Origin of the sequence: Paenibacillus polymyxa (assembly GCF_018614975.1) — a bacterium.
GTDB lineage: Bacteria > Bacillota > Bacilli > Paenibacillales > Paenibacillaceae > Paenibacillus > Paenibacillus polymyxa_E.
In genome coordinates this window covers 1-57,671 of the sequence record NZ_JAGGNR010000020.1, presented here as the reverse complement: position 1 = coordinate 57,671, position 57,671 = coordinate 1, and the positions used below count along the sequence as shown (strand labels likewise).

The window sequence follows — 57,671 nt, the reverse complement described above, 5'->3', positions numbered from 1 at the left end:
TTTTCTAGAGAGGAGAAAAGGGCTTGTATTATAAAACAAAAGGATACCGCATATTCAGCATCGCTAACTATACTTTTCTTGGAATATTATCGATACTCTGCATTTTACCAATTATTCATATATTGGCTGTTTCATTCAGCAGTATGGCGCCAGCATCATCAAACCTGGTTACCTTCTGGCCCATCGGGTTCACAACCGACGCATATGTGAAAACATTCGGGAATTCAAACTTCATTAACTCCTTGATCGTATCACTTAAACGGACTGTAATTGCGACAATCATTGGTATGGTCATCATGCTCATAACCGCATTTCCGTTGTCGAAGGAAGATATCAGTTTTAAAGGTCGCTCGTTGTATACATGGTTTTTCGTATTTACTATTTTGTTCAGCGGCGGTTTGATTCCAAGTTACATTCTGATCCAGAAGCTTGGCCTGATGAATACAATCTGGGCACTTATTCTGCCCGGAGCACTGTCCGTGTGGAACGTTATTCTCATGATGAACTTCTTCCGCGGTCTGCCCAAAGAACTTGAAGAAGCAGCCTATTTGGATGGAGCAGGTCATATCAAAACATTGATTCTGGTCTACGTACCACTGTCTCTTCCAGCTATCGCAACCTTGTCCTTGTTTACGATGGTGTATCAGTGGAACTCCTGGTTCGATGGCATGATCTATATGTCTGATATTAAAAATTATCCGCTTGCTTCTCTATTACAGACCATTATTGTTCAGCAAGATCTCAGCAAAATCAACGTCGATCCTTCCATGTTGGAGAATATCTCGCAGCGAACCGTACGCGCAGCACAGATCTTTATCGGCGCGCTTCCGATCCTGATGGTATACCCGTTTTTACAACGTTTCTTCGTTAAGGGGATCGTTATTGGAGCAGTCAAGGAATAGGCTATGCAAATGCAAGGATAACTGAGCTGAGGGAGGAAGAAGAATGAGAAAAGGACTGGCATGTATGGTGGCATGGAGTTTAATGGCTTCTCTCGTATATCCAGCAACCGCTGGAGCAAAAAGTGTACAGGGTCAAGCGGAGGTGGGAAATGTGCAGGCGAAAAGCCTGCACTTCTCTGTTCCTTATAAAGACCTGACCGGGCATTGGTCACAATCTGCAGTTACACGGTTGCAAGACTTGAATCTATTGAGAGGGTACACGGATGGAACATTTAAGCCCAGTCAGGTCATTAGCCGAGCTGAATTCGTGATGATTCTGGATCGGACCTTTGGTTTCACCGGTAATGCGGCGACTGGCTCATATGCGGATGTGACTTCAGACGATTGGTACTATGACGTAATGGTACGAGCGAATGGTTCTGGCATCATCGAAGGGACAGACCGTGAACATCTGTCACCGCAACAACCGATTACCCGCCAAGATGCAGCGGTTATGGTAGATCGAGCTTTTCAACTTTCAGCGACTTCAAATGAAGATAGTGAAGGATTGAAATTTGAGGATGCAGATGATATTTCCAGCTACGCAAAGAAAGCGCTTACCTATTTAGTAGACGAAAATATTCTTAAAGGTTTCCAAGGCAAATTAAATCCTAAATCCCCGATTACACGAGCAGAGACGGCAGCAATGTTGTCGGCGATGATTGCCGATGTGAAAAGTACTCCTGGTACATATGAGTCCCGGGTGGATGGCAACTTGATTATTAAATCAACGGATGTCACACTGAAAAATATGATTGTCAACGGAAATCTGCTGCTGGCAGAAGGCATTGGCGAGGGATCTGTTGTTCTTCAGGGCGTAACTGTTACAGGAAGTGTCATCATTAAAGGCGGCGGCAGTCATTCCATCGATATTAGCAACTCCAAGCTGAATCGAGTAGTCGTTGACAAACGAGGGGAACCCGTCAGAGTTGCCATCACGGAAGAAAGTAATATTCAGGAGATCGTTGTCATGGAACAATCCATTCTGGATATCTCCTCCAATAGTCTGATTGATACCATGAATATTCTCGCAGGGGCGAACCAGACCCGAGTGGATACCAAAGGTACGATCCAAAAATTAAGTGTTGATGCGAATGATGTTGTTATTAATGGAGAGAAAGTGAAACAAGGTCTGCGTACATCCATGGTAGGGGAAGTTCAGCAACCTGCTTCGTCACAACCTGGGGGGTCAACGAGTGTGGCAAACACTCCAACCCAATCTTCTCCAGGAGGGCAAACACCATCCAACCCATCGACACCAAGCAATCCTGCGGGTGAAAAACCGGTTCCAGCTACAACAATTCCGCATGATCAATGGGAACTGGTCTGGAATGATGAGTTTAACGGGCCTGCGATTGATGCTTCCAAATGGACCGTGCAGGATACAGGACTCGTTTATAACAATGAAATGCAATATTACAGTCCGGATAACACTCGCATTACAAAAGATCAGAATCGAAGCGTGTTGCAGATTGAAGCAAAAAAGGGTCTGAAAAATGGTAAAGATTACAGCTCTGGCAAACTGATCTCTATGGAAAAAGGCGATTGGACCTACGGTAAAGTAGTTGTACGTGCGAAGCTTCCAATTGAAAAAGGCATGTGGCCTGCCATATGGATGATGCCAACCGATGAAGCACATTATGGTGGATGGCCTGCCTCTGGAGAAATCGATATTATGGAGCTAATTGGTGGCAAAGAGAGTAATAACAAGGTATATAGCACATTGCATTATGACAGTGTGAAGCCTGACGGCTCCCATGGACACGATCAGGGAAGCCTTACTCTTCCGAAGGGAGAAACTTTCGCCGACGATTATCACGATTTCCAGGTGGAATGGTTGCCGGGCATGATTCGCTTCTATGTGGATGGAAAGCTGCATCATGAAGTGACCAACTGGCAAACGAAGGCTGCGGGCCAACCCGAGTATTATACGTTCCCTGCACCATTTGATCGTCCATTCTATCTGATTCTGAATCTGGCAGTTGGAGGAGACTGGCCGGGCTCACCTGAAAGCAGCTTCACTTCCGAAAAGATGAATGTTGATTTTGTGCGAGTATATTCTTACAAAAATCTAGACACATGGCCTGATGTAATAACAAATCCCATCGAGCATGCACAACAGCGTGAACCACAAGCCGATGGCAATCAAATCTACAATGATCGTTTTTCGGAAGGGGCTGCAGAAAATGGAGTTCCTCTTCAGTGGAAATTCATTACAAATGCTGATGGAGCTGGCAGTGTCAAAGTTGTAACGGATGAGCAAAAAGGGAAAGCAGCACAAGTTACCATTGATGCATCGGGTACTGAAAACTATTCGGTTCAACTCACTCAGATGCCGATGTACATCAAGAAAAACAAAAAGTACAAGATACAATTTGATGCCAAAGCATCTGCTAACCGTACAATCATGTCCAAACTGAACCAATTTGAAAAAAGCTGGACGAATTATTCGGGTGATAACACCTTTGCACTCACGACAGATTGGCAATCCTATGACTATACCTTCAATATGCGGGATGGCACGGATAACAATGCCAGATTCGAATTTAATCTGGGGCTGGATAATACAACCGTTTGGCTGGCCAATGTCAGACTGATTGAGGTGGGAGAGGCTGATCCGTTAACTGTCGAACGAAACGCGCTACCTGATGGCAACTTTATTTACAATGGTACATTCGATCAAGGCAAGGAGCGTCTGGGTTTTTGGTCAAGCAGCATTCAGGACAGTGCGGCAGCCAATATTAGTGTTAATAACTTTTCGAAATTCCCGATTATGGAGCGTCAGCTAGTTGTTGATGTTACTCAAACGAATGGTGACCCACAACAAGTTTCGGTGAACCAACCGGTTTTGAAGCTGGAAGCGAATACAACGTATGGTTTCTCCTTAGATGCCAAGGCAGACACACCGCGAAGCATCGACATTGATGTTGTCAGCAGTAATGGGCATACAGTACAGGTTCATCAAGGACAAAACCTCTCCTTGAATCAAGAAATGAAAACATTCACCGGAGAAATCATCATTGGAGATGGAGCATCAATCGCACAATCCGAGCTAAGACTGTTATTTGGCAGTTCTAAAGGTAAGGTATATGTGGACAATGTTCGTCTGACGAAACGCGGAAAACCTCTGTCAGTGAATGGCTACGCACATGTTCCTGCAACCGAAGCCTGGATGATGCAGGGCTTACAACTGGAGGACTCCGTAGAAGGAGGAAAACATGTCAGTTACATGGATCAGGGAGATCTGCTGCAATATAAAATCGATGTAGCTCACGACGGAGTATATGTTCTGTCTGCCCGAATGGCCAGTGGAAAAAGTGATTCAAAAGTTCAGTTCAGCATTCAGGATGAACAAGGTACAACCGTTGCACAATCAGACCTGAGTCTTGGAGACACGGGTGGATGGCAAGCATATAAAACGGTGTATTTCCCAGGGGTCAACTTGATAGCAGGCAAACCCTATTATGTGAATTTTGAAGGAGCAGATTATAATACACGTTGGGTGGATATTTCACAAAATAAAATTCAGAACAGTGAGCTAACAGCTGATCTGAATCATTGGGAGCTAATTCCTAATGATCTGACAGCCTCACATGACGAGGGCGCAGGATTAACGATTAATTTGCCTGGTACAAGTGAACATTGGTGGGATGCTTTGTTACAACAAGGTCAGATTAAACTTGATGCAAACAAAACGTACCGACTTACCTTCGAGGCATCTGCTTCAAGTCCTAAATCCATGCAAGCGGTTCTTTCTCAGAATGCAGGGGATTTTGTGAAGTATTTTGAAGAAGAAGTGGTATTAACCGCGGATCAAAAGTCGTATAATTACGCAATCACCATGGGGGATACCTCCGATTCGGAAGCTATGCTTGCATTTGGATTAGGATATCCGCTATCTACAGGTGAACACTCGATTCACATCAATAACGTCCAATTATATGAAGTGAATCCGAATGCAGATCAAGGAGGGCAGCCTGCTCATGTTAATCTTATTCCTAACGGAGACTTCTCCAAAGGTAAGGAAGGTTGGTTTACCCATGCGGACGGTAATGCAGCGGACCTTGAGATGCAAGTTAGCAATCAACAGCTTCAAGCCAAGATTGGTCATGCAGGGCAGCATCCATGGGATCGTCAAGTCATCAATGAAGGATTTGGCATACAGCAAGGTTTTAAATATAAATTAACGTTTAAAGCCAAAGCGGAGACGTCCAGGAAATTGGGTTTGGGGATTGGATGGGTTGATGCCGCTGCCAACTATGAATGGCATGGTTTCTTTGGGGCACGAGTTGATTTGACTCCAGAAGAACAAGAGTTCACGTTTACATTTGATGCAACAGAAGACAGCTATGCGAATACTCGAATTTCATTTGATCTGGGTAACATTGATGGTGCGCAAGATGGCAACACAACCGTCTCATTATCCGAGGTCAGCTTGATTAATCTGGGTCCTGCTAACTAGCTTCTGAATTCTCTATATGCTTGCCTAATTCTCTTATTACCTATGCTTGCAGAATAAAGTTGTCCAGAAATGACATCATAAAGAGGTAGTATACATCTCAGTTTCCAGAGGAGGATATCTTGTATGGCTGACCAGAAGAAACGCAAAGAAGCTGCCTGGAAGTCACGTAAGCAAGAACAGCATCCCCATGGCAAAATCAAATCGCTTAAAGAATTATCCAGCGAATATGAAGAGAAACCTACTACGAATTAAGCAAGAGACTGTCAGTGAACATTGCTGGCAGTCTTTCTTCATATATTGCAACATTGAGCAATACGTACATACTCTATTATTAATACGAATGAACACAAGATATATTGTCTGTATTGTTCGTGAATAACTGTGAACAAATCGTTAATTCATTGACATTGCATGTAATTTTAATTAGAATACGAAATGGATTTCAGGTTGAAAACAGATATGAGTATCTTTATGTTTAGTTTAGAACTTAGCTGTTGAATCTTTAAATCCTAACAACGAATATAGGAGCGACAATATTACAATCCTATATGAAGATTAGGATTTTTTGTTTTTAGCTTTGGAGTATAATTTGAAGGTTGGAGGCTGGCTTTACCATGGACAAATGGTTCAAACTTAAAGAACGAGGCACGACCATCCCCACAGAAATTATCGCAGGGGTTACAACATTCTTCACAATGGTATACATAGTTATCGTAAACCCAGGAATACTCAGCAGCACAGGCATGGACTTTAACGGAGTATTCATAGCAACGGTACTGGCAAGTATTGTGGGAACTCTGATTATGGGAATATGGTCCAATTATCCAATCGTCATCGCGCCGGGTATGGGCCTGAATGCATTCTTTGCCTATAGCGTAGTTGGAGGATATGGCGTGTCTTGGCAGGTTGCACTGGGAGCCGTATTTATAGCAGGGATTTTGTTTATCATTTTATCACTGACTTCATTCCGTTACATGTTGCTTGATGCAATTCCTGCAAGCTTGAAACATGCCATAACCGCAGGGATCGGATTGTTTATTACAACGGTAGGTTTGCAAAATGCCGGGATTATTGCCGATTCAGAATCGAATTTGATTACGATCGGAAACTTGGCTGAGCCAATGGCTTATCTGACCATTATCGGATTGATTATCACCGTTGTGCTGATGGCTTATAATGTGAAGGGTTACCTGTTCATCGGAATGGTGGTAACAGCGATACTTGCCTGGATCATGGGACTATTCCAAATGCCGGAATCGATTGTATCCATGCCGCAAGGCCTCGCTTCAACGGCTTTACAACTGGATTTGGCAGGTGTATTCTCGAATGGTTTATATACGATCATATTTACATTCCTGCTGATCACGCTGTTTGATACGACGGGCACGATGCTCGGTGTTGCTGAACAAGCAGGATTGCTGAAGGATGGGAAATTCCCACGCTCGCGCGGAGCACTATTGGCAGATGCCGTAGGAACAACCAGTGGCGCTTTGCTCGGAACAAGTCCAACATCGGCTTACATCGAGTCCAGCACAGGGGTGGCTGCAGGCGGAAGAACGGGACTGACAGGGGTAACGGTAAGTGTGCTGCTTGCGCTGACCTTGTTTTTCACACCGATCGTAAGTGTAATTTCAAGCATTCCGGCGATCACTTCTCCGGCACTGATTATTGTTGGATACTTTATGATTAACGTTATCAGCAAAATCAAATGGGATGATCTCGAAGAAGCATTTCCTGCCTTCCTGATTATCATCCTTACTCCATTGACGCATAGTATTGCGACAGGCATCGGCGTAGGTTTCATCTTTTATCCGGTACTCAAGCTGCTTCGTGGAAAAGGTAAAGATGTTCATCCAATCTTCTACATTTTTGCAGTATTGTTTTTCATTCAGCTTGTGTTCCTGGACCACTAAAAATGGTCTAATCCTATGGAGAACTGCTCTCAACAAGCAGCTCTCTTTTTTTTGTAGTTCATACTCCGTTCATATTCCCGTCACGAAGGGTACATCTTGCATGGTTACACTAGACCTATGTCGTAAGAGCGGCACTACAGATATAAAGACAGGAGAAGATGGATGTGGCAGAAACAGTGGATACAACAACAACGGGGACTAAGGGCCGTAAAAAACGGAACTTATGGTTAAAAATAATAGGTGGTATTGTCGGCGCGCTGGTGCTGTTCATGGGCATTACGTTTGTCGTTCATACGATAAGTAATGGGGCCGAGAAAAAGAAAATTGAATCGTACGGCCAGTATGTTAATGTCGATGGGAAGAATATGAATGTGTCCATTCAAGGAAGCGGAGAACAAACCATCGTGCTACTTCCCGGACAAGGAACACCGTCACCAGTACTTGATTTCAAATTGTTAATCGATGAATTGACGCCTGATTACAAAGTTGTGGCGATTGAGCCTTTCGGTTATGGGTTAAGCGACCAAACCGAAACGGAGAGAACCACCGAGAATATTGTTAGTGAAATTCATGAAGCTGTACAGCAGCTCGGTATAGATCGTTATATTCTGATGGGGCATTCCATCACGGGACTGTACGCGGCGACTTATGTGAACACGTATCCGGATGAAGTCTCTGCTTTTGTCGGGATCGATAGCAGTGTTCCGAATCAACCCGGCATGGATGTTAAATTACCTTTGAACTTAATGAAATTCCTTCAAAAATCAGGCTTAATGAGAGTACTCAATAAAGTAAGTGGTGATTCATATGCATCACTTGCCTATGATGAACATACCAAAGAACAGATGAAGTTGATTTCTAATCAAGTCTCGACCAATCCGACATTAGTAAATGAGCTTAAACACCTGGGTTCCAATTTCAAAAATGGAGAAAAACTCACTTATCCTAGTGATCTGCCAGTGCTTCTCTTTGTTCAATCCAATAACGAGAAAAACCCGCAGTGGATTCCGTTACATGAAGAACAAGTCAAACAATCCGCACAGGGCAAAATGATCCCGATGGAAGGTTCACATTACCTGCATCATACGAAATACAAAGAAATTGCCGAGGAATTCAAATCTTACATGAAACAAATTCAATAGGATGATTGATCATTGAACTGAAGTGTTGTAATAATTGAAGGCAGGATTGAGGGGGATACCCTTATCCTGCCTTCTTTCGTTTTTTTTGGTTAACTACTGTACCAAATGTTCCAGATCCGGCTGCAATTTGGTCCGCAAAACATATAACATGATGGCCCCAACAAGAAACGCCACGGCATCCGCAATAACGAGCGACCAGATCACTCCATGAAAGCCATTCATTTGATTAGCGATATACAAAACAGGAATTAGCGTAACTCCTTGAATTATGGACATAACAAACGCGGGGGTTCCTTGAGCTGTTGCTTGGAAGATCCCCATAAACAAAGAAGTCATTCCTGTAATAAACAAGGATAAGAAGGTTACATGAAGAATGTAGCTACCCATTTCAATTAATTGCGGGTCAGTCGTAAATAAACCAATCAAGTGGTCAGAGATCAGATAAACGATAACACCGAACAGGACGGCTAAGCCCAAAATAGCTTTGATCGTGAATCCAATGGTTTGTTTCATGCGTAATTTGTTCGCTGTGAATGAGAAGGCAATCAACGGCACAACTCCCTCGCACAAGCCCATCAGAATAAATTCAGGAAATTGCAATAAACGTGATGAGATTCCATACCCCGCAACGGCCTGATCCCCATATTCAACAAGAAAAAGGTTAAGAATAAGCGACATTGCACCCAAGAAGACACTCATAACAAAGACGGGAACACCGATTTTGAACACATTGCTCAGGATGTCCTTCGTCACTTTGAACCATTTTAGGGAGACGGTTAAGAATTGACTCTTATAACTCATATGGTAAGCGTAAAATGCACTCGCAACCAAGTTGGAGATGACGGTAGCAGATGCAACGCTACTCACGCCCCAATGGAAGACAAAAATGAATAGTGCATCAAGAACAATATTTATAACAACACTGAGAATCATACCGGTCATTGAGGTGATTGCTGAACCTTCTGAGCGCACGATATTCTCCAGCGTGAAGAATAAGATGACGAAGGGTGAACCCATAAGCATAATCGTGACATACTCTTTCGTGAATCCAAAGGACTCTGGCGTTGCCCCCAGCCCATGAACGATTGGTTCGATCAGCGGGAGCCCAACGGCCATCACAATAATCCCGAGAACTAAACTACTGTAAAAGGCAAATGAAGATACATGCTTCAGATCATCTACTTTTTTCTCTCCCAGCAAACGAGAGATGAATGTACCGCTACCTATACCAATTAAATTACCAAGAGCCATGATAACCGCGAATAAAGGTAAAGTTAATGCGAGTGCGGTTAACATTGCCGTATTACCCAGTGTGCCAAGGAAATAGGCATTCAAGATGGAGTAAATAACACTCATTGACGTGCCTAGCATCATTGGGACAGCAAAGTGAGCTACGGCTTTGGCGATTGGTGCTTTTTCAAAGTAATGGAGGTTTTCTGCATCCATGTGGGTCACTACTTTCTTCGTTAATATTGATCTAATCTAACACCGTTAGATTGAACCTTACAGTGTTAGATGTTATCATGAACTTATGGACCTGTAAAGCATAAACTTACACTGTTAGATAAAAGGGCGGATACCGATGAAAAAACAACAACCTCAGATTTCGGAAGATAAGATCTTGGAAATTTCGTGGGAACTTCTTGGAGAAGAGGGCATCGAGAAATTCAGCATGAGACGCTTGGCAGACAAGCTGGGGATTCAGGCTCCATCTCTATACTGGTACTTCAAGAGCAAGCAGACACTCTACCAGCGTCTGGCCAACCAGATATCGAAAATTATTCTGGATGAGTTTCACACTGAAGGGGACTGGAAGGAGCAGATGGAGGGGCTTGCGGTGACGGTACGTAATGTGCTCAGCCGATACCCGTGCTCCACACAGCTCATGATGATGACGCTGCCCCATGAACCGGACATGATCCGCTTCACCAACCGCATGTTGCTCTGCATGGAATCAACACCACTAGAGCAAGAGCAGAAATTACAGGCCGTTCTTACACTGGTCAACTATGTATTCTATTTCGTACTGGACGATTATCAGCATCAGCGCAATATATCTGCTGTTCTTAAGGACCAGGAAGCACTTCAGGGTGAAGAGATGATCCACCTTCTGGATTCTATGAGTGAGAAGGAAGCTGGACTTTTCAGCAGGATGTATAAGAGCGGTATGTTTGAGGTGATGGGAACCGACGGAGCTTTCGAGTTCGGCTTGAAGCTTATTTTGCTCGGGATCGAACAAGTGATAAAGAAACCCACCGAGGAATAAACCCCGGTGGGTTTCTGCTTGTACTCACGTTAATCCCTTTATCAGTCTAAAATTTTGCCTGAATTTCTTTTAAAAACAAATCCGCAGCAGTCGAAAAGACCTGATGTTTTTTCCAAACGATATTTAACCCAGATTCGAGTCGTGGCTCCAGAGGTCTGAAACAAAGGTCACTTTCACTAGACGTATTCACTATTTTATCAAGTGTTAATGCATAACCAATGCCTTCTTCAACCATAATGGCAGCATTGTATGCAAGATTGTATGTAGTAACCACGTTTAATTTGTCAAAATCTTCACCAAACCAATCCGCAAACTCATTTTTCGAAAATGTCTGCTTCATCGACTGTCGTGAACAGATCAGTGGAACATGTAATAAGTCTGTTGATTGAATCGCATCTTTGGAGGCAAGTGGACTTTCTTTTCTCATAACCACTCCCCAAACATCCTTGTCAGAGAAATTAACATAGTTATATTTGGAGACATCCGCTGGCTGGATTAGAATACCGAAGTCAAGAAGTCCCTTGTCAAGCCGCTCAGTTACATCATCTTCATTACCGCTGTATAGGTGATAGCGTATATTGGGATATTTGTTCTGCACATCTTTTGCCACTCTTGCAATCTGTTTCATGGCTTCCGTTTCTCCACCGCCAATATAAATATCACCACTTATGGTTTCTTCCATGGATTGAAATTCTGCCTCTAATTTATCGACCATACCCACAATTTCTTCAGCTCTATTTCTTAAAAGCATACCTTCATCTGTGAGAATAATACTGTAACTACTGCGAATAAATAATTTCTTTCCCAACTCTTGTTCAAGGTCTTTCAATTGTCTTGACAACGTTGGTTGCGTAACATGCAAGAAATCAGCAGCGCGTGTAATGCTTCCTTCTCTGGCGACCGTAAGAAAATAACGCAATACTCTAAACTCCATCGTAACTCCTCCTTTATCCCTTATATTCTACAATAAACCTTACAGAAATGCCTTTAAAGCATATCTTGTTATAAGATATGAGTATTTGCTATATGGTGTACAAACGCTAAACTAAAGAGCGAGACAACAAGAGAAGAAACGGAAGGGAATGATTTGGCATATGACAACTAAACGAAACCACCTGCTTGTCTTTATACTGACCTTTGGTGTATTCAGTATTTTAAATACGGAGATGGGCGTAATCGGAATCTTGCCTTTGATTGCAGAACATTACGAGGTCAGTATCTCAACCGCTGGTTTGATTGTGAGTCTTTTTGCGCTTGCGGTTGCTGTATCTGGCCCCATTTTACCCTTATTATTTTCGGGCATGAATCGCAAACATGTTATGTTGTTCGTGCTTGGCATTTTTATTGTGGGCAGCCTGGTCTCCGCCATCACATCAGACTTTACGGTATTGGTCATTGCACGTGTCGTTCCAGCTTTTTTCCATCCTGTCTATTGCTCATTGGCATTTACGGTCGCAGCGGCGTCAGTACCCAAGGAAGAAGCGCCGAAGGCAGTGGCTAAAGTATTTGTAGGCGTGTCGGCAGGCATGGTACTTGGAGTACCCCTTTCGAGCTTGATTGCCACCAGCACATCGTTGTTCTATGCGATGTTGTTCTTTGCCGCCGTAACGATCGTCGCATTTGTAGCAACACTTCTTTTTGTGCCCTCAATGCCAGCTACGAAAAAACTCTCTATGGGTAATCATCTGTATGTATTGAGAAGATCCGTGATGTGGCTATCCATTGCTGGCGTGATTTTCATGAACGGAGCTGTATTTGGGGTCTATAGTTACCTTGCTGAGTTTCTGAAAACCGTGACAAGATATGACTGGAACACCGTCAGTGTGTTGTTATTTCTATATGGCTTGGCCAATATGGTTGGGAACATGATAGCAGGGAAACTGCTCGCTAATTTCCCTTTAAGAACGATCAAGATGTACCCCATTGCATTAATAACAGTATACATCTTGTTGTTCACCTTCGGACAATTCAATGTGCCAACAGCCATCCTTATTTTCATTTGGGGGATCATAGGAGGCATAGGCGGCAACATCACTCAATATTGGGTGGTATCGGCAGCACCAGAGGCACCCGAATTGTCGAATGGGATCTTTCTAACCTCATCCAACCTGGGAACAACACTTGGTGCTAGTGTATGTGGACTAATCGTAACTGGAATAAGTACACAATATATTGTAGTTGGAGGAATCGTATTCCTTATCTTTAGTATCGTAACGAATTACTTCAGAATCTCCATGACTGGCCGATTCGAGGGTTCAAAAGTTGAAGGATAAGAGGCGGACGTAGTGATAGGCGTTATACATTACCGTTTCGGCATTTTACTCTCATCCATGTATAGCAGGTTCCAGCGGTGACCGTCCAGGTCGGCAAATCCCGCGCCTTACATCCAGCCATCTATTTCACCCGGCTTGCCAAAGATGGTTCCTCCAGCTAACTCGACTTTTTCAATAAAAACATCCACTTCTTCTCTGCTGTCAGCACCAATCGAAAATATCACTTCTGCGCTATGGGAAGTATCTGCCGTTTTGGCACCTGTAAATTTCTCAAACGTTGCATCCAGAAACAGTAGAATCGTTGTTGAGCCTATGACAAGCTGGGCTCTCTCGTTGCCAACATTCTCCCCATGGAATCCAATCTCATTGAAAAAGGTAGTGGATTTCACAACATCTTTCACCGGCAGGTTTGCCTAACGGTGTATACGCAGTTTCTTCCTCCGGCTAGAATGTATTCTCCACGTTCAATATGAACATTATCGCCTAGAACTGTTTTGAATAAATGTAACTCATTCTTGCATAAACCGGTACATACCGCGGCCGCTTCACAGATCGGACAATGCTTCTCAATGAATAGGAGACTGCCATCACCCTGCTCCTTAACCTCGGCCATATAACCTTCATTGGTGCGAATTTCGGCCAATTTCTCCAATCTCTCTCTGACTCCTGATGAATCGCCAAGATGTTGAAGATATTGTTCTTGCATATTTTTATTTCGAACATCCAGCAGCTTGTCCAGCCCTTCAGTACCAAAAGCTTCTTTCATCGAATTGATAAGGCTGACGGATAAATCCGAATATCCACTTGGAAAAAAACGATTAGCTGCGGAAGTTAATATCCATAGCTTGGTGGGTCGACCCATAGGACGGGCCTCTTCCACAGTGGTAACCAATCCTTCTTCTTTTAGCGCATTCAGATGTTGCCGAATAGCCATTCCAGATAACGAAAACTGAGTGGAGAGTGCCATAACATCCATTCCCCCGCGCTCTTTTAACAGATTAATAATTGCTCTCCGGGTACTGGTCGAGGCATCCTTTTTGGTTTGATTTCCGCTCATGGTGCACCTCCTTTTGAAACAACTGAATCTTCATGACTAACTACATTTTAAACAAAAATGTTGACAAAGTCAAAACCGAACTGTAGCTTAGACATTATAAACAAAAATGTTTACTAAGTATCCGGATACGATGTATACATACCAATTTTCTTGGAGGTCACATTTCATGTCGTCTAATCATCAAAGTATTTTCAGCCCGCGTTATTTTGCATTATCCATAGGGATTATTTTGTCAGTGATGGCCGTTGGATTCGAAGGTTTATCCGTCACCACCATTGCTCCTTCCATTGCTGGAGACTTGAACGGTCTTAGCCTGTTCGGGTGGATATTCAGTACATATCTGCTTGCGCAGATTATCGGAACGCTGGTCGTCGGTCGGATCATTGATAAAAGAGGACCTGCAGCACCGTTCACTTTTGCACTTCTGTTGTTTATCGTAGGGCTGATCGCTGCCGCAACCGCAGGCGACATGTATACCATGATAGGATCACGGGCTCTACAGGGTTTGGGTGCCGGAGCTATGATGACTTGTGTGTATACAGCTATATCGTTAAGTTACCCGGATGAGTTGCGTGCCAAAATTCTTGGAGCATTTGGTACTGCCTATGTTCTTCCGTCCATGCTCGGTCCATATGTAGCAGGAGTTATCGCAGATCAGTGGTCCTGGCGCTTTGTTTTCTGGGGGATCTTACCCGTGCTGGTGGTTTCAGCATTGCTTAGTTTACCTGCCTTCAGGAAATTAAAAGTGCAGAAGACGGGAGGGGATAGCGGATCTTCATCCACTTGGATGGCGTTACTCTTAACGTTGGGTACAGGGATTTTCCTGGTTGGTCTAAGTAGGCTTCCGAGCATTATGGGATTTGTTTTAGTCATAATTGGCTTTGTATTGATGATATTTCCTCTCCGTAAATTACTACCGAAGGGAACACTTACGTTGCGCAGAGGAATGCCAGCTATTTTGGCAACACGTGGATTGTTCTTCGCTGCCTATACTAGTACACAGAATTTCTTGGTATTGGCTCTAATCGACGTGAAAGGAATTACACCTTCACAAGCCGGATTAATTGTCGCGAGTGCTGCATTAAGTTGGTGTATCATTGCGTATCTGCAAGGACGATGGGATGCGGCAGATCAGGGCCGTGGACGTCATATGAGAATTTTTCTTGGGGTATTGCTGCTTGCGATAGGGATTGCCATCGTATTTTGGGTACCTGTTGTGACCATTACCATCGCAGTTCTTGGTCAGATCATTGCAGGAGTTGGTATTGGATTGGCGCATCCGATTAGCGGTGTTGTCGCATTTTCCCAAACGGGGGAGGAAGGCGTGGGCCAAACCTCAGCAAATCTGCAATTTGCAGATTCTTTTACACCTGGTGTAGTGATCGGCATTGGTGGTTCCATCCTTGTCGTGTGTCAGGCTGGCGGTATGTCACTTCAATCCGGCTTAATTGTAGCCATGGGTTTCCATCTCTTGTTGATCGTCACGAGTATCATTGCCAGCACTCGGATCTCAGCACGCGGATGAATAAGAAAGTGGGTGTACAGACCATTGTTCACTGAAGATCCGAATAAACTATTTACAGCTTATCGCATCATCGGAACGAAATGGACGATCCATATTTTATGTGCTCTGTCTCAAGGCCCGAAGAGATTCGGTGAAATATTCGATAACATTCCTTCCATTTCTGAAATGATCCTCTCCAGACGTTTAAAGGGTCTTCAACATGATCATTTGGTCAAAAGAACAATACTGACACGCCCTACACAAATTATTTATGAACTTACGCCAAAAGGAGCTGCTCTTGCAGCATTCATACCCTGTCTAATGGACTGGGATACCAAATTTCAAAATGATACCACCGGGAGGAATAAAGATGATCATTGAGGTCAGTGATACAGCATCGGACAAAATCGTTGAGATCTTATCAAGTGCGGATATCCAAAATGCCTTCCTTAGAGTAGGCGTTGATGAAGGGGGATGCAGTGGTTTATCTTATACTCTTATCGTGGATGAACAGCAGGCAGAAGAAGACATTGTGTTAAATAAAAAGCAATTTAAGATATTGGTTCACGCGAACAGTATTCCATATATTGATGGTCTTGAGATTGACTATGAAGAGAGCGGAATGTTAGGCGGATTCACCATGAATAATCCAAATGCCAAAGTTTCGTGTGGATGCGGGGCCAGTTTCAGAATGGCCAATTATCGTGGCGAAGTGAAAAAATGTGATTAATGAAGGAAGGAGTGCAGAGCAATGATCTCATTTGTAATATCTGAACAAGCAATCGATTCATTTAAGAATGAATGGGAATTGGAAGAGGACCAGTATGTAAGGATTTATGCAAAATATGTTGGAGGAGGCTCCGATGCTTTTACAATTGGCATCAATGCGAGTGCTACACCGGTCGATCCCGCATTGGTTCAATGTATTGGAGGATTTCATTTCTTTGTTGAAAAAACAGATGCCTGGATCCTGCAGGATGAACTTCTCCAAATTGACTGTAATGAAAATGGCATATTTTCAAGCAAAATCTCCTATTGAACATGGGAATCCTATTCTAGACCATGATCTTACTTTTTAAACATTTCACTTTACAAAGTATAACACTTCATGTATATTCAGGAAGAAAAAAGGTTTATTTTACCATAATATCCATCAAATTATGGAGGTGTGGAAGACAAACAACAATCAGATTGGGATTTTTGATGCTCAGTACAGGGCGCCTACAATTGGAATTATGCTGGTTCTGGCAACCGTAGCTTTTGAAGGACTGGCTATCACAACGATTGCCGCGAAAATGGCACAAAGTTTAGAGGGTATTCATTTATACGGTTGGATTTTCAGTGCATTTTTGTTATCTCAGCTTATTGGAACTTTGGTTATGGGTCAGCAGATTGACAAGCGCGGTGTTTTTACATCCATGCTGATATCTTTTAGTGTTTTTGTGTTAGGAACTGTGGTCTCCGCTATTTCTTTCGATATGCACATGCTTATTGCGGGAAGAGCCCTTCAAGGTTTTGGAGCGGGGGCCCTGATCACATGCGTTTATACCTGTGTGACGTTACATTACCCAGATACACTTCGTACTCAAATCCTGGCCGCATTCTCCATGGCATTTGTCCTGCCTACCTTAATTGGACCTTATGCAGCAGGCCTTATAGCTTCCTACATCTCGTGGCGATATGTTTTCTGGATCGTTTTACCCTTGATTGGAATAGCGCTCAGTCTCACATTCCGTTCTTTTCGTAATTTGCAGCTTCAGCAAGATCTGACAGGTCCAGCGCGAGCAACCGACTCAAAGATTATGTATGCGATTCTGCTTGCCGTTGGAACGGGGCTGTTACTCACAGGACTTGGTATGATAACCGATTGGAAAGGTATATTACTCACTTTGGGTGGGTTAGTCGTCATGATCACACCAATGCGTAAATTGCTGCCTGTGGGCACTTTTTCGGTAAAAAAAGGATTGCCTGCTACTTTGGTTTCGAGAGGGCTATATGTTGCTTGTTATTTTACAACGGAAAGTTTTGTGATCTTGGCACTAACCGAAGTGAAGGGGTTAGCAGCTGACCTTGCTGGCCTCATTGTAGCAGCAGGTTCTCTGAGCTGGTCCGCCGCAGCGTGGTTGCAAGCCAAGCTTGATGCACGAGATCAAGGTCGTGCCCGAAAGGGCAGAGTCATGACCGGCATTGGGATTATGATCGTTGGAACTGTACTTGTGATCCTGGCTCTTATTTTGACGGACGGCGGGATTATACTCATCCTTCTCTCACAAATGATTACAGGGTTTGGTGTTGGATTGGCGAACCCTACAACGGCAGCCATTGCTTTACAACATGCCTTGCCCAGGAAAGAGGGAGAAATGTCCGCGAATCTGCAATTTGTGGATTCCTTCTATATGGGCGTAAGCATTGGAGTTGGTGGCGCTCTGATTGCCTTGTCCGAAACGTTACAGTGGGGCATATCGACAGGTGTATTGATCGTGTTAACACTGCAATTACTATGGGTCTTGTTAAGTTTCTTGGCATCACTACGAATTACCAAACTCGTTCATCAAGAACATCATCCAATCAGCCAGGTGAAAGACAACATATCTATATAACGGATGACTACAGCGTCGCTAAATACATCACGAAGAACGGGGGGACTAATTGCATTGGGAGGTAGTTAAGATGGCACGTGTATTAGTAGTCATTACTCCAGCTGAAGGACATGTGAATCCATCGTTAGGATTAGTTACTCAGTTGATAGACAATGGTGAGGAAGTCATCTATGTGTGCACGGAGGAGTACCGTTCCCGAATTGAACAAACCGGTGCCCAGATCATTACCTATCCATTTCCACAAGATGCCTTCTCTCATGATCCGGTGTTGAAACCCCAGGAATACAAGCATTCTTATCAGTTCATTTATATGATGGTAAGCGGTATTATCCGGAGAATCATCCCCAATGTACTGCAGGTGATAGAGGATCAAAAGTTCGATTATATGATCTTTGATTCCCTGATGGGATGGGGAGGGACTATTCTTGCAGAAAAACTGGGAATTCCTGCGGTGTGCTCGATTGCGTCCTTTGCTTTTGTGGAGCCTCTGGGGTCTAGCTCAGTTCTGAATGAGACGGAGACGAAGGAGCTCTATGAGACTACGATGAAGATCACAACGGAGTTAGCCGAAGAGTTTCAAGTGAGTATTCCAGCCATGGAAGAGATTCCGGCACATGCAGGTCAGTTAAAGCTTGTGTACACCAGCCGTTATTTTCAGCCGCAGGCAGAAAAGCTGGATGATCGTTTTATTTTCACAGGTCCTTCGATCATAACACGTCAAGATGCTCCAACCTTCTCGTTTGAGTTGCTTCGTGAACGATACCCGCAAACCGTGTACATTGCTATGGGTACGATCTTAAATAAAAATTTGGATTTCTATCAGCTTTGCTTTGAAGCATTAGGGGATCTACCCGTGAATGTTGTTTTATCTTCAGGAAAATATACGGATATGGAGCCGCTGGCTGATCAAATACCTCCTAATTTTATCGTCAAGCCATACATTGCCCAGTTGGACATGCTGCAGCATACCGATGTGTTTATTACACATGCTGGAATGAACAGCACGAGTGAGGCGTTATATTACAACGTTCCGATGGTGATGATTCCATTAACATCGGATCAGCCTCTTGTCGCCAAGCGGGTACAGGAGCTCGGCGCGGGTATTACTTTAAATAAACATAACCTCAGTGCAACTGATTTGAGAAAGGCATTAACAGAAGTACTACACAATTCGCTTTACAGACGGCAGGCTTACCTCATTGGTGAATCTTTAAGGCAGGCTGGTGGTTACAAGCAAGCTGCCGAAATGATTATGAATCATATGGGTTCAGGCCGGGGAAGTTACACAATTTAATGGTCTTCCATTCAAAGTCGCTTAATCAGCGGCTTTTTTGGTTTTAATAGTCTCAAGACTTGACCTACAGTTAACTCTATGTCTTATACTCCGATTAGGCTTGCAAATTATATAAGGAATTGGAGATTTTATTTATCATGGCAAAGAGCACGAATTGGAATGTTTTTGGACTTGCAGTACTACTAGGTTTATTTTCTACATTAGGTCCATTTACGATTGATATGTATTTACCGGCATTTCCGGAGATTGCACAAAATATGAATACAACGGCATCACTTGTACAATTTAGCCTTACCGCATGTTTATTAGGACTGGGTGTAGGACAACTCGTAATGGGTCCTTTGAGTGACGCGTTCGGTAGACGTAGACCATTGTTGATCTGCATGGCAGCCTATATTATTTGTTCCTTGGCATGTGCATTTGCACCGAATATTGGACTATTGATTTTGTTTCGTTTCACACAAGGATTTGCGGCTTCAGCTGGAATCGTCATTTCCCGTGCGATAGCTAGAGATCTGTACAGTGGACATGAACTCACTAAATTTTTCTCTTTGCTGTTGCTTGTAGGGAATTTGGGGCCTCTGGCAGCACCGATTGCGGGAAGTGGAATTCTTTCATTCACAACATGGGTTGGCGTGTTTATCTGCCTTTCATTCCTGGGGATTTTCTTATTGGTCATGACAAAGTGGAGCTTAAAAGAAACACACCCTATTGAAAGACGTATGGTTCCTGACTTCAAACAGCAATTGGGTAATTACAGAATGCTTCTGCGTGACCGCAAGTTTGTTGGTTACATGCTGGCACAGGGAATCATGACGGCAGGGGTCTTTGCTTATGTGGCGGGAACACCATTTATTTACCAAAATATATATGGAGTCACACCCACAGTTTTTGCTATACTGTTTGCTTCAAACGGCATCAGCTTGATCATCGGATCTCAAATCGTGGGTCGATTGGCCAAACGTATCCCTGAGCAGACCCTGCTATTATCTGGTCTATGGCTTGCTATAATAGCAAGTGTTGCTGCTTTGGTGGTAACTTTAGTTCATGGTCCACTTTTCGCTTTGGTCATTCCATTGTTCTTCTTCGTTTGCTCGATCGGAATTACGTCTACTGCGGCATTTCCGCTTGCCATGGAGAGTCAGGCTAAGATGGCCGGAAGTGCAGCAGCACTGCTCGGCGTTGTTCCTTTTCTTCTGGGTGCACTGGTTGCTCCTCTGGTCGGTATCGCAGGTGAAGACACTGCCGTCCCGTTAGGACTCACTTTATTAATGACCAGTATCATTGCGATTGTTACTTATTTCCTACTCGTTAAAAACGTCCCGCAGCATACACCTAATCATGCCCAGTCTAATGCTGACTTTTAGTATAGAAGGAACAGCTCGCCAAGCATTGGCGTGAGACATGAATGAATATGATTCCATTACAAGTCGCTAACACAGCGGCTTTTTTTGGTTTCCCGTGCTGAATCCTCAGCCTGAATTCAGGTAAGGCATTGTTAGAAAATGGAGAGACTTGGTAGGAGGGGGCTGCTCACTGCTTCATTTGATATAAGCTTAATCTCTCTTGTACAGCATTCAGGGCTTCTTTCGGAATCTCCTTCACCTTGATATCTTTTCCTAGAAAAAGCAACCAATTGGTAACTTCGGTTAATTCTTCTGAGTTATGAACATTCATAAATGCCTTTAGGAGAGCCGTAGTCTGGTATGGATTTGTATAGGCAATGGAAAACTTTAAAGGATGGTATTTTTTGAATTGCGCAATCGCCTTTGGGCCAAGTTCCAGGACAAGGTTGATAACTTCTTCCTGCGTATTTCGTTTGAGTTGTTCTACAATCTTTTTTGTACTCAGTCTTTTTTTCGCCGGGTATGCTTCGACATGGATGAGGTTGTCAACGGATACGATTCGTCTCTTTTCTTCCTCCAAGTCAAAACCTTCAATGATCCAATGGCCTTTTTGATGATGAAGCTGCAAGAGAACAATGGGATAGGACTTTGTTTTCTTCTCTTCTTGGACAGTAACTAACAAATAACGTTCTATAAGCAGAATTTGGATGAGTTTTTCTAAGGTAGGGTGAGGCAGGTCTGATAGATCAAGCAAGTCTGGATTATGGGGATTGGTCCCTTCAAAAAGCAATATTTGATTCAAGTGCACAAGGTCATCTTGCTGATTTTCGGAGATAAGGCCCAATAATTTTTCAGCCAAAGATTGACGACTCTTTAGATAAGGAAGCTGTTGATTTCTTGTCGCCATAAAGGCAATGAATAACGCTTTGATTTCATTATCGGTAAACCGGACCGTGGGCAGGAGGGAGTTGTTCATGACAAAATAACCCCCGTCCCGCCCAACTTCAGCGACAAGTGGCATTCCCATGGCTTCAATTTCTCTGATATCTCGAATGGCTGTTGAACGAGAAATATTAAATTCTCGCATGATTTCAGAGATAGTAAAGTGTGCACGGTTATTGATATACCGCGTGATGGTATTAATGCGTTCAACTTTTTTCATTGGGCCCCCTAAACAGTATCATATTCTGACATGATTTAAGGTTATTATAAACCTATCAAGTGAAAACACAAATCAATTGAAAATTTAAAGAGGACGGTGTAAACCATGAGTAATTATCATTTTGAAGAAAAAGAGAGCTTTATCGTGTTAGGTATTGGAACGGATCTTAAGAGCGACTATACAGACTATGTTGGCATCAGCAAGGAGAAGGCGGATTTTTGGTCCACGGTGAAAGCGGATGGAAGCCTGGACAAACTAAAGTCTCTGGCAACAAACGACTACATTTTTGCCGTAAACGAAGCAGTGAATAACCAGATGATGCATTATGCTGGTGTCATGACAGAACAATCTCTGCCAGAAGCAACGAGAGTAATCCAATTTCCTAAGGGAGAATACCTTGTTGTGAAGGGTGAAGCAGAGACGGCTGATGCGCTCAGTAATATGCTTACTGGCGTTGCCTTTGGTCAAGCTCTACCGACGGAAAAGGATTATGCCTATGTTGGTGGCCCAAACACAACGGTTGAAATGGGAGAGAGAAACGGCGTGGTATATGGTGAAATGTGGGTTCCTGTTGTAAGGAATTAACTAAAGCATAAATATTCAATGCAAAAGAATCCCTTCTTTTATAGGAAGTGGATTCTTTTTTTTAGTTCGATGTCTAGTGATTATCATTTAATAGATTTAGTATTCCTCAAGTATGTTATCATATTCTTTGTGATGACGGCTTCATTCGAGAACAGCTAAGTAATAAGTATTTTTTATCATTTACATAAAGTCAATGGAAGGCAGGAGATATAGCAGTATGGTCACGCTGATACTTTCGCTCGTTATGATTATAAACATATTACTCTCAGCGGTATTTTTGTTTTTTGAAAGGAGAGACATTGGTTATACTTGGGCCTGGCTCATGATATTTTACTTCATTCCTATTTTAGGTTTTATCGTTTATCTCTTTTTGGGACGTAACCTCAAAAAGAAAAATTTCTACGGACTTTCAGCTGAAGAGAGAAACTCCCTAAATTTAATTGTCCAGAACCAGTTAGTGACATTGAAGGAGCAACGTAAGGAAAACAACCCCCTGCTCATGAAATATGCTGACCTGATTCAATTGAATCTGACTTCATCCAATGCAATCCTAACCAATGACAATGAGATATTCATCTTCGATGATGGACAAGAGAAATTTGATTCTTTATTTTCTGATATCAAGGAAGCCAAGAAAGAGATTAACATCCAATATTACATTATTCAACCGGATTCCTTAGGGAAGAAATTACGAGATGAATTAACCATAAAAGCTAAAGAAGGCGTAAAAGTGCGAGTTCTCTATGACGAAATTGGTTCAAAGAAACTCTCATTGAAGTTTTTCAGAGAACTAATCTCTGCTGGTGGAGAAGTAGAGGTCTTTTTCCCGTCACTGATTAGGCCATTAAATTTCCGTATGAATAATCGAAATCATCGAAAACTTTGTATTATTGATGGGGAGATTGCTTATATTGGCGGATTTAATCTGGGGAATGAGTATCTAGGCATGGATAAAAAGTTTGGATACTGGCGTGATACACATTTTAAAATGCATGGAGATGCCGTTAATCATATTCAAGGAAGGTTTATTTTGGATTGGAAACACGCCAGCAAAACCGATCAAGTAAGTTACGAACAATTCTCCTTCAACACAGCAAGGCTTGATGGTTCAAGTCCAGTTCAGATTGTGTCTAGTGGTCCTAACTCACAGGTGGAACACCTGAAGAATATGTACATCAAGCTTATAGTAAATGCCAAAAAGAGTGTGTATATTCAAAGCCTTACTTTATTCCTGACAGCACTTTTATGGATGCATGTAAAATCGCACTCCTATCCGGGGTGGATCTGCGCATTATGATTCCCAATAAGCCCGATCACCCGTTTGTATATTGGGCAACTTGGGCGTATGCTGGTGAATTATTGGACTATGGAGCCAAGATTCTGTTATATGATAATGGATTCTTACACGCAAAGACCATTGTAGTAGACGAAGAAGTCGCTTCAGTAGGGACGATGAATATTGATTCCCGGAGCTTTAGGTTGAATTTTGAGGTGAATGCAATTGTATATGACGAGCGAGTTGCGAAACAACTTCAAGAATTGTTTCATCAAGATAGCCAGTTAAGTACAGAACTTACTTCTGATCGTTATAGAAACAGGTCCCTTATTATAAAATTTAAAGAAGGAGTATCACGTCTTCTTTCACCTATTTTATAGCTCAGCCTCACTGCTGATGTTATACTCAACCAGGCACGATAAAACTTTTCACTGAAGTGTTTCTTAACGACTAAAGTATTAGCAAATCCTTCTTTTTAAGTCAACAGTTAAAAGCTCTCTTCAAAATGGAAGAGAGCTTTCCCAATTGCACGACAGCATGTTATTAATTTAAAACGCCGCTGCCGACTATTGTAACCTTTACTTCCGGGTGAAAACGAACTTGGGCATATTGTTTATTCCAGTCCAGGCTTTTCCACAAGTCCGGATAATGGGCAATTAAATGTCTGCCAATACCGAAGGAATCACACCCACTTTGCTGAAGTGTCTTGATGATTTGTTCTGCGTCCTGGGTCATGTCGTCGGTTAACTTACGGTTCAGACGTTCAATCGTATCTTTTTCCTGAAGTTGATTCATTGCATACTCAACGATTGTTACTGGAAGTTCGATATGGAGATTCACATCAATTTGGCTATCATTTGCCACCTTTACCGCCAGTTTGCGCTTAATTTGTGCGATATTCGCTTCATAAGTGACATAGTTGCGTGGGTTGTTGGAAGGCCCTGGGTGGACCTTTTTGACAAAACGCGCCGCTTTATTCCATTTCCCACTCATAATAATGTATAGAGGAGCCTGTTCGGTATTGAGACTGCCGCTGAACCTTTGCCCATGAAACAGAGCGATTCCCCGAGCATCAATCTCCTCTCCATCCTTATTAAGGTAAGGCAACGTAAAATCCTGTCCCGGATCCAGCATGGGAGGGAGAAGGGTCTCTAACGTCATTTCAGGAAAAATACATAATTCCTCCAGACTCTTAATTTTTTTCGTAATAAACTCACCAATCAATATGCTGCCAACTCTTTTGTGGTGTAACAATTCTCCTGCATCGCCATCCACAATCGCAATTTTTACATGTGAGGTCGGGTAATCGGGTTCCCGATATAAGACGTCCAGGTAGGGGTAGATATCATTTTGTGCGAGTTTGTTGCCGTATAAGATCATCCCATATTTGAAGAAACGGATATCACCAGTCACTTTAGCGCGAATTCTATCCGTACTTTGACGGACGGATCTCCCGGTGCCTGAGTGGACTTCATTACCGCTACTCCCTTGTTGACTCTCAGAATCATCGACAATTTCAAGCGTCTGTTTAATTTCACCCTCTGAGGTGATGTCGAACGCCGAAGCATTAGCCAGTCTTGCATCTTTTAAACTATCCTGATCCCAGCATCCCGTCATCACCATGAGCAGGATCAGCAGGACAAGGAGTTTTCCTCGTTTACTCATATCATCTTCTCTTTTCGTTTCATTATATAAGATAGAACCAACAGTAGCAGAGGCAGGATCATGAGAAAAAAGTATGCCGATCTGTTAGCTATCGTACTAATCAACTCCAGTTTTTCCTTCTGTTGTGGCAGATAGGCAATTATGCAAGAAGCAAGAACGACATAAGGGACGGCTTTTTTATGGTGTTTTTGTCTCAAGAGATAACTTATACCATAGGATGCCGTATAGTAGTAGCCACAAATGGCTCCAAAAATTGATATTAACCAGATGGGGAGGAATAGGAAATCGGCCCGATCCATTGTCCCGAGTGGGATAGAACGGAGCAAGTAAATGACAGGTTCAGGCATTAAGTCAACCTGCTGGGGACTGAAAGCCGCTGAACAAATAAACACGGTAAATGCATACAACAACACAACTACAGCACTTGCAGAAGCAACGGACTTAAGTTTGCCACCGCTGTTACCTTCAACCATGGGAAACACAACGAGAAAAAACTCGAAGCCGAACATAGCCATTAATGTTTCGGTTGATCCACTAATGATATTGGGCCACCCTGCTTCCGTCATAGGTAAAAGATATAACAGATTGATTTCCTTGATTCCATAACTGATCAATACCATCATGGGCAAAACCAAAAAGGAGATGAGTACAAGCACCCGGGCAATAATTCGTAATTTTTGCCGAACCAAATAAATACTGCTGAATAAAAAGAGGGCTAATATAGCCCACCGAGGCGTATCCTGCAGCATCCAGCGGTTAATCACACCGTAGGCATTCACCAGAACAGAAGTACCCATTAACAGGAAATATCCAACGTAGGCAATGATCAGCAACTTGCCCATCCATTTACCTGTAATCAGCGTTACAATGTCATAAATGGATGAACTCGGAAATCTTCGCATCAAAAGCCAGCACAACAATATGATAAGTTGAATCAGTATACCTCCAAGGAAAACAGAAATCCACCCCCCACCGTTGGACAGAAGGTGTATCCGATAAGGGAGGGATAAAATATCTACACCGATTTCAAATTTAATAATAAGAAAGAACAATTGTCCCCGTGTGATCGTCGTTTCCTTATTCACGTTTTTTCCAACTCCTAGAGAACTTCTGCTGATTCAGCCGCTGCGGGCGGGCATCATGAGGACGTCCGCGAAGCGCCCAGATGGGAAATCGTATCCATACATCCTTCATGTCAGCTAATCGGAAAGGGGCGACTGGAGCAAAATAAGGGGACCCTAAGTTTTCCAGCTTACAGAGGTGAATGGTTAGAATCACCAGACCAAATGCGATGCCGATATATCCAAAAAGCGCCGCGCCAATCATCATTGGAAAGCGGAGAATACGTACTGCTGAACTCATCTCATGCGAAGGCACCAAAAACGACGAGATAGCAGTTAGTGATACCACAATAATCATCGTATAGGATACAAGCCCAGCTCGAACGATAGCATCACCGATAACCAAACCGCCAACGATGCCGATGGTCTGGCCCACTCGGCTGGGAAGTCGGACCCCGGCTTCTCTTAATACTTCAAAGATCAGTTCAAGCAACATTGCCTCTACAAGTGCAGGAAAGGGGATGTTCTGCAAGGATTTCTTGATTGTGTGTGCCAGCTCGATCGGTAAAATAGCGGAGTGAAAGGAGATCGTAGCAATATAAACAGCAGGTAATGTAAAAGCAATGACAAAACTCATCATGCGAATTAACCGTAAAAAAGAACTGACAATCCAGCGACCATTATAATCATCCGGACTTTGGTAAAAAGCAAAAAACGTAACTGGAGCGATAAGAGCTGAAGGACTTCCATCGGCAAGTATGGCGACGCGTCCTTCCATCAAGTTGGCAACAACCCGGTCAGGTCTTTCAGTACTGAGCTGCTGAGGAAACAGAGAGAAGGGGTTATCCTCTATAAACTCTTCAATAAAGCCTTGAGCGAGCACCATATCTGAAGATATGGATGTAATTCGCTCTTTTACTTCGTTGACTAACTCCGGATTGGCCAAGTCCTGAAGATATACAACTGCAATTTTGGTATGTGTCTTCTCGCCGACGTTAAAATATCGAACCATCAAGGATGGGCTAATAATTTGTCTACGGATCAGATTCAAATTAACGGAAAGCTGCTCTACGAATCCATTGTGTGGCCCTCGAATAACGCCTTCGTTTTCCGGTTCAGTTGTGCTACGGACATATATTTTCTCGGTAGAAAGAATGTAAAACTCCGGGTACCCGTCGAGTATGTAAAGACATTTCCCTTGAATGAGTGCGTCTATTCCACGTTGCAGATCCGTATCTTTTCCACTTTCTAAAGTGGTGAACGTGGGGTAGATTTCCGAATCAGCTTGGCCATTCAGTGCTGTTAAGACATGTGTTTGAATGATCTCCTGATCTACAAGTGAATCGATATAGAGAAGCACACTCTGTACACCATTAAGTAGAAGCTGTTGTTGCTTCAAATCGTCAGTACAGTAGAGGGACTGTTCCACGTAAGAAATATTCATTTTCAATTCAGAGAATGCCTGTTTGGTTAGGGTCATTGATCCACCTCTTTATCAAATGCGACATGGATTATCTTGTGCAAAATCAAGACTATTATTCAATAGGCGTTTCATATTCAAAGAACTTATAACCAAACATTGAAAAAATAGCTGCACTGAAATCCATAATTTACAATTGAATTAGAAACTTTTTCCTAAATCTAGCGTCTAATATTATGACTTTATGAGGGGTTATAAATTACTAGAGAGTAGAAGGAGCCAAAGACAACGCATGAATATGAAGAAGAAATTATCTATTTTTACCGCTTTAGCCGTTTTTCAAGCCTTTGCAGTCGGTTCTGTGTATGCGCAATCAGCACCGCAAGGTGACACCGCGTCAGTAAACACGGCCAATGTAGAATCAGTTGAGGTGTTAAAACAAGAGCAGCCGATTGCAGAGCGTGAAGTGAAGACGGAGAGCAATAACAAATCTATCAATACTCCGCCCACTGAAGCCAAGGACACTCAAACCTCAACCGGCACTGAGGCAACACCTAAAACAGATAGCGAGAAACCTGCATTGGATGGGGGAGAGACCACTACAAACGAAACGGGTACGAAACCTGTAGTTCAAGAGGAAACCCCTGAGAAGGTGGAAACGCCAGCTACGCCTGCTCAAATAGAGCAACCATCCATTGATGGGACGTCTCCTGTAGCAACAGGTGGGAATCTGACGTTGTACATGAATAGCAATAAAATGGAGCAGGATGGAAAAACGTATCTTGCTGGCCAGCCAATGGCTGTAAAAAACGGTGTATCCTATGTTGCAATCCGTGCGCTGGTTGACCGTGTGGGATACGGCGTCAAATATGATAACAAAACCAAGGAAACGATCATTATTAGTGGTGAGGATGAACTCCGATTCAAGACGAACAGCAAGGACTATACCGTCAATGGAGAGACAAGAACGATGAAAGGCCCTGCATATCAGCAAAAAAGTACATTCATGGTGCCGTTAACTTCCATTACTCAAGCTCTGAACATCACCTATAAAGTGAATCAGTCGGCTAAAACGGTTGTGTTGAATCTTAATACAAAACCTGTTGCAAGCTTTACCATTTCCCAAAAGGAAATCTTTGCGGGTGATCAAGTGGACTACGTGACTTCTTCCAGTTCACCTAATGGAATGGATATCGTTGACGAACGCTGGACAGGTCGCCAGGATTCATTTGATCAAGCAGGTACATATACGATTTCATATCAAGTACAGGATTCCAACGGACAATGGAGTGATCCCTATTCGGTTACCATTGAAGTATTGAGTCCTAACCTTCCTCCTGTAGCCATGTTCGCCACGGATAAAGAACAATATAAAATGGGCGAAAAAATAACATACGCAGATCAAAGCACAGATGATGAAAATAGTATTGTTAAAGCGGTGTGGGAGAACAATTCACTTGCGTTCTTTGAACCGGGTCCCAAAACGGTGACTCTTACGGTTACTGACAATCACGGCGCTACGAACACGTACTCCAAAGTCATCACCATAACCAATGAGACCTTATATTCATTTACCGATTTTAATTTACTCTTCACGCCAATAGGACAGAAATTCACTTTTAACGGCGGCGAAGTGACTACCATGGAGAAAGTGCCTTATACGTACATGGATGAGCCAAGTTTGCTGATCCGCAGTAACAGTCCGGAAACTGTGAATACGGAAGGCATTGTATATAAAGAATCATCTTTGGGGCAGACCCGTTTCATGATTCACCACGTGAACAATACAGGCAAAAGAGTAAAAATGTATGTGATTGCAACCAATAACAATCCAAATCCGGCAGTATTTGAACAACAGAACATGGGCTTTGCCGGACCTACACCTTATGCTACCGTAGCTGGGAAATTGTCTATTGATAAATGGTTCAAGTCGATTCAGACTGGAGCGGATCAAAAGAAAGAGTACCTTCAACCTGGGGAAAGCAAACTGATTTTGACTGAACTTAATAAAACGCCGATGAAAGAAGGACAAGTCATCTCTCTCTATTCGGATGCATATAGTGATTATTCCTTAGACTATAACGTTATCCTGGTGGAAGAAAATAAAGATCCGTTCGAAGCCTTGCCATTGCTTCCCGTGCTTGATCGTGACGGAGTACACAATCGGGGTACGTATCCGAATGCGACTCGCATCATAAAGTACGATGAGCACGTGGGAACCAAACCGGCCCGTCTGCCACTTGGTGACAATTCAAGCGATCCCAATCTGGTAGGAACAGATCCGATGGCATACACAGACGCATCCAATGCGGGTAATTTCGGCGTATTGTACAAAATCACGCTGACCAATGTTGCACCGCGTACGCTTATCTCCTTTAACCCTCGTGGAGGGAAGTACTCCGGAGTAGCTCTGGTGAACAATCAGTTGGTATCGATTGCCGAAGGTAACGTTGCGGTTGCCAATTCAAGTGAACAAAGCGTTCTTTACCGCACCGGATCAACTGGAGAGAGCGTAACGATTCTATTCTCTGCCGCGCCAGGAAGCAACCTGCCGGTCAATCTGCTCTTCACACCACTCCCATCGGAGAAGTAATGTAGCTGTCTCTTAACAGCTAGTTCAGAGATGAATGTGCTGTCGATATCATACTAAGCAAAGAAACCATTGCCTAAGCAGGTAACGGTTTCTTTGCTTTTTTTATGCTTTAACGGAACAAGTTCTTGTCTCACCTTCCGGGATTAGCTGTTGGAACGAGCCCCGGCACACTTCCTTAAAATCTTATAAGAAATTCTTGATATATCAGCAATTTATCTGATAGGCGGGTGCTATTATACAAATACAAACAAAGACGAGGTGATGAAATGCAAGCAAAATTGGCAGCGGACGCCATTCCCATCTCCAAAAAGCGAAAGACATGGATAAGGACGATACAAAAGTACAAAGTGATGTATGCTCTCTTATTACCAGCCTTAATTTACTTTGCGGTATTCAAATACATTCCTATGGCGGGAATCATGATTGCTTTTAAAAACTACAACCTGGCTCTGGGACTATGGGATAGCCCATGGGTGGGATTCAAAAATTTTACGGATTTTATGAACGGCGTTTATTTCTGGGACATCATGAAAAATACGATCATCATATCGCTGTATAAGCTATTGTTCGGTTTCTCCGCGCCCATCGTACTTGCTTTACTCCTCAATGACGTTTATAGCCAATGGTTTAAGAAAATCGTACAGACAATCACTTATTTACCTCATTTTCTATCATGGGTCATCGTTTATGGAATTATGGTAGCATTACTAGCCCCAGGGGATGGTCTCTTTAACATGATTTTAAAGGATTTTGGTGTTGAACCCATCTCGTTTCTAACGGAACCTGCCTGGGGGAGAATGCTGATCATCTTATCTGAAGTATGGAAGGATATCGGATGGGGTGCGATATTGTACCTTGCAGCATTATCAGGAATAGATCCAAGCTTATATGAAGCGGCTCGAATGGATGGTGCTTCCAAATGGAGACAGCTATGGCATATCACGTTGCCCGGTATTCGTGGAGTCATTATTCTGATGCTGATTCTTAAATTAAGCCATATCCTGGATGCGGGTTTTGACCAAATATTCATGTTTTCCAACACCTTTAACCAGGAGAAGATCGACATTATCGACACATGGGTATACCGGGAAGGGTTGGAGCGTCTTAAGATCGGCTTGGCTACTGCTGTAGGATTGTTTAAAGCGGTCATCGGATTTGCTTTAGTGTTGGCAGCGAATAAGCTCGCCAAAAAATTCGATGGGCAAATCTGGTGAGGTGGTCTTGAGAATGATCCATATGACAATTGGGGAAAAAGTCTGGCAAACCGTCGTTTATGTGATTCTTATTTTGTTATCTCTACTTTGCGTGCTACCCTTTCTATATGTGGTTGCTGTCTCCGTAACCCCGGAATCGGAAGTATTAAGAAGAGGAATTGTGATTATACCAGAATCCTTTACCTTTCTGGCCTATAAAGAAGTATTCATTTCTCATGGGATATGGCAGGCGTATAAAATTACGTTGTTTCGAACAATTGTAGGCACTGCATTAAATGTGTTTTTTACAGTAATCGCGGCCTACCCGTTATCCAAAAAATATTTGCCGGGAAGAAGTCCGTTTTTACTCTTCATTGTGTTTACCATGATGTTCAGTGGGGGATTAATTCCGACATATTTACTAATCCGCTCTCTGGGATTGTTAAACAGTCCTTGGGTATTGATCATTCCAAATCTCATTAGTGCATTTAATCTGGTGATCATCAAAGGCTTTTTTGAGCAATTACCTGGTGAAATCGAGGAATCAGCGAGGGTAGATGGTGCCAGTGAGCTCCAGACGTTATGGCGGATCATTTTACCCCTGTCCTTACCCGTCCTTTCCACCATTTCCTTATTTTACGCAGTCGGGCATTGGAACAGTTATTTTGATGCCATTGTATATATCAATGATTCCAACTACATGCCACTTCAAGTGATTTTGCGCAACATCCTGCTTAACGTCGCAACTCAAAGCGCTGATTCGCTCGCCAATTCCGGGGCTGTCAGTACGTTCGCTGTGCAGATGGCTACAGTTGTTGTGACTACAGTCCCGATATTGATCGTTTATCCATTTTTGCAAAAGCATTTTACCAAAGGTGTACTCCTGGGATCCGTTAAAGGTTAAAAGGTGTTCCAACCTAACTTATTACGGGGAAACCGTGATAATATACAAGCAAAGGAGAGGTCAATATGCAGCGTAAAAAGATTTCATTTATTATTCTGTCGGCAATCTTAGGACTTGGAACGCTTTTGTCAGGATGTGGGGGAAATGAAGAAGTTACATCGACAACTTCGAGTAATTCGCAAGGCCAGTCTGGCCAGTTTGCAACCAAAATGAAAATCTCAATGTTTAACCAAGGCACTTTTAATGCGGCTGCTCCGGTACCTCCACGAGATGAAGATATTCAACGTCAGATGTTGGAAGAAGAGATGAACATCGACTTGGATATGATGATTCCTCAAGCGGGTCAAGCAACAACTAAACTGAATACACTCATTGCAGGCGGGGATATTCCAGACTTGATCTTTTTGAAGAGTCGTGCTGATCTCGCGCAATATTACGACCAAGGTGTTCTTGCGGATTTGACACCGTATATGGATCAGTTTCCTGAACTACAGAAGCGATTTGGCACCGACTCATGGGAGGCAATGTCCTATCAAGGTAAAACCATTGGAGTTCCAGGTTATGATAATGTAAACGGTATCAGTCGTAGCTTCTTCATCCGTAACGATTGGCTGAAAAAGCTGAATATGGAGGTACCAACAACACCTGATGAGTTGTTCAAAGTTATGAAAGCCTTTACAGAGAAAGACCCGGACGGGAATGGTAAAAACGATACGTACGGATTCATCGGCGGTATGAATAAAGAAGGTAATCTGCAGACCTACGGCTTTGATAGTTTGATGTGGATGTTTGGCGTCAATCCTCCTTCGGCCGTTGAGATAAAAGATAATGAACCGATATTTCTGTTTATCGATCCCAAAATGAAAGAAGCGCTTGCTTACATTAATAAAATGATGGCAGCAAAGGTGGTTGACCCGGACTGGGTGACGATGAATTCGCCTGATCTGTTGGATCAAAAGATGTTTAAGGGTAGAGTTGGCTTCATGATCAGAGATGCTCGCAGACTGGAGCCGGATTATCAACAGAAAATGAAAGAAATTAGTGGAGAGGTGCCGGAATGGATCGTTATTCCTCCGATGAAAGGTCCTTACGGGGATCAAATTGTAGAGAGAAAATCATTCCAGGGCAATTCATGGGCCATATCCGCAAAAGCGGACGAGGACAAAATTATTCGAATCTTGTCCATGCTAAATTATCTCTTTACGGATGAAAAAGCTTATCCGAACTTTGCATACGGAATCAAAGGCATCCATTGGGATATCGTAGACGGCAAGATCAAAAATAAAACCTCAGAATTATCAAAGGAAATGAAAGAAAAGTACCTGTGGGTTGATCATTATAGAATGCCACGCCGTGGTGATGATGCGGAGTATTTCAGCTTCCAGAATCCTAAGACAGCGGAAGCTTTCAAGAACAATCAGCAATATGTGGGGCCAACGCTCCCCGGAAATTTATTGACCCCAGACCCAAGCGATACCTTGGATGCTGACCGCACACGTTTCATCAATGAAAGTTTAGTTAAATTTATGACGGGCAAAGAGCCACTTTCCAACTGGGACAATTTCCTCCAGACGCTGGACACCAAGTTTGACATGCAGAAATATAAGGATACCGCAATCCAGCAATTTAAAGAAGCCGGCCTTATCAAGTGAAATAAATAAACGAAGAGAGAGTGGCTATTCGTAGCCCCTCTCTTTATTCGCATATGCTATTCTTAGTTTAAAACGGAACTAAAAGGAAGATTATCCATGCGAAGAAGAATCAGCTTGCCTTTAAAATTATTTTTTATCGTGTTTGCATTTGTATTGAGCTGCATCATCTTGATAAGCCAATTGTCTTATCGCTATGTCCAAAAGGAAATAAGAACCAATGACATTTTTTACACCAATCAAATACTAGACAAGGTAGACCAGTATTTCACCGTTAATTTTTCCTCCTTCCAGACGATTCTCTTCTCAGTCGAAACATCAGTGAAAGCCAACATTAACAATACCGAAGTGATTAAAAAGCAATTAAGGGAGCTGTATGAACTCAACAGTATTTATGTCAGTAATATTTATTTGATCAAAAGCGATTTATCCATTCTGGGTGGAAGTACACCTACTCGAATATTCGATGAACCTTTATCTGAAAGAGCCCCTTTGTTTGATGCGGCTGACAAGAATAGAAGGACTACCTTTGTTAGTGAACCTTACAAATCGAAGTATTCCGGCTGGACAGTTACGATGGTTCGATATCTGAACGGTGCTGCGTTTCCTATGGCCATTGCGGTTGATTTGGATCTAAATGCTATTGAAGAAACCTTGTTCAAGATTAATAAACAGGAACAAATGAATCTGGCTCTGATCACTGCGTCAGGTAAGATCATTGCCGGATTTTCTGAAAATAAGGGTCCTCTGAATATTCAAGATCATTCTTTTTCGATCGGAGAAACGTCAGCGGAAGAAATTCTGGATACGACAGAAACAAACCTTCAACTGTATACCAACGAAGGCACTCCGGTCTCCCTTTTGAAAAAACCAACGGAGAAATTCAACTGGACCATCATCTCGATCAATGATGAATCACGCCTAAAAGCAGCGTTGTCCAGATTGGAAACCTATTACCTCGAGCTGCTCGCTGCAGGTCTTCTTTTAAGTTTGTTCATTTCTTTTTTGGTTGCCAAATATATAAGAAAACCACTCTATACGCTCAAAACAAAAATGAAGCAGGTGGAACAAGGCATCCTCACAACGACAGTAACGATTAATCGAAACGATGAGTTTGGGGATCTTTCACGAGCATTCGATCGTATGCTTCAGCAGATTGTTGAACTGATTCGCCGAGCCGAGCTTCATAATGAACTTGAGCGGAAGTTGGAAATCCAGGTTTTACAGTCTCAAATTAACCCTCATTTTCTGTATAACACACTTGGTTCGATCAGCAATGTGATACGTCTCGGACAAATAGAGAAAGTAGATGTGGTGATCGGGTCGCTTATTTCATTATTGGAGTACGGGATAGACGATGCTTCAGAGAAGGTTTCCCTGCGCCAGGAATTACGCAATGTAGCGGACTATATCGAGATTCAGAACATTCGGTATAACCGAAACTTCAACTTGATTGAAAATATCGAAGCAGGACTGATGGATTTCCCAGTTTTCCGAATGATGCTGCAGCCCCTTGTGGAGAATAGTATCTTCCATGGTTATAACGGAGGGGGAATTGAGGGGCCAATTACGATTCATGCGTACAGGGAGGACGGCATCGTCATCATCGAAGTTGTTGATCAAGGAGAGGGAATTCCAGCTGATAAAATAAAACATATTTTAATCTCAGAACCGAGTGAAGAGGAAGTAAAAAGAAAACGAATCGGGCTGAACAATATTCATGGGCGAATAAGACTCCACTACGGAGATCAATTCGGGCTGGATATCATAAGCATACCTAAGGAAATAACCCGTATACGCGCTGTATTCCCGGCAGAATTGCCAAAAGGAGATGCATAATGGGGAGAGACTATACCTGCTTCATTGTTGACGATGAAGACCTGATCATTCAACGATTGGAATTGTTTTTTAATGAGCTCTCTCATCTGGATAGACGATTTGTTCTGGTGGGCAAAGCGAATAATGGCTTGAATGGGATCGAGGAGATCATAAAACTTAAACCGGATATCGTCATATCCGATATTGTAATGCCGCGAATGGATGGCATCTCCATGATTGAACAGCTCAAGCCGGTGCTCCCCCATACCCAGTACATACTTTTGACCGCCTATTCATCCTTTGAATACGCCCAGCGAGCTATTCAAGCCAACGTATTGGAGTACATTGTAAAGGTTCCGCTAAGGGAAGCAGATTTGAATCGAGCGTTGGATAAGGCAGCTGGAATTTTAAATGAGTTTGAGAAAAAAGAAGCGGAATTTCACTCGTTAAACGTATCCGTGCTTGAAAATAAATACAGAGTCCGCAAGCAATTTTTTAACGAATTGATCCGAGGTGAAATTCCTTCTCATCGGGCATCGGATTTTGCCAATCGCATGCAGTTTCATTTCTTTCAAGCCAACTACTGCTGCTTCATCGTTGAGATGAATACGTATGAAAGTTTCCGCAACGAATACGCGGCCGCAGATCAAAACATCTTGAAGTATGCGATTACCAATATCATCGAAGAAACAGTGATGAATGGTAGCAGTGGGGTAGCTGCGGATCTGTCCGATCATCGTTTTATTGGCTTTTTATCCTGGGAAAATAACCGCAGTGATATGGAAACGGAATATGCTTGCCTATCCTTGGGAGGGCAGATCATTTCTCATTTGCATCAATATTTGAATCAAAGGGTATCTGTCGCTTTTGGAAGTCCGCACCGAGGCTGGGAATCGATCAAACAGGCATACACGGAAGCTAAAAATGTGAGTGAGGATTTCTATTATCATGCCGAAAAAGTTGTAAAAACACCGATGCATCGGTTCCAATACCATAATGACAAAAAAGCAGATTTTCAGCAGAAGCTGGCTGATTTTCTTATACGGCTGAAGAGGAAGATTTCCAAGGAAGAGCTGGACAATGCACTTGCCGATCTGTCGCAATTTGTTACCGACCATAAAATCCATAAGTCTATCATGGCGCCAATGATTAGAGACTTGTACAGAGACATTACCGTGAAATTTAAATCGGGGAACAAGATGACCACAGAAGTTCCAGAATTCCCTATGGAATTTATGGCATTTCAAGAGCAGCTCGCCTATATTGGCGACTTCACATTTGAATACGTGCATGCGGGCCAACTGTTACATCGTGCAGAAATTATGAGTGCTATTCATTTTATAGAGACAAACTTGAAACAACGCTTAACGCTGGAGGCAATTGCGGAGGAAGTGAATCTAGCGCCATCGTATTTTAGCAGCTTATTCAAAAAAACAATGAACGAAGGCGTGATTAGCTACATTAACCGTAAAAAAATCCATCTTGCTCTCGAGTTGTTAAACGGTCGGGATTATTCTTTATTGGAATTGTGCGAGGAAGTAGGGATCGTCAATGAAGGGTACTTTTGCAAACTATTCAAAGAATACACGGGGGATACGCCTAAGCAATATCGGATAAAAATGACACGGTAGGAATCCAAATAAGGATGCAAAAAATGTATGATTTTTTCGCGAAATCCTGTAAAAAAAAAGGTGCCAAAACCATTACCATGATAGGAGCATCTAATCATGGAGGTTATCCAAATGGAACTTATGAAAGCAGATGTAACCGTCGTAGGTGGAGGAATTGCCGGGATATGTGCTGCCATTGCTGCCGCACGCCAAGGGTTGCAGGTTGCACTTATTAATGATCGACCGGTGCTTGGGGGAAATGCGAGCAGCGAGGTCAGAGTTCATATCAATGGGTCTGCATATCTCGGAAACAGTCCATCCTATTATGCTCGCGAAGGCGGGTTGGTGGAAGAACTCAAACTGAAGATCTTTCATTACAATCCGTTATACAACAAAAAACTTATGCTTTCACTTTCGGATACGGTCTTGCTTGACATGGTTTATGATGAGCCCAACATTTCTCTATTCCTGAACACATGCGTACATGAAACCGGCATGGAGAACGGCAGAATCCAATGGGTGGAGGGCCTTCAATTGGCTTCCGAAAGAAAATTCCGTTTTGAAAGCCCAACCTATATCGATTGCTCCGGCGACGGGATTGTTGGATATCAGGCAGGCGCTCACTTCCGATGGGGAAGAGAGGCGAAGCATGAATACCAGGAGGAGCTCGCTCCAGAAATGGTGGATCATTACACGATGGGTGATACGATTCTGTTTCAAGCCCGTGACGTAGACTATCCCGTTCCTTACAAGAGGCCTGGCTTTGCGTATGATATTACGAAGCTGGAGTTTTTTGATAGTATCAGAAAAGGATTAAACCATCGGTCTTTTCCAAGGAAAATCAACGGGCTTGGAGGATTGTGGTGGCTGGAATACGGCGGACATATGGATATTATCAAGAATAATGAGGACATCGCCTTGGAACTGCGGAAATTAGTGTATGGGATCTGGGATTATATCAAAAATAGCGGCGAGTTCGATGATGTAGACAATCTTATTCTGGATTATGTGTGCCCGATTCCGGGAAAGCGGGAGTCGAGGCGGTTTATAGGAGAACATATGCTATCTCAGAACGATCTTACAGCCAAACCTCATTTCGAAGATGCTGTGTCCGTCGGAGGTTGGTATATGGATCTGCATGCAAATAAAGGCATCTACGATGAGGGGCCGGCTACAGCGTGGAATTTCGTGCCGGGATTGTATAATATCCCTTTTCGCAGCTTATTTTCACGTAATATTCCCAATCTCATGTTCGCTGGCCGCAATATAAGCGCTACACATGTGGCTTTTGGGTCCACAAGGGTGATGGCAACCTGTGGTTGTATGGGGCAGGCGGTAGGAACGGCTGCTGCGTTATGCGTAAAATACGATACAGACCCTGCGGCCATCGTCAAAGCCCATATGGGTGAGCTTCAGGCGCAGCTACTTCGAGACGGGCAAACGATTGTAGGCCTTCAAGAGCCGTTAGATTCTTATTTCGCAGACGGATTAACGATTCGTGCCTCGTCTCAGCGAAGTTATGAACAACTTCATCCAACCGAAGAGATCTCCTTGGAGAACGCGTTATGTTTGGTCTTGCCGATTAAGACATCCGTGGCTGAAAGCGTGCAGATCAAAATTAAAAATAGATCCGAGCATTCGGAAACGTTGCAAGTGAAGCTGTATAGCGGTGATCGGAAGGAAAACTATATTCCCACCAGTGAGCTGAAGGGCTACAACTTGGTGATTTCAGCGGGTCACGATGACTGGATTACACTGGACCTCAGCTGCAAGAAGCCAGAAGACGACAAAATCTACATCGTATTGGAAGGTACGGCGTGCCTTGCTGTACACAGCAATGAAGAGAAAATGACTGGAGCGGTTAGCTTCCTTTATAGACCGGAAGAGCCATCCAGGTTGAAGAAACTTAATAAGAGCATTTGTTTCAAGGATCTGAAACCATCCCAAGATATGTATAATCCCGCGAATGTCGTCAACGGCTTCTCCAGACCTTATGGTCTGCCAAACGTCTGGATTTCGGAACGTACGGAAGGACAGGAATGGTTGGAACTTGGTTTTGCAAGCCCCAAAAATCTGGATGAAATCCATCTTGTCTTCAATTCACAGCTGAATTTGGAGCATTTCGACGATCCGATCGAGCCACTGATCCAGGATTATGATGTGACCTTAACGTTAGAAGACGGAACCAAGAGTGAGATTAAAGTCCGCGGGAATTATCTTTCGTTGAATAAACATCAGGTGCATGCAAAAGGGGTTACCCAAATTCGGTTTGATTTCTGTGCAACGTATGGTTCACCTTATTATGAAGTGTTTGCTGTAAAACTTTTTGCTCCTAAAAACGCTAAGTGAGGGCGGGTGAGGTCGAGATGAAGGAATTTTTCCCTCGAAGAGGGCTGCCTAATGTCATTCAGAAGTTGGAAAATGGGGAAACCGTAACAATTGTCTATTTCGGCGGCAGTAATACGCGTTCTGAAGGATACAGGGTCATGACGGCGGATTGGCTGCGAGGGCAATATCTCCATGCGGATATCCGCTCTGTGAACGCAGGCATTGATGGGACAGGATCGGACCTCGGCTGCGCCCGTTTGGAGACGGATGTGCTGCGTCATCAGCCTGATCTTGTGTTTGTTGAATTTGTTGGTAACGATAGCGGAGTTCCCGAGTCCAAGGCGCGGATCGAAGGCATTGTCCGACAGATTCGCAAGTGCAGCCGGTTTACCGATATTCTGTTTGTGTATACGGTTAAGGAGCGGGATGTGGCCTTATTTCAATCCGGCGAATACCAGAAGGGCGCTCTTATGCAAGAGGAAGTCGCCGACTATTACGGCATTCCTTCCATTCATCTGGGCGTTGCGGTCAGTCAATTGGTTTCGGATGGAAAGCTTATTTTCACCTCAAAGGCAGACGTGTCCATTCCCGGAGCCATTATCTTTACGCATGACTCGATCCATCCAACGATTCCCGAAGGACACCAGATTTACACGGACACAATCACCCGGTCGTTTGAGAAAATCAGAGAACTTCGAGATCGCGTGGGAAAGGTTGAGCATCACTTGCCGAAGGCCCCCTTGGTCCCGTCCAATCCTTGGGAGTATGCGACCATGCTGCCGCTGGATAACCTTACTCTTTTTTCGGCAGGATGGTCTTATATGACCCCTGATAATTTTGCTTTGGTGCGCAAGTACGATTGGTTGTTCCCAGGTCTATGGCGAGCAGTTGATCCCGGAGAGGCGATCACAGTGGAGTTTGAGGGAACCCACATCGGGTTATTCGATATCGGGGGGCCGGATTCTGGCCGATTGAAGGTGTCGGTGGATGGAGGGGAACCCTTCCTTATTGATCGATTCACACCCTATAACGATCATGATCGAAATCAATATGTTTTCTTGCCGGAGCTACCAAATGGGAAACATACCGTTCGCTTCGAGCTCGATCACGAGAAGACAGACAAAGCGGCCGTGTTTGAGGCAAGCGGCAATGAACGAAGTATGGAACATGTGCGGCAGCATCCAGCTTGGTATAATCAAACGGTCATTCAGCTTGGGAAGTTGCTATTGGTGCAGCCACCATTATAATTAATTAGTCCTCCTGGAACACTTGGGAGACCTACATTCTATCTGACTGCAACGGAGCAATCAATTAGGATGTAGGTTTCTTTTATTTACTTAAAATCGTATAAGAAATTCTTAAAATGAAAGAAATTTCACTGTGATCTAACATGCTAAGATAAAAACGACAGAACGGGATTAGGCAGAAGGGGAAGGTTAAGTGCTTTTTTACGATCATTTGAGCAAAAGGTAACTCATTTTTGGAAGCGCTATCATTATAAGGAGAGGTTGTGAATTGTATGGTCAAAAGGAAGTTGTTTTTCTTCATCGTTTTCATGTTGATGATCGTAGTTCCTTCCAGCCTGATCGGAATAAGGGCCGCTTATGCGGAGACCTTACCTTATCAGACGATTATCATCGATGACGGGAGCATCAAGATTAATGATGTTGTGACGCCTGATGCGGGTAACGCGAATAACGGGTTCTCTGCTCCTTATTGGACCACAAGTACGGGAGTGAAAGGGTATAATAATTCCAGTTCCAAATATACGGATGCCGTAGGTCGAAGCATTACATGGAATCCACGCTTGGAAGCAGGGACGGCGAGAATATCGTTCTATAAGCTGGATTGGGCGGATAAAGCAGATAGTAATGTGAAAATTGAGATTGTTCATAACGGGATTACGGATGTTAAGTTTATGGATCTTAGACCTTCGTCAGGTCCATCGGTTGGATGGGTGGATCTGGGGGAGTATGAGTTTAGTGGTGATGATAGCGAATTTGTCAGGCTGACTCGAACGCAGCCTTCTACGGGTACAATTATTACGCGGGCTGATGCAGTCAAGTTCGAGGGGAATATCCGTCAACAAGCACCACCTTTGCCCCCGCTGCGGAGCCGTACTTTAGCGAATCTCAGTTACACCGAAAAAGGCAGCATTGAAAATGATAACTATAAGGCAACCTTCTATGAGGCAGCATGGGATGGAGGCAAATCCATCGTGCGTGACATGTTTTACAAAAACACAGAGACGGGGAACTGGGTTCCAATCAATAATGAATCGGAAAGACTTGAGGAGCAATGGGTTTTATTAGATGGAAATGCGGGCAGCCGAACCAATTACTACGATACGATGAACAAACGCTGGATTACATTCGATGGGGTCAATTTTCCTGACAGCCAGACGGCAGTATTAACCGACTCTACGCATGGCAGTGATTACGATTTTGAAGTGAACTGGTCCATGGCAGGGGATAAACCAGATGTTTCTTTTGCCTTTACGCCTCGCCGCAACGGCAATTATGTGATTGGATATCAGTCCTTCACAACAGAGGCAGTCTCGGGCATTAATGAGGTGTTAAATGGATTCAGATCACATGCCAAAATGGTAGGTACAGCAGAATCAACAAGCTTAAGAGAGCTGAGCGCTCCGATGAGCCTGGTTGAGAAGAATGATGGTACGGGAAATCCATTGACGTATGGCATATTTGTACCTTCGGCAGAGCTTCCGGTTGAATTTGAACCGACGGGAGGCGTTACAAAACAACGGCTGGGCATGAGCCTTGTCAACAACGAAGGTAGCGTGCAGCCCATCCTGTATGCGCCTCAATTAGGGACTTATTCGCAAATGACCGCAGAAAGCACTTATCAATTTCATATGGGGCTAACCGCTCAAAAAAGCAATCTGTATGAGTCTTACGCGGATATTCTTCGCAATGAGTACGGTTATTCAGCATACCGGGAAAATGTTTCAGATCAGTCGCTCACTGACGCGATGTTTAATATGATTGATTTACTTAAGATTGAGCCTCAAGGAGACGACTCTGTTAATTATGTTCCGTCACCCAGCGGGTGGTGGAGTCGGGCCAAGGGTTTTATTGATATCGAAAACGAGGATAGCGTTCGAACAAGCTCGAATGCAGTTCTTTTGGGAGCTTATTATTTAACTGGGGATGACCAGCTATACGATACGAGAGCACTGCCGTCCGTCCAGTATGGCGTATCGCGAAACGGTATCGGTTGGTCGCCAACGCAGAAGAAAGTATACGGTGTGCCTTCCTTATGGAAAATGGCTACTCTGCCGTTCGATGTTTCAAGCGTAGCCGCTGTCAATCAGATGATGGGCACTTCGGCAGGAATTGGGGCACTCGCACAGGAAGAATACCTCGTGCGTGACCCGGCTCAGAAAGACCGGGGGCCTGTCATTCAGCCCCTGATGATGTATCGGATGACGGGAGATGCGCAGTATTTGCAAGCTGCGAAGGATGCAGCCGACAGTTATATCACGCAACATATCGATACACCTGCATCCGTCGATGTGAGTAAAAATGAGTTCATTTATTATTACAGCAAGCTGTGGATGGAGATCTTGGAGCTATATGAGGAAACTCAGGATCCCAAATATTTGGATGCCGCCTATAAGGAAGCCAAACGCTATGCAACCATGTTTGTTGCTCGCCCGGTTCCTGAAGGTAACGTTACGATTCCGCAGCCTGAGACGTATAATTATGCGGAGTCGTTCCATTGGCCGGAAAGTGGTAAATTTCAATATCCTAGACTCAAGCTTCCCGAAGATATAGCCGGAGGGGTTCAAGCGGAGCGTTGGCTTGTTTCACCGAGCGGATTGACGTTTGAAGCAGGAAGTACCACTGGCTATTATCGGATGAATGCTCAGGAAGCTCCGTTCATGCTAAGATTGTCGCTCTATACAGGGGATAAACTGCTGCAGGATATTGCTCATAATGCGGTTATTGGACGATATTCCAGTTATCCAGGTTATTACTATAAGGGCTTCGCCGTTAGCCAGCTTGAACCGGATTTTCCACTGGAAGGCCCAAGCGGGGCTACATCCATTTATTATCACCATATCCCGGGGCAGCTTGGACAAACGATGGATTATTTGATTAGCGAACAATCATTAAAATCAAACGGGAGTATTACGTTTCCTTCCGTTTTTGAAACGAATTTTTTATGGTTTAAATATCACCTCTATGGGAATAAACCAGGTCAATTTTATGGTAACTCCGACGTTTGGCTTTGGATGCCCAAGGGGATCATCCAGACTAACGATCCTCAATTGAACTGGATAACAGGAGAGAGCGGAGATAAATTCTACATCGGGTTAAGCAACGCATCTTCAGAAGAAGTTCAGACTCCAATTGAATTAAATGAACATATCATTGGATTCAACCCGGCACAAGATTACACCGTAACGATCATCCGCGACAATGGCACACCAGAGCAAACGGTTATGCGTGGTGGAATCATTCAAGCTACGGTTTCAAGCAAGGGAATCACCGCGATCATTGTAGAGGGACTCGATATTGATGTACCATTGCATCAGGTTAGAACGGCTGAACCATCGGATGCAAGTTATTTCTTTGATACACACAGTCCAATTGATGCGGTTAAAGGCATGCTGATCGTTAAGCCCGACGAAACGGTTTATGATGCTTATGTGCAGGCCAAAACAACGAAACCAGCGACAATTCATTATTCCCTGGATGGCGGGGCCACGTATACGACCATCCCAGATACGATCTATCCGATGGAATGGTCGATACGGGTGAATGATATATCCCAAACCTTTACGTATTACGTGGAATCGGAGGGGAAACAGACACGTAAGCGGACACTTTATCTGCCGGATCAGGTATCGGAAACGCCAGTCCAACCCGATGGGCAGGATAGTTCCTCTATCATAGTGGATAATACGGAGGCGGAGACAGAAGGCGTCTGGATAAGGGATACGACGGCTAACGATTATTATTATGATAACTATGTGTATGCCAAATCTACGGCTGGCACAGCGACAAGCAAAATGAGATGGCGGCCTGAGCTGCCGGAAAGTGTCACTTACAGTGTGTATTACAAGATTCCGCAAATCACGGCTGCGAGTGAAAATTGGGCAACAAATGCCTCATTTACCGTTTATTATAGTGGAGGCTCCGAGACAATTACTGTTGATGAGACAACAGCGAATGGTACTTGGGTGCACCTGGGGGATTATCCTTTTGCTGCAGGCGATAGCGGGTACGTGGAATTAACCAATAAGGCCAACAAGTCCAGAGTCGTTGCCGATGCGATCATGTGGGTGGACCCAAACAGGGTACCGCAATTGGAGTCTGCTGTGATCATGTCCGATCGCAGCGAGCTGCAGATGACTCAAACCGCACAACTAAGCGTAACCGGCTATTTAGATAACGGTTTGATCGGTGATCTAACACAGGCCAATGTGCAGTATTTCGTTGATCGTACGGATCTGGCCGAAGTGGATAGCAATGGGTTGTTGACCCTTCTTAATCTCGATGGGGACACGGATCATATTGAGGTATGGGCTACTGTCACGATTGACGGAGTGAACTTAACAACGCCGCCATTGACCATTACGATTAAGGATCTAACGGTTATCGTCGACAGTACAGATACAACGGGGTTATACACGACAGAAGGGTCGTGGAGCCAAAGCAATTTAGCTGGATACAAAATCGGGGTTAAATCCCGCTATTCAACCGTTCAAGGCTCATCAGCGACGTGGAAAGGCGAGTTTCCAGAAGGGAAATATACGGTCTCGATCTATAAACTCGTCCATACGACGGCCAACGATAACCATGTCAAAGTGGAAGTGAAGCATAAAACGGGTACCGAGGTCACCTATATCGATGCAACGGTCGGATCATCGGGTTGGGTTAACCTGGGAACGTTCGACTTTACGGGTGACGGCAGCGAGTATGTCCGGTTAACCAGGGTTACGCCTACAACGGTAGACCCGCCAACACTTCCTGCGGATATGATCTATACGAGGGTTGACGCGGTTATGTTCGAACGGCATTCCGATGATTCGGAGCTACTTGCCAATGAGGCGCCAGTTGAACCGACACTTTCTGAACAAGAGCAGTGAATTATGAATGGAAGTGGTACAACGGTAAGTGATGTTATACAAATTATTGAGAAATAACGCTAAGAGCCGAGTGGATCAAAACGATCCATTTGGCTCTTTCTGTCTAGGTGCAAGAAAGTGTGGTTACAAGGTAATGCAGTCGCCCACCTTCCTCTTACCATCCTTTAATCACTTGAGTTGGACAAATCCAACTTTTTTGGATTCTCGTAAAAAAATTGCCGCTTACAGATTATGTTTCGTCACACTCAAAACGTTTCTCTAGACCCACACAAATCTTCAATGATACCATCATACACGTGCTAGAATTGAAGATTGCAGGAGGATATCATGTGGATCAACTCAAATACGATAATCTAAAGCTGGGAGAGCGCGGAGCCATCATCAGCATTATCGCCTACATATGTTTGACCGTATTAAAACTGGTCATTGGCAATATGGCCGGGTCAGAAGCGCTCAAGGCGGATGGATTAAACAATGCCACTGATATTGTGGCTTCAATAGCTGTACTGATCGGGTTGAAGCTTGCCCAACGCCCAGCCGACAAAGATCATACATATGGTCACTGGAGAGCAGAGACCGTTGCGTCACTTGTTGCTTCTTTTATTATGATGGCAGTAGGTTTACAAGTACTGTTTGAAGCTATTGGTTCTGTGTTTCAGGGTACACATGAATCTCCGGATATCATCGCTGCGTACACAGGCATTTTCTGCGCGGTTGTCATGTATCTGGTCTATCTCTATAACAAAAGACTTGCTACACGTATTAAAAGTCAGGCGGTCATGGCTGCAGCTCGTGATAACATTTCCGATGCCTGGGTGAGCACTGGTACGGTCATTGGGATCGTGGGTTCCCAGTTCGGCCTCCCATGGCTGGACCCTGTAACGGCTGTCATCGTAGGTTTCCTGATCTGCAAGACCGCTTGGGACATTTTCAAGGAAGCCACACACCATCTGACGGACGGTTTTGATGTTGAACTGATTCAGGAATACAAAAAGACGATTGCCGGAATAGACGGTGTAGAGACGGTCAAAGACGTGAAAGCACGCAATTATGGCAATAATGCTGTAGTGGATGTTGTCATAACAGTTGATGCTGAGCTGGATCTTCAACAAGCACACGATATCTGTACAGACGTGGAGAACGAGTTAATGGAGGAACATGACGTTTACACCGTTCACGTTCATGTGGAACCTGATACGCTGGAAGAGTGCATTTAAACTCAGGATTCAGTGAAACTTCACTTCGTATACCTCTACAGTTTACTGTAACCATAAGCAAGAACAAAGGGCAGGAGGTATGACAAAAAGGTCCAAAGAATGTTCCATCCATTAAAATAAATGACATGCCCCATCCTTTTGCCAAGCCATTTCGATTAATGTCAGCGACAATGATGCAACAAGGATCGCCAACCTTGGCTTGGTGCCTTTTACTAAAATCAGCTTGTAGTTTTGATGAAGGCTGCGCAGATTGACGATGTTGCAATCCAGATTGGATTGTTCCAGAGCGCTATATGCTTGCAAAACCTGCCCGGTATAGTCAGTCTTGTAATAGCTCGGGTCATACGAAACAAGTAATTTAGCCGCTGCGAGCTCAAGCCTGCATATTCCGATAGATCAGCCAAGCCGATTGAGGCATCCTGAAAATGCTCCTCCATGAATCGAATATAGGGTGCAAGTCGGGTGGATTGTTGGGAGTAAGAGCGTTGGTTGTCCACTTGTCCGTAACGCTTCAGATCCATTGGAAAACGATAAACAAACGTAGAACTGTCCATTCCGCTGAATTCAGACTGCTGCCTCGCCAAACGGCTGGTGGTGTTATGAATTCTCGACAGCCTGGAATCACCTTCCCAACGAATGACCTTTGATGTGGCCAATCCCAGAGAAGAGATGATCGTAGGGGCTAAATTACCACTAAATGTGATGTACCAGGTAGACCAGGGATGTGAAGATGTGTAATAACGGTGCGGAACATGCAGCGGCAAGAGAATTCCCTGATTTGGCCCAAGTGTCATCGTGTTTCCCGCACATTCAAATTGCCCTTCACCGCCTGTCGTTTGCAGCCAGTGATAACAATGATAGCCATCAGATCTATCAAATTCTTCTTGCCATTCGTTGTATCCGGTTTGTTCCAAATAGATCGGAAGTGAACGGTCCAGATTAGTGACAACCTCAGAAATGAAAAAAATCCCTTCTCTTCGGATGAAAGAAGAGAAGGGATCATTCTATTAATACCTATAATACTGAATTATTGTCGAATTACTGGTGCTTGCTGAGAATATCAAATATGATCTTGGCATTATCTGTGTTGTCGATCAAACCGGCGAAGCGATGACTTGCCGGGCCGTAGGCATAGACCGGAACATCTTCACCTGTATGTCCACCTGTTGTCCAGCCCGTATATGAACGGTTATCCATAATCGCTTCAATGGCATTATCAATCTTTGTTACATCCGCACTTTGGGCTGCATTTTTCACCGATTGAATCTCTTCCGCCTTCAACTCCAATTTCAGATAACTTTTCAGTGTTTCTTCAACCGAAGCACCTTTTGCAATTTGTGCTGCCATGAAGTCAGGCGTGCGCAGTGCAGCTTTGATCGGATCTACGAAGAAGTTGTATTCTCCGTCTTTTCCAAGGGTAAGTCCGCCCGTGGAGTGGTCGGCAGTAGCTACGACAAGTGTTTCACCATCTTTTTTGGCAAAATCAATAGCTGCCTGAAATGCTGCTGCGAAATCTTCCATTTCACTCATCGCGCCAACGATATCATTATCATGTCCTGCCCAGTCGATCTGACTGCCTTCGACCATTAGAAAGAATCCTTTGTCATTCGAACTGAGACGATCAATCGCTGTATTGGTCATCTCAGCCAATGATGGAGTTGCAGCACTACGATCAACGAACTTGTCCAGACCTCCGTCCGCAAACAGTCCAAGAACTTGTTGATTCTTATCCGCAAGGAGAGAGGAACGATCCGTGACATAGCTGTATCCGGCCTTCTGAAACTCCTTCGTCAGGTCACGACTCTCGCGTACAAAATTGGATTTCCCTCCACCCAGAAGTACATCAACCGTATGCTTGCCATTAATCAACTCATCATAATAATCGTCCGCAATAGCATCCATATTTTTTCGACTGATATCATGGGCACCAAATGCAGCTGGTGTGGCATGCGTGATCTCCGATGTAGCCACGAGTCCGGTGGACTTGCCGTTTTCTTTGGCCTGCTCAAGTACGGTTTTGACTTCCTTCTGCTCAGGGTCAACCGCAATGGCCGCATTGTAGGTTTTTACACCTGCCGACATGGCTGTTGCTGCGGAAGCGGAATCCGTCACATTTTGTTTATCATCATCCGGATAGGTCATTTGTGCCCCAACAAGATAAGGGTCAAATACGGTTTTGTCCATGCCTTTCGTCGAAGGATCATCTTTCATATAACGGTAGGCGGAAGTATAAGAGGTCCCCATGCCATCCCCAATGAGGAAGATGATGTTCTTGATTTGTTTTTTCTCCACACTTACAGCTTGAACGGCACTTGCTTGTCCGGCAGACAAGAGAGAAGAAGCCGATACAGCCAGAGTCAGCGCTACCGCTGGTAATACTCTTTTGGATAATTTCACAATGATTCCTCCTCGTAATATCTCAACAACAAAAATGAATGCATGAATCTATATTCATTTGTTCATCATTAAGAAGATTAGCATTTATTTGTAAATGAAAAACAGGACCTTTGTATACCTGAGGTAAAATAAAGGCGATGTGTTCCAAATCACAAAAATATACTCATTCCGCTGTTTTTGAAGTATGATACAACAGAAGTAGAACGCTTTCATTTTTTTTATATTACTGTTAGTATAAAAATCAATTTCATTTCAGGAGGCTCTTACCATTGACCACACCAACTCCAAATTATGATGGGTATCTCTTTGTACATTTTATTGGCGAACAACCAGACGGAGAGCAGGTCTATTTCTCCTATAGCGAGGATGGACTTCACTGGAAGGACCTTAATGGGGGATCACCTGTGCTGTTTTCCGATCTTGGAGAAAAGGGGGTACGGGACCCGTTTCTGGTTCGTTCAGTCAAGGAAAATAAATTTTATCTGATTGCAACGGATCTCCGCATCGCAAGCGGCAAAGGATGGACTCATGCCGTTAATGCGGGGAGCCGTGACGTAATCGTATGGGAATCCAGCAATCTCGTGAACTGGTCCTCCCCATGGAACGTTACACTAGGTGTTGAGGGCGCTGGATGTGTCTGGGCGCCGGAAGCTGTGTATGATGAAATAACAGATGAGTTTCTCGTATTCTGGGCTTCTGCGACGGAGGAACCTCAGGAGCAAGAACGAAAGCAAAAAATATACAGCGCTCGTACAAAAGACTTTCGTACGTTCTCTGCATCGGAGAAATACATTGAGCGGGATAATCATATTATTGATACAACAATTCTTCCTGCGGCTGGCTGTTACTATCGATACTCCAAGGATGAAACAACCAAAAATATACGGGTTGAAAAAGGAGACTCTCTCGACAAAGAGGCGTTTGTTACACTGCAAGCCCCGTTACTGGAGGGTTTGGCAGGTGTGGAGGGACCTCAAATCTTTAAATTCAATGACCGGGAGGAATGGTGTCTGATTGTTGATCGATTTGCTGAAGGCAAGGGTTATCTTCCTCTGCTGACTACAGATCTGGGAAGCGGAGAATTCCGCATCGTCCCTGATGGTGATTTCGATATGGGAACGACTCAAAAGCGACACGGAAGTGTACTGCCAATCACAGCTGAGGAGTGCAGCCGGCTTCTCGCGGCTTTTGGGGATGGTCATCAGGTGCTCCCCGGACAATATGCCGATCCTGATGTCACCAAGTTTGAGGATCGTTACTATATGTACCCGACAACAGATGGCTTCGAGGGGTGGTCGGGGACACAGTTCAAGGTGTTTTCTTCTTCAGATCTGAAGCATTGGCAAGACGAAGGTGTGATCCTTGATCTGGGAACAGAGGATGTCGCCTGGGCAACCGGTAATGCCTGGGCACCGGCAATTGCCAGCCGAAACGGAAAGTTCTATTTTTATTTCTGTGGCAAAATGCTGAACGGCGAGAGTGCGATTGGCGTTGCTGTGGCAGATAGACCGGTTGGTCCATTCCTCGCCGAGCCGCAGCCTTTAATCACAATGGAGCAGTTGAAACGTCTGGGCATCACCATGGGTCAGGCTATTGATCCTTCCATCTATGTTGAAGATGACGGAAGAACGTACCTGTTATTTGGCAATGGACATGCCGCCATTGTGGAGCTTGGTGAAGACATGATAAGTGTCGTAGAGGACACAATGAGTAATCTGGTGGGCTTACATGATTTTCGTGAGGCGGTAACCGTGTTGAAGCAGGGTGGACTATACCACTTTACGTGGTCCTGTGATGATACAGGTAGCGAAGACTACCATGTGAATTACGGTACGGCAGAGCAGCTATATGGTCCAATTACCTATCAATACCCGATTCTGAGCAAAAATGTGGAGAAGGGCATGCTGGGCACAGGTCATCACTGTATATTTAATGATTCCGAAATGGGTCAATACCAGATTGCCTATCACCGTTTTGTCACGCCACTGTCCAGATTCTCCTCTGGAAAGGGTTATCACCGCGAAATATGTATCGACCCGCTTCTTTTTGGTAAGGACGGACTGATTCAGCCTGTTATCCTCTAATATAAGACGTTTAATTAAATCGCTATCTATAAAGGCCTGATACAACATGAATGCCCGTCAAATGTCGCTTTTAGCGATTTTGGCAGGCATTTTTGTCATCCACCTAAAACAAGCCAAACCGTAGGGTTGAGGAGGAATGTAACTTATGGAACTCCTTCATTTGAGAATACATTTGACATCCATATCAATAAATCGTATTATTACGATATAACGATTTAGGAGGAATACTTTTGAACACTCCCGCTTTTGACAGCAATAACATTAAACAGTTCGATGAACCAGCTAATCTCCTGAAAGCTTTATCTCACCCCATTCGTTTATGTATTGTGCGGGGACTGATGATGAAAAAAAAATGTAATGTTTCTTATATGCAGGAATGTCTGGATCTTCCCCAATCTACAGTTTCACAACATCTCCAAAAGCTTCGTAGTGCAGGTATTGTTGCTACAGAGCGCAATGGTCTTGAAGTGAACTATGTGCTTGCTGATCCACGGGTTGAACAGATTATAAATACTTTATTTGAAAAGGATGATTGTGAATCATGAGTAAAAAAGTACTGATTGTTGGCGGGGTAGCTGGAGGTGCATCTGCAGCTGCACGTCTTCGCCGTCTGGATGAACATGCCGAGATTATTATCTTTGAGAAAGGGCCCTATATTTCATTTGCCAATTGTGGCTTACCTTATTATATAGGTGGCACAATCAATGATCGAGAGCGTCTGCTGGTGCAAACGCCAAAAGGGATGGCAGATCGCTTTCGGATCGATGTGCGTACAAGAAGTGAGGTCGTAGCTATCGATTCGCAGAAGCGAGTGGTTAAGATACAGTCTCAGGAGCGTGGTGCATATGAAGAAAGCTATGACGAGTTGATATTGTCACCAGGTGCCAAACCAATCATTCCCGATCTGCCGGGTAAGGACAATCCGCTAATCTATACCGTACGAAGTATTCCAGATATTGATCGGATCAAAGGACAGGTAAATTCTTCTAACAACAAGTCTGCGATTGTCATAGGCGGTGGATTCATAGGTGTGGAAATGGCTGAGAATTTAAAGGAAGCGGGTCTGGATGTAACATTGGTTGAGGGGAACGCACAAGTACTCACACCATATGATCCCGAGTTAGCAGCCGCATTGTCACAGGAAATGGAGAATCATGGTGTGAACCTGCTGTTTTCCAAGCGTGTTCAGGGATTCCATTCCCTAGAGCAGGGCATAGGGGTTGAACTTGCGGATGGTCATACGCTAACAGCTGACATGGTTATTCTTGCGATAGGCGTAACGCCGGACACCTATTTCTTGAAAAATAGCGGCATTTCGCTGGGTGCACGTGGACATATTATCGTAAATGAAGCTTTAGAAAGCAGTGTGCCACATATCTATGCGGTTGGGGATGCCATCGAAGTCACGGAAACCATTCATGGTACGAAGGCAACGATACCCCTTGCCGGACCTGCCAACAAACAAGGCCGGATTGTTGCTGACCGTATCGCAGGGCTTCATTCTACCTATAAAGGAACACAAGGTACGTCCATTATCAAAGTATTTGGAATGACCGCAGCCACGACAGGCAGTAATGAGAAAACACTACAGCGTCTCGGCGTAGAATATCAAACGGTTATCGTACACCCTGCTTCTCATGCATCGTATTATCCGGGTTCAAGCGCAATTACTCTTAAGTTGCTGTTTACTCCGGAAGGTAAAATTTTAGGCGCACAAGCAGTCGGTTATGATGGAGTGGATAAACGAATTGATGACATTGCTGTTGCCATACATTTTGGAGGACATGTCCGGGATTTGACAGAGCTTGAACTGAGTTACGCGCCACCTTATTCTTCTGCCAAAGATCCCGTGAATATGGCTGGATATGCAGCAGAGAATATGATTACTGGACGTGTTCAGACGTTCACCTATAATCAACTGGCTGATCGTCAGCCGGAGCAGTCGATCCTTCTGGATGTTCGCAGTGAAATCGAGCATCAAAATGGTCATATTCCGGGTTCACTCTCTATTCCAGTTGATGAGCTTCGTGAGCGGTTAGATGAATTAGACCCATCCAAGGAAATCTGGCTATACTGTCAAGTCGGCCTGCGTGGTTATACAGCTTCGCAAATTCTGCGTCAGCATGGTTTTAGCGTGAAAAACCTGAGTGGTGGTTATAAAACATACCGTCAAGCCCAGTTTAAGCCTGCTCCATTTACTGCTGGAAAACAAGATCATCATGTTCCTGCGCTGGACGCTAAGGAAAAGGAGTCTATTCCAGCTGACTCGACACAGCCGCAACGTATTGATCATGACCTGAACGTATGCGGATTAAGTTGTCCTGGTCCGTTAATTCAGGTTAAGCAAAAAATGGATCAACTCTCGAACGGAGAAACCCTTCGTGTGAAAGCTTCCGATCCAGGCTTCTATGAAGATGTCAAAGCATGGGCCTCGATGTCGGGTTCCACAATCTTGCAGTTGGAAAGATTGAAGGGCGGAACCATTGAGTCTATCATTGTTAAAAATACAGCACAACCCGTATCAGATTCCCCCATCAGCGATCCTGCCAGCACGATGGTTGTTTTCAGTGGCGATCTGGATAAAGCGATTGCCTCACTCATTATTGCTAATGGGGCAGCAGCCAGCGGACGGAAAGTAACTCTATTTTTCACATTTTGGGGATTGAGTATTATTCGTAAGCCGCAACCGCAGAAGTTATCCAAAACGATGATCGGCCGTATGTTTGATATGATGTTACCTCGCGGCAGCCAGAAGCTTGGCATGTCCAAAATGAATATGCTCGGAGCAGGCCCGAAGATGATCCGTGGTTTGATGAAAAAACATCATGTGCCTTCATTGGAAGAATTGATAGAGAGTGTAATTGCACAAGGAGCAGAGATCGTTGCCTGCCAAATGTCCATGGACTTAATGGGAATTCAGCGTGAAGAATTAATAGATCAAGTCAAAATTGGTGGTGTAGGTTACTATCTTGGACAAGCATCACAAGCCAATCATAATCTGTTTATTTAAAAAAATTAGTAATGCTGAGCAGGATAATTGAATGAGTACCGAGAGGATGCCACGATGCGTGGCATTTTTTTGTTCAAAAAAAATGAACGTTTCATTCAGAAACGGTTCTTTGACTTACCCATAACAGCAACATAGAGTGATGACAAGGACGGTGGTTGATTTATCTAGGCAAATGAGAAGCATATACACCCTTGACTTTCCCCTGTACGGGAAACTATATACTCGCATTATGTTAATAGATTGGAGATGATATGTTGTTCAAAATCAGCGCGTTTTCCAGGCTAAGCAGGGTCTCATTAAAAACACTGCGTTATTATGACCAGATTGGCATACTTAAGCCGAGAAAGGTAGATCAAAGTACAGGTTACCGTTACTATTCCGCAGATCAGCTTCTCGAGCTCAATCGAATCTTCATTTACAAAGAATTGGGGTTTACGTTGCCACAAATCACACAGTTGTTACAGGAACATATTACGTTGGAGAATATTCAAGGCATGTTTAAGCTGAAGAGAAGCGAAATTCAGCAGATTATCGATACGGAACAAGCCAAACTCGTCCGAATTGAGGAACGTATGCAACTTATAGAGGAAGAGGGGCACGTCGAAACCGGGCAAGAAATCCGAATCAAAGAGGAAGGGGCTCGGCAGTTTCTTTTTCAGACAGGGTGCGGGAGGGAAGAGGAGATTCCGAGTTTATTTCATCAGTTTGATCAGTCATTAACAAAAGAAATGCACCAACTGATCCACGGACCACAGGTTGTTTTGTGGAAAGAAGTCGCTGGACAAGAGGAAGAGTTCGAGTTTGAAATAGGTTATTTCTTAACCTGTGAGCTGCGATCACCTCCCGACCCATTTCAACTGCGAACTCTTCCTGCTGAGCCCATGATGGCCACCATAACTTATCGTTCCAATGCCGCCTTTGCCTGTAAAGCCTGTGTTCATCTAGCTACATGGATTGAGAAGAATAACTATCAGATCAAGGAAAACGAGTCTGGTAGGGAACTATACTTACCCTTATCTCAAGAACAAGATGCACAATTGATAGAAATACAAATTCCAATACTAATTAGATAACTGAAAAAGACGGAGTGGAGTAAATTGAAAAATAAATGGATCATATATATCTTGGCATTGGCTGTTTTTCTGATCGGAACCATTGAATACATTATTACAGGAGTCATTGCAATGATCGCCGCAGAGTTGAGCGTATCTACTTCCGAAGTGGGTTTACTGGTGACTGTATTCGCTCTGGCAGCGGCCATTATCGCTCCGATTCTCATTGCAATTACAATAAATATGGATCGCAAAAAGTTACTGTTGTCCGCCCTCAGTGTGTTTATAGCCAGTAACGGACTTATGCTTGTTAACCTTTCTTACGAAACATTACTATGGGTGCGAATTATTCAAGGGGCGAGCGGAGGAATCGCTACGGTTATAGCTATGGCCGTAGCGACACGACTCGTTGAAAAAGAAAAAAGGGGCAATGCCATCGGCATCATTTTGATGGGGCTAAGCAGTTCGCTAGTGCTCGGTGTGCCATCGGGTACGTTTTTTAGTGAAATTTTTGGATGGAGAGTCCTATTTGTATTCATTGGTTTATTAAGTGTTCTTCCATTACTTATTATCTACAAAAAGGTTCCGGCAATCAAAGAGGAAGAAAAGATCACCCTCAGAATGCAGATCTCCATTTTAAAAAATCCACTCATTCTGACTGCCTTGCTTATTACATTATTGTATATCGGCGGCTATTCTACACTGTTCACGTATATTACGCCTTACTTGCAAGCTACATCCACTCTTACCATGAGCGAGATAAGCGGTGTTCTGTTACTCGCGGGTATTTGCAGCTTTGTCGGATCAAAAGTGGGCGGACAATTGGCAGATGCAAAGGGATCAAAGTTTACAATTTGTCTAGGTCTTCTGTTACAAGGTGCAACTCTTCTTTTGTTCGCTCTAGCGGGGATCAATCTTATGATTTTAATCTTGGTTTTCATGATTTTTATGTTAGCAACGTGGAGCATATCTCCGGCACAGCAACTATATCTGGTTACACTGGCACCTCGTAATCCCGACATTGCCCTTAGCGTAAATACGTCATTTATCCAATTTGGTTTTGCACTGGGATCTGGATTAGGTGGGCTTGTGATCAGTCGCACATCTGTCCTGTACTTGAATTGGTTGGGATTTGGAGCTGTAAGCGTAGCATTATTTCTTGCCATCTTACTATTTAAGAAATCGAGAAGCAGGACTGGAACGCCAGATCCAGTGTAATTTCAGTGATGGGTAATTCTTGCTTCTCAGCTTGGCTTTTTTGAGTTGCAATTGTCGGTTATATGTAAAATAAAAAAAGATCTCTTCAGCATTCACTGATATGCTCCCCCCATAGTAGACAGTAGAAAAAAACAAAACTTCTACGTCTATTATGAGGGGAGTTTTCTCATGTCTAAAAGAAGTCCCATTTCTTTAGAAATCAAATTACACACCGTACAGCGCTGCCTTGAACTCCAATCCAATCCGAATTCGGAAGCTAAACACATTGGGGTGAGCAAGAATTCAGTCAAAGATTGGGTCAGAAAATATAGAGCACATGGGTCGGATGGGTTAAAGGAATCGAAAACGTGGAAAACATACGCCGAGGAAATAAGGCTGGGTGCGGTCAGAGATGTCTTGTCTGGTCAGCTATCTTTATCTGCTGCAACAGAAAAATATGATATTTCAAGCAAAAGTGTGTTGTCGAAATGGATAACCAAGTATACTCAGGAGATCGAAGGGAAACCGGCTCGA

41 protein-coding genes and 2 pseudogenes (1 of these 43 running past the window's edge) are annotated in these 57,671 nt (G+C 43.8%); 33 read left to right on the top strand and 10 right to left on the bottom strand.

Going from position 1 to position 57,671, the window contains the following annotated elements:
• From J7E78_RS18170 to J7E78_RS18150, 6 genes are all read left to right on the top strand, one after another.
• Window positions 1–8, top strand: partial view of an ABC transporter permease gene (locus J7E78_RS18170; protein ID WP_017688355.1) — the end only. The gene continues 943 nt to the left of window position 1, outside the view; 8 of the gene's 951 nt are visible here — the last part of the coding sequence; the start codon falls outside the window, past its left edge; its stop codon occupies window positions 6–8.
• 15 nt (window positions 9–23) lie between these two features.
• Window positions 24–902, top strand: coding sequence for a carbohydrate ABC transporter permease (locus J7E78_RS18165; RefSeq protein WP_076210648.1), 879 nt, complete (start codon window positions 24–26; stop codon window positions 900–902).
• A 43-nt stretch (window positions 903–945) separates the two neighbouring features.
• Window positions 946–5,403 carry a carbohydrate binding domain-containing protein gene (locus tag J7E78_RS18160; protein WP_215077600.1) on the top strand — a complete coding sequence of 1,486 codons (4,458 nt, stop codon included), beginning with the start codon at window positions 946–948 and terminating at the stop codon, window positions 5,401–5,403.
• Between the two features lie 123 nt (window positions 5,404–5,526).
• Window positions 5,527–5,655: a DUF6254 family protein gene (locus J7E78_RS29445; protein ID WP_219845137.1), complete on the top strand. Its 129-nt coding sequence runs from the start codon at window positions 5,527–5,529 to the stop codon at window positions 5,653–5,655.
• 362 nt (window positions 5,656–6,017) lie between these two features.
• Window positions 6,018–7,316: an NCS2 family permease gene (locus J7E78_RS18155; RefSeq protein ID WP_215077599.1), complete on the top strand. Its 1,299-nt coding sequence runs from the start codon at window positions 6,018–6,020 to the stop codon at window positions 7,314–7,316.
• Window positions 7,317–7,474: 158 nt separating this feature from the next.
• Window positions 7,475–8,458 (top strand): alpha/beta hydrolase, encoded by a 984-nt coding sequence (locus J7E78_RS18150; protein WP_215077598.1) that lies wholly within the window; start codon window positions 7,475–7,477, stop codon window positions 8,456–8,458.
• A 93-nt stretch (window positions 8,459–8,551) separates the two neighbouring features.
• Here J7E78_RS18150 and J7E78_RS18145 read toward each other — a convergent pair whose 3' ends face one another.
• Window positions 8,552–9,904 carry an MATE family efflux transporter gene (locus J7E78_RS18145; RefSeq protein WP_215077597.1) on the bottom strand — a complete coding sequence of 451 codons (1,353 nt, stop codon included), beginning with the start codon at window positions 9,902–9,904 and terminating at the stop codon, window positions 8,552–8,554.
• A gap of 136 nt (window positions 9,905–10,040) precedes the next feature.
• Here J7E78_RS18145 and J7E78_RS18140 point away from each other — a divergent pair, with 136 nt between their 5' ends.
• Window positions 10,041–10,724: a TetR/AcrR family transcriptional regulator C-terminal domain-containing protein gene (locus J7E78_RS18140; protein WP_215077596.1), complete on the top strand. Its 684-nt coding sequence runs from the start codon at window positions 10,041–10,043 to the stop codon at window positions 10,722–10,724.
• A 46-nt stretch (window positions 10,725–10,770) separates the two neighbouring features.
• Here the strand turns inward: J7E78_RS18140 and J7E78_RS18135 are convergent, their stop codons facing one another.
• Entirely contained in the window at window positions 10,771–11,658 is an 888-nt protein-coding gene (locus J7E78_RS18135; protein WP_215077595.1) for a LysR family transcriptional regulator, read from the bottom strand.
• 160 nt (window positions 11,659–11,818) lie between these two features.
• Here J7E78_RS18135 and J7E78_RS18130 point away from each other — a divergent pair, with 160 nt between their 5' ends.
• Window positions 11,819–12,997, top strand: coding sequence for an MFS transporter (locus J7E78_RS18130; RefSeq protein WP_215077594.1), 1,179 nt, complete (start codon window positions 11,819–11,821; stop codon window positions 12,995–12,997).
• 107 nt (window positions 12,998–13,104) lie between these two features.
• On the opposite strand, the gene J7E78_RS18125 is transcribed toward J7E78_RS18130, so the two are convergent.
• Both J7E78_RS18125 and J7E78_RS18120 read right to left on the bottom strand, forming a co-directional pair.
• Complete coding sequence (locus tag J7E78_RS18125) at window positions 13,105–13,386, bottom strand: VOC family protein (RefSeq protein ID WP_311517652.1); 282 nt, start codon at window positions 13,384–13,386, stop codon at window positions 13,105–13,107.
• An 8-nt stretch (window positions 13,387–13,394) separates the two neighbouring features.
• Window positions 13,395–14,054, bottom strand: coding sequence for a helix-turn-helix transcriptional regulator (locus J7E78_RS18120; RefSeq protein WP_215077593.1), 660 nt, complete (start codon window positions 14,052–14,054; stop codon window positions 13,395–13,397).
• Between the two features lie 166 nt (window positions 14,055–14,220).
• On the opposite strand from J7E78_RS18120, the gene J7E78_RS18115 reads away from it, so the two are divergent.
• From J7E78_RS18115 to J7E78_RS18085, 7 genes are all read left to right on the top strand, one after another.
• Window positions 14,221–15,579 (top strand): MFS transporter, encoded by a 1,359-nt coding sequence (locus J7E78_RS18115; protein WP_215077592.1) that lies wholly within the window; start codon window positions 14,221–14,223, stop codon window positions 15,577–15,579.
• A 24-nt stretch (window positions 15,580–15,603) separates the two neighbouring features.
• Complete coding sequence (locus tag J7E78_RS18110) at window positions 15,604–15,939, top strand: winged helix-turn-helix transcriptional regulator (RefSeq protein ID WP_215077591.1); 336 nt, start codon at window positions 15,604–15,606, stop codon at window positions 15,937–15,939.
• Window positions 15,929–16,288 (top strand): HesB/IscA family protein, encoded by a 360-nt coding sequence (locus J7E78_RS18105; RefSeq protein WP_017688344.1) that lies wholly within the window; start codon window positions 15,929–15,931, stop codon window positions 16,286–16,288. The genes J7E78_RS18110 and J7E78_RS18105 overlap by 11 nt, the downstream gene beginning before the upstream one ends.
• 21 nt (window positions 16,289–16,309) lie before the next feature.
• Complete coding sequence (locus J7E78_RS18100; RefSeq protein WP_215077590.1) at window positions 16,310–16,597, top strand: Fe-S cluster assembly protein HesB; 288 nt, start codon at window positions 16,310–16,312, stop codon at window positions 16,595–16,597.
• 196 nt (window positions 16,598–16,793) lie between these two features.
• Window positions 16,794–18,158: an MFS transporter gene (locus tag J7E78_RS18095; RefSeq protein WP_251035127.1), complete on the top strand. Its 1,365-nt coding sequence runs from the start codon at window positions 16,794–16,796 to the stop codon at window positions 18,156–18,158.
• A 70-nt stretch (window positions 18,159–18,228) separates the two neighbouring features.
• Complete coding sequence (locus tag J7E78_RS18090) at window positions 18,229–19,452, top strand: macrolide family glycosyltransferase (RefSeq protein WP_215077588.1); 1,224 nt, start codon at window positions 18,229–18,231, stop codon at window positions 19,450–19,452.
• 137 nt (window positions 19,453–19,589) lie between these two features.
• On the top strand, window positions 19,590–20,819 hold the full coding sequence (locus tag J7E78_RS18085) for a multidrug effflux MFS transporter (RefSeq protein ID WP_215077587.1): 1,230 nt from the start codon (window positions 19,590–19,592) through the stop codon (window positions 20,817–20,819).
• 166 nt (window positions 20,820–20,985) lie between these two features.
• Here J7E78_RS18085 and J7E78_RS18080 read toward each other — a convergent pair whose 3' ends face one another.
• A complete protein-coding gene (locus tag J7E78_RS18080; RefSeq protein WP_215077586.1) occupies window positions 20,986–21,960 on the bottom strand; it encodes a helix-turn-helix transcriptional regulator in 975 nt (324 codons plus the stop codon).
• Between the two features lie 105 nt (window positions 21,961–22,065).
• Between J7E78_RS18080 and J7E78_RS18075 the strand changes: the two genes are divergently transcribed.
• Together J7E78_RS18075 and cls are read left to right on the top strand one after the other, a co-directional pair.
• Window positions 22,066–22,545 carry a GyrI-like domain-containing protein gene (locus J7E78_RS18075; protein ID WP_215077585.1) on the top strand — a complete coding sequence of 160 codons (480 nt, stop codon included), beginning with the start codon at window positions 22,066–22,068 and terminating at the stop codon, window positions 22,543–22,545.
• A gap of 217 nt (window positions 22,546–22,762) precedes the next feature.
• A pseudogene (gene cls / locus J7E78_RS18070) lies at window positions 22,763–24,201 on the top strand (cardiolipin synthase).
• Between the two features lie 163 nt (window positions 24,202–24,364).
• Here the strand turns inward: cls and J7E78_RS18065 are convergent.
• From J7E78_RS18065 to J7E78_RS18055, 3 genes are read right to left on the bottom strand one after another with little or no spacing between them, the layout of a single operon-like run.
• Window positions 24,365–25,486 carry a Ger(x)C family spore germination protein gene (locus J7E78_RS18065; protein WP_215077584.1) on the bottom strand — a complete coding sequence of 374 codons (1,122 nt, stop codon included), beginning with the start codon at window positions 25,484–25,486 and terminating at the stop codon, window positions 24,365–24,367.
• Entirely contained in the window at window positions 25,483–26,571 is a 1,089-nt protein-coding gene (locus tag J7E78_RS18060) for a GerAB/ArcD/ProY family transporter (protein ID WP_215077583.1), read from the bottom strand. The genes J7E78_RS18065 and J7E78_RS18060 overlap by 4 nt, the downstream gene beginning before the upstream one ends.
• A complete protein-coding gene (locus J7E78_RS18055; protein WP_215077582.1) occupies window positions 26,564–28,027 on the bottom strand; it encodes a spore germination protein in 1,464 nt (487 codons plus the stop codon). Before J7E78_RS18055 ends, J7E78_RS18060 begins: the two co-directional genes overlap by 8 nt.
• 232 nt (window positions 28,028–28,259) lie before the next feature.
• Between J7E78_RS18055 and J7E78_RS18050 the strand changes: the two genes are divergently transcribed.
• The 10 genes from J7E78_RS18050 (at window position 28,260) to J7E78_RS18005 (ending at window position 47,397) form a co-directional block, all read left to right on the top strand.
• Entirely contained in the window at window positions 28,260–30,560 is a 2,301-nt protein-coding gene (locus tag J7E78_RS18050) for a copper amine oxidase N-terminal domain-containing protein (RefSeq protein ID WP_215077581.1), read from the top strand.
• A gap of 266 nt (window positions 30,561–30,826) precedes the next feature.
• The gene (locus J7E78_RS18045) at window positions 30,827–31,774 is read left to right on the top strand and encodes an ABC transporter permease (RefSeq protein ID WP_215077580.1); all 948 of its coding nucleotides are present in this window, start codon (window positions 30,827–30,829) and stop codon (window positions 31,772–31,774) included.
• Window positions 31,775–31,787: 13 nt separating this feature from the next.
• On the top strand, window positions 31,788–32,657 hold the full coding sequence (locus J7E78_RS18040; protein ID WP_076210617.1) for a carbohydrate ABC transporter permease: 870 nt from the start codon (window positions 31,788–31,790) through the stop codon (window positions 32,655–32,657).
• Window positions 32,658–32,722: 65 nt separating this feature from the next.
• Window positions 32,723–34,309 (top strand): extracellular solute-binding protein, encoded by a 1,587-nt coding sequence (locus tag J7E78_RS18035; RefSeq protein ID WP_215077579.1) that lies wholly within the window; start codon window positions 32,723–32,725, stop codon window positions 34,307–34,309.
• 96 nt (window positions 34,310–34,405) lie between these two features.
• Window positions 34,406–36,145: a sensor histidine kinase gene (locus J7E78_RS18030; protein WP_215077578.1), complete on the top strand. Its 1,740-nt coding sequence runs from the start codon at window positions 34,406–34,408 to the stop codon at window positions 36,143–36,145.
• The gene (locus J7E78_RS18025) at window positions 36,145–37,755 is read left to right on the top strand and encodes a response regulator (RefSeq protein ID WP_215077577.1); all 1,611 of its coding nucleotides are present in this window, start codon (window positions 36,145–36,147) and stop codon (window positions 37,753–37,755) included. Before J7E78_RS18030 ends, J7E78_RS18025 begins: the two co-directional genes overlap by 1 nt.
• 111 nt (window positions 37,756–37,866) lie before the next feature.
• Window positions 37,867–40,083 carry an FAD-dependent oxidoreductase gene (locus J7E78_RS18020; protein WP_251035126.1) on the top strand — a complete coding sequence of 739 codons (2,217 nt, stop codon included), beginning with the start codon at window positions 37,867–37,869 and terminating at the stop codon, window positions 40,081–40,083.
• A 17-nt stretch (window positions 40,084–40,100) separates the two neighbouring features.
• On the top strand, window positions 40,101–41,309 hold the full coding sequence (locus J7E78_RS18015) for an SGNH/GDSL hydrolase family protein (protein ID WP_215077575.1): 1,209 nt from the start codon (window positions 40,101–40,103) through the stop codon (window positions 41,307–41,309).
• Window positions 41,310–41,581: 272 nt separating this feature from the next.
• Entirely contained in the window at window positions 41,582–46,180 is a 4,599-nt protein-coding gene (locus J7E78_RS18010; protein WP_215077574.1) for a golvesin C-terminal-like domain-containing protein, read from the top strand.
• A 329-nt stretch (window positions 46,181–46,509) separates the two neighbouring features.
• Entirely contained in the window at window positions 46,510–47,397 is an 888-nt protein-coding gene (locus J7E78_RS18005) for a cation diffusion facilitator family transporter (protein WP_215077573.1), read from the top strand.
• Window positions 47,398–47,615: 218 nt separating this feature from the next.
• Here J7E78_RS18005 and J7E78_RS18000 read toward each other — a convergent pair whose 3' ends face one another.
• Together J7E78_RS18000 and J7E78_RS17995 are read right to left on the bottom strand one after the other, a co-directional pair.
• Window positions 47,616–48,311 (bottom strand): AraC family ligand binding domain-containing protein, encoded by a 696-nt coding sequence (locus tag J7E78_RS18000; RefSeq protein ID WP_215077572.1) that lies wholly within the window; start codon window positions 48,309–48,311, stop codon window positions 47,616–47,618.
• A gap of 124 nt (window positions 48,312–48,435) precedes the next feature.
• On the bottom strand, window positions 48,436–49,800 hold the full coding sequence (locus tag J7E78_RS17995) for an alkaline phosphatase (RefSeq protein ID WP_397330593.1): 1,365 nt from the start codon (window positions 49,798–49,800) through the stop codon (window positions 48,436–48,438).
• A 263-nt stretch (window positions 49,801–50,063) separates the two neighbouring features.
• Here J7E78_RS17995 and J7E78_RS17990 point away from each other — a divergent pair, with 263 nt between their 5' ends.
• The 6 genes and pseudogenes from J7E78_RS17990 to J7E78_RS17965 all read left to right on the top strand — a co-directional run.
• Window positions 50,064–51,878, top strand: coding sequence for a glycoside hydrolase family 43 protein (locus J7E78_RS17990; RefSeq protein ID WP_215077571.1), 1,815 nt, complete (start codon window positions 50,064–50,066; stop codon window positions 51,876–51,878).
• Window positions 51,879–52,108: 230 nt separating this feature from the next.
• Window positions 52,109–52,423 carry an ArsR/SmtB family transcription factor gene (locus J7E78_RS17985; RefSeq protein WP_124114836.1) on the top strand — a complete coding sequence of 105 codons (315 nt, stop codon included), beginning with the start codon at window positions 52,109–52,111 and terminating at the stop codon, window positions 52,421–52,423.
• Entirely contained in the window at window positions 52,420–54,888 is a 2,469-nt protein-coding gene (locus J7E78_RS17980) for an FAD-dependent oxidoreductase (protein ID WP_215077570.1), read from the top strand. The genes J7E78_RS17985 and J7E78_RS17980 overlap by 4 nt, the downstream gene beginning before the upstream one ends.
• 254 nt (window positions 54,889–55,142) lie before the next feature.
• On the top strand, window positions 55,143–55,961 hold the full coding sequence (locus tag J7E78_RS17975) for a MerR family transcriptional regulator (RefSeq protein ID WP_215077604.1): 819 nt from the start codon (window positions 55,143–55,145) through the stop codon (window positions 55,959–55,961).
• A gap of 24 nt (window positions 55,962–55,985) precedes the next feature.
• Window positions 55,986–57,158, top strand: coding sequence for an MFS transporter (locus tag J7E78_RS17970; RefSeq protein ID WP_215077569.1), 1,173 nt, complete (start codon window positions 55,986–55,988; stop codon window positions 57,156–57,158).
• Window positions 57,159–57,326: 168 nt separating this feature from the next.
• Window positions 57,327–57,671, top strand: a pseudogene (locus J7E78_RS17965) (helix-turn-helix domain-containing protein); the annotation flags it as partial.

Bases quoted from the DNA above. Each gene is read 5' to 3' on its own strand.
- J7E78_RS18155 (WP_215077599.1), top strand. From the start codon at position 6,018: ATGGACAAATGGTTCAAACTTAAAGAACGAGGCACGACCATCCCCACA.
- J7E78_RS18115 (WP_215077592.1), top strand. From the start codon at position 14,221: ATGTCGTCTAATCATCAAAGTATTTTCAGCCCGCGTTATTTTGCATTA.
- J7E78_RS18130 (WP_215077594.1), top strand. From the start codon at position 11,819: ATGACAACTAAACGAAACCACCTGCTTGTCTTTATACTGACCTTTGGT.
- J7E78_RS18145 (WP_215077597.1), bottom strand. From the start codon at position 9,904: ATGGATGCAGAAAACCTCCATTACTTTGAAAAAGCACCAATCGCCAAA.
- J7E78_RS18040 (WP_076210617.1), top strand. From the start codon at position 31,788: ATGATCCATATGACAATTGGGGAAAAAGTCTGGCAAACCGTCGTTTAT.
- J7E78_RS18065 (WP_215077584.1), bottom strand. From the start codon at position 25,486: ATGAGTAAACGAGGAAAACTCCTTGTCCTGCTGATCCTGCTCATGGTG.
- J7E78_RS18120 (WP_215077593.1), bottom strand. From the start codon at position 14,054: ATGAGCGGAAATCAAACCAAAAAGGATGCCTCGACCAGTACCCGGAGA.
- J7E78_RS18010 (WP_215077574.1), top strand. From the start codon at position 41,582: ATGGTCAAAAGGAAGTTGTTTTTCTTCATCGTTTTCATGTTGATGATC.
- J7E78_RS18150 (WP_215077598.1), top strand. From the start codon at position 7,475: ATGGATGTGGCAGAAACAGTGGATACAACAACAACGGGGACTAAGGGC.
- J7E78_RS18035 (WP_215077579.1), top strand. From the start codon at position 32,723: ATGCAGCGTAAAAAGATTTCATTTATTATTCTGTCGGCAATCTTAGGA.
- J7E78_RS18045 (WP_215077580.1), top strand. From the start codon at position 30,827: ATGCAAGCAAAATTGGCAGCGGACGCCATTCCCATCTCCAAAAAGCGA.
- J7E78_RS18140 (WP_215077596.1), top strand. From the start codon at position 10,041: ATGAAAAAACAACAACCTCAGATTTCGGAAGATAAGATCTTGGAAATT.
- J7E78_RS18095 (WP_251035127.1), top strand. From the start codon at position 16,794: ATGCTGGTTCTGGCAACCGTAGCTTTTGAAGGACTGGCTATCACAACG.
- J7E78_RS17980 (WP_215077570.1), top strand. From the start codon at position 52,420: ATGAGTAAAAAAGTACTGATTGTTGGCGGGGTAGCTGGAGGTGCATCT.
- J7E78_RS18105 (WP_017688344.1), top strand. From the start codon at position 15,929: ATGATCATTGAGGTCAGTGATACAGCATCGGACAAAATCGTTGAGATC.
- J7E78_RS18025 (WP_215077577.1), top strand. From the start codon at position 36,145: ATGGGGAGAGACTATACCTGCTTCATTGTTGACGATGAAGACCTGATC.
- J7E78_RS18015 (WP_215077575.1), top strand. From the start codon at position 40,101: ATGAAGGAATTTTTCCCTCGAAGAGGGCTGCCTAATGTCATTCAGAAG.
- J7E78_RS18050 (WP_215077581.1), top strand. From the start codon at position 28,260: ATGAATATGAAGAAGAAATTATCTATTTTTACCGCTTTAGCCGTTTTT.
- J7E78_RS18085 (WP_215077587.1), top strand. From the start codon at position 19,590: ATGGCAAAGAGCACGAATTGGAATGTTTTTGGACTTGCAGTACTACTA.
- J7E78_RS29445 (WP_219845137.1), top strand. From the start codon at position 5,527: ATGGCTGACCAGAAGAAACGCAAAGAAGCTGCCTGGAAGTCACGTAAG.
- J7E78_RS18020 (WP_251035126.1), top strand. From the start codon at position 37,867: ATGGAACTTATGAAAGCAGATGTAACCGTCGTAGGTGGAGGAATTGCC.
- J7E78_RS18135 (WP_215077595.1), bottom strand. From the start codon at position 11,658: ATGGAGTTTAGAGTATTGCGTTATTTTCTTACGGTCGCCAGAGAAGGA.
- J7E78_RS18160 (WP_215077600.1), top strand. From the start codon at position 946: ATGAGAAAAGGACTGGCATGTATGGTGGCATGGAGTTTAATGGCTTCT.
- J7E78_RS18090 (WP_215077588.1), top strand. From the start codon at position 18,229: ATGGCACGTGTATTAGTAGTCATTACTCCAGCTGAAGGACATGTGAAT.
- J7E78_RS18080 (WP_215077586.1), bottom strand. From the start codon at position 21,960: ATGAAAAAAGTTGAACGCATTAATACCATCACGCGGTATATCAATAAC.
- J7E78_RS18075 (WP_215077585.1), top strand. From the start codon at position 22,066: ATGAGTAATTATCATTTTGAAGAAAAAGAGAGCTTTATCGTGTTAGGT.
- J7E78_RS18055 (WP_215077582.1), bottom strand. From the start codon at position 28,027: ATGACCCTAACCAAACAGGCATTCTCTGAATTGAAAATGAATATTTCT.
- J7E78_RS18030 (WP_215077578.1), top strand. From the start codon at position 34,406: ATGCGAAGAAGAATCAGCTTGCCTTTAAAATTATTTTTTATCGTGTTT.
- J7E78_RS18100 (WP_215077590.1), top strand. From the start codon at position 16,310: ATGATCTCATTTGTAATATCTGAACAAGCAATCGATTCATTTAAGAAT.